This window comes from Enterococcus salsurae, assembly GCF_054784955.1.
Genome location: NZ_BAAHWY010000003.1, coordinates 288,358 through 346,028 on the forward strand (window position 1 = coordinate 288,358; position 57,671 = coordinate 346,028).

The window sequence follows — 57,671 nt, forward strand, 5'->3', positions numbered from 1 at the left end:
TTAAAAAACTTTAAATAGTGAGCCTTGTCTATTCAAGAGTATCTAGTTTTCCGTGAATTATGTGTGTCTATATCTCTGACTTAACGTATTTTCAGGATAAATACACAATGTTCTTAGTATTTCGAATTGAGTACAGCAAACAAGTCTATAAAATACAACTGTCTAGAAAAATGAGATGATGAAATATGATACTAAAAAAAACAGGTCTTGCCTTTTGAGCGAGTCCTGTTTAATAGCCGTAGAGCTCTCAATTGATTCTAATAAAATAGTTTTATTAAATAGTATATTACGAATCTTTGTTTTAAAGGTTATCGTTGGCTAATTGATATTTTTATAAGATTTATACATTGCGAGAGACTTAGAAGATGTTCTATTGGTTTATTATTCTGACAATCATCACATCTAATTAAGTGACGATATTTTTCATAGTTATGGTTGTGACCACATTTGTTAATTATGCTCTAGTCGTTAATAAAAAGTAAAAACAGGACTTGCTAGGCAAATCCTGTTTTAAGCGTTTCTTTGTTTATCGCATGTTTTTAACTATGTTCATTGTTATTTTATTAAATAGTGTTTTACTGGTGTGGGACTTTTCGCAAGTCTTATAACTTTAACCTTAAAGTTTCTTGTTTTTTTCTGTGTCCTATTATTATAACAATATTGTCTTACAGCACCCCAGCTAAGCGGAAAGGTTTTTTTTGATTACCCTTTGACAGAGCCAACCATGGCCCCTTTGACAAAATACTTCTGGACAAAAGGATAGGCGATCAGCATTGGCATGGTTGCCACCATGATCACGGCCATTTTGACAGATTGCGCTGGCGGCACGACATCAACACTGGTTGCATCAGCATTCATGCCACTTGACACGATCACGATCTGTCGCAATAACACTTGGATCGGCCATTTGGCAGAATCATTGATATAGAGGATCGCTGATTGATAGGTGTTCCAATAACTGACCGCATAAAAGAGCGAGATTGTTGCAATCGAGGGAAGAGAGAGCGGCAGGATGATTCGAAAGAAGACACCCCAATCAGAGCAGCCATCCATTTTTGCTGATTCTTCTAAACTATCAGGGATCCCTTGGAAAAAATTACGCATAATGATCATATTGTAGGCACTGACTGCGCTAGGCAAGATCAATGACCAAATTGAGTCGATCAAGCCAAGACTTTGGACCAGGATAAACGTGGGTATCATCCCACCGCTGAACAACATCGTAAAGACGACAATAAAATTGAAGATTCCTCGTCCGTGTAGGTATTTACGTGATAGGGCATAAGCCATAAATGCTGTTAGCACCATAGATAGGAATGTTCCTGTGATCGTAACGATCAATGACACGCCGATACTTTGAAAGATCGTGGGTGTGGAAAGAATGTAGCGATACGCATTCAAAGTGAACTCTCTAGGAATGATAATGAATGTTCTCGTTGCAATCTCTGCTGGTGTCGCAAATGAACTACCTAGAATATTCAGGAAAGGGATCAGACACATCAAAGTGAATAGCAATAAAAAACCGATGATAAATCCTTGAACAAGTCGATCACTGTTGGAATGGTACTTTTTTTTCTTCGTTTGCTGCATGATTGGTTTCCTCCGTTTTTTTTTAAGTGATGAATAGTAATTAAAACGTAACATGGCTAAGAAAGAACGTATATAATCAGTTTTACATGTAAGCGATTTAATGATTCGGAGGATAATCATGTGGTGATTTTCACAAGTGGAGAAATGATTATATACGGAATAACGCTTTCAAGCTACCATGAACACATCAAATAAATCAAAAAGACATCGGAGGACTATCTATGGAAACAAAAATAGACACGGCTTTTTCACCACCGACGGGAAAAGAATTACAAGAACGAATGAAAAAGAAGAAATGGGCGCAAATCAAGAAAAACAAAGCACTGTATTTGATGCTATTACCTGGCATTTTATATTTTGTCGTATTCAAATACGTGCCAATGGGTGGATTAGTGATCGCTTTTCAAGATTATCAACCTTTTTTGGGGATTTTAGACAGTCCTTTTGTGGGCATGACCCATTTTATTCGCTTGTTTACAGAAGACACGTTTATGATGCTGATGCGGAATACATTGATCATGTTCTTCTTGAACATCACCATTTCATTTCCGTTTCCAATCTTATTGGCGCTGTTACTCAATGAAGTCAATAACCGACGTTTGAAGAAAAGTATCCAGACCATCATCTACTTACCACATTTCATGTCATGGGTGATCGTGGTATCCATTTTCTATGTTTTACTGACGACTGAAGGCGGCGTGATCAACAATATTATTGAAAGTTTTGGGGGTGAACGCATTGCCTTCTTGACCAGCAAAGCATGGTTGCGGCCGATGTATATTTTCCAAGATCTCTGGAAAGGTGCCGGCTGGGGAACGATCGTGTATTTGGCAGCCATCACCAGTGTTGATGAACAGTTATATGAAGCTGCTGATATGGATGGCGCAGGTAAGCTGCGCAAAATGTGGCATATCACATTGCCTTGTATTCGACCAACGATCGTTACGCTGTTGATATTGAAGATCGGATCAATTTTAGATATGGGTTTTGAGCATATGTTCTTGTTGATGAATTCGATGAATCGAGAAGTTGCACAGATTTTTGATACCTTTGTTTTTACCGCCGGGATCCAAAATGGTCAACTGAGTTATTCAACTGCTGTTGGGTTGTTTAAAGGCCTTGTGGGTCTGATCTTAGTAGTCTTTGCCAATCGTTTGGCAAAAAAATTCGGTGAAGACGGGATCTATTAAGAAAGAGGTGCTCTGATGAATCTTGATAAAATAATAAGAGTCAATGATCTCTTGCTTGCTGTGTATCGCGTGATTCTGCTGCAATTTCTGTGGCTTAGTGTGACACTGTTGGGCGGCGTCGTCTTTGGCATCGGACCTGCTACGTATGCCTTGATGAAAACCTATGATCGATGGTTGCGCTTGAAAGAACAGCCACCGATGATTCGTCAATTCTTCCATTATAGCAAAGAGCGCTTCCGGCAATCGGTGTTGATCAGCTGGCTGATCGGTCTATCGATGGGTATCGTTGTCACGAATCTGTTCAATGCAGGTTCTTGGTTTATCCAAATCGCCAATTTGCTGTTTCTGGTTGCCTTGCTGTTTATGTTCATGAATGTTTACAGCATCATGGCGGCAGTGAATTACCCTTCCATAAAGGCTATTTTGACAGGCAGCTTGTTGTTAGGTTTTGGATATTTGCATTACTCGATCATCACTTGGTCTATTTTGGTCGCAGGTTATTTACTGATCGCGACCTATCTGCCCATCCTGATTGTGTGTGCAGGCGTCAGTATATTTGGGCTTATTATCGCCACTTCAGCGCAAAAAATCATCAACGATATTCACACCAAAAGTGCTCATGCTGCAAACACGATGATCAGATAACAAGAAAGGAATAAGAATGATTATGACGAATTATGCGCAAATTGCGTTAGATACCTTGTTTCAACGCTACGAATTATTACCGAAAGAAAAAAGATATCATGGCAAATGGTCGTATGATATTGGGGTCGTACTGCAAGGTGTCAAAGAGGCCTATCTCCAAACCAATGATGAACGCTATTTTGATTACATCAAAGAAACCATGGATTTCTATCTGCAAACAGATGGTACGATCCGAGGATATGCCTTCGATGCGATGAATATTGACTATATCAACAATGGTAAGCTTTTATTTCTACTATATAAAAAGACAAAAGAGACCAAATATAAGCTGGCATTAGATCTTTTGTACCGACAGCTCCAAGAAATGCCCCGCACCAAAGATGGCAGTTTCTGGCACAAAAAAATCTATCCCAATCAAGTCTGGTTAGATGGCTTGTATATGGGGGCACCTTTCTTAGCCGAATATGCAGTAACCTTCGGCAAAGAATCTGATCTGGAGGATGTGATCCAGCAGTTTGCGCATTGTTATCAGCAAACCCGCGATCTTAAAACCAACTTGCTCTACCATGCCTGGGATGAAACGAAGATTCAGCCGTGGGCAAACCCAGAAACGGGCTGCTCCGCTCATTTTTGGGGCCGCTCCATTGGCTGGTTCATGATGGCATTGGTGGATACGATGGCTTTGCTGCCATCTGGTGCAGCAAGAGAATTGTTGGCAGAGATGTTTGCACACACGTTGCAAGCATTGGCCAATGTTCGCTCAGCAGAACATGTCTGGTATCAAGTGTTAGATCAAGGCGAAAAAACTGGCAATTACCTGGAAGCTTCAGCTTCATCGATGATCTGTTATGCCGCGGCAAAAGCAATTCAGCTAGGCGTGATTTCACCACAATGGCAAACTTTTGTTGAAGAAACGTATCAAGGCATCATTGATGAATTTGTTTTTATTACCCAAGAAGGCTGGCTTAATTTGATCAGAAACTGCGAAGTAGCAGGACTAGGCGGACCGGATAATCGAGATGGCTCATTCGTCTATTATATTAGTGAACCGATCATTACCAACGATTTCAAAGGGTACGGCGCCTTTTTACAAGCGAGTTTATTGCTGCAGCCGTTAGCATAGGGAGGATAAAGATGGACATTCAATTACAAGAAAAGCAACTAAGGAAAAAGAATGGTCAAATGACAGAAGCGATCCAAGCAAAAATTGATGAACTATTTACGCATGGCGGCGGACGCCTAACATTCGCGGCCGGCACATATCAGACGGGTGCTTTATTTTTAAAAAGCAATGTTGAGCTGCATCTGATGAGTGGGGCGCGATTGGTATTCTCAGATGACCCTCAAGATTATCCAGTTGTGACCTCCCGTTGGGAAGGGGTCAAGCGGGCAGTCTATGCTTCATGTATCTACGCAGAAAATGCCGAGAATATTGCTGTTACAGGTTTTGGTACCATTGATGGTCAGGGGCAGAAATGGTGGACCCTTTTTCGTGAACATCCTGAAGACCTCGCGTATCCTCGCCCTAAATTAATCAGTTTTGATTGCTGTCAGAGGATCAATCTGAAAGATATTTATTTGATCGACTCACCTAGTTGGACAGTGAACCCAATCCTTTGCCAAGATATCACCATTGATAATGTTCGGATCAAGAATCCTGCTGACTCACCAAATACGGATGGGATTGATCCAGAATCCTGTAAAAATGTCCGCATCACGAATTGCCATATTGATGTAGGGGACGATTGTATTGCTATTAAGTCGGGAACAGAAGATACAGCTGAACGAATATCTTGCGAAAATATCACCATCAGCAATTGCCAAATGCTTCATGGCCATGGTGCTGTTGTTCTCGGCAGTGAAATGAGCGGCGACATTCGCAATGTGACGATCAGCAATTGTATTTTCCAAGAAACCGATCGCGGTATTCGTTTGAAATCTCGTCGGGGACGCGGCGGCATCATAGAAGATGTTCGTGTCAGCAATGTGGTCATGGACCAAGTGATTTGTCCTTTTACACTGAATTTGTATTATTTCTGCGGACCACGAGGCAAAGAAAAATATGTCTGGGATAAACAGCCGTATCCCATCACGGAAGACACACCCCATTTCAGACGGATCCATTTTGCAGATATTACTGCGCGCAACGTCCATGCAGCAGCTGGTTTTATTTATGGATTGGCAGAGCGATCGATCTCCGAAGTCACTTTTCATGATATTGCGGTATCGATGGCAGATGACCCGATTCAGGGCAAACCTGCGATGATGACCGGGATTGAAGACATGACCAATGAAGGGTTCTTCTTGGGTTTTGCGAAGAACATCCAGTTTGATCGGATAGATCTGCAAGGTGTCAAACAAGCTTTTCATGTTGAACAGGGAAGCGATATCACAGTCAGTCGCTCTTTTGCAAATGGACGATCGATCGATTTGGAAGGTGTCCATCAGGATGAACACGATCTATGATTGTCTAGGGCCGGCGATGAAAGCAGGACCAGAAGTGATTCGCCAAACCATCACGACCACTGAACACTATACTTTGGAACATCTGGTGTTAAGACTGAATCAAGAGGAATGGGTTCCGGCATATTTTGCTTATCCCCCTGCAACGCAACCAGTACCATGCGTGATATACAATCATTCCCATGGCGGCGATTTTGACAATGGCAAGTCAGAGTTGCTTACCGGTGCGGAATATTTGCACACACCTAGTTTTCTCGAAACGTTGATTTCAGACGGATATGCCGTAGGCTGCATTGACATGTGGGGGTTTGGTGCGCGTAGGCGTGGCGAAAGCCAGCTGTTCAAGCGTTTCCTCTTGCAAGGCAAGACCTTATGGGGGCAACGGATTTATGACAATCAGCAGTTTCTGACCTATCTGCTTTCGCGCAAAGAAATCGATGCAGCATCGATTGCAACGATTGGCATGTCAATGGGGGGCTTAATGAGCTGGTGGTTGGCTGCCGTTGATCCTCGTGTTCGGGTTGTGGTAGACATCGCCGCGCAAGTCGATTATCACGCACTGATTGAAGAAAACAGCCTCGATAAGCATGGCTTTTATTATTATTTGCCTGGGTTGTTGTCGGATTGGACGACGGGGGAAATCCAACAATGGATCGCCCCGAGACCGAGATTAAGTTTGGTTGGGATTGCTGATAAAGGCTGCCCAACAAGCGGTGTCAAAATCCTTGATCAACACTTGCAAAAGGTCTATCAAGACATGCATTGTCCGGACCATTGGCAGTCAGAGCAGCTGATCGGCGGACATGAAGAAACCGAGGAGATGAGAAGCTTGTGGCGCCTTTTTTTGAAAAAACACCTAGGATAATGACTTGCACTGTTGGCAAAGATCCCTTCATGTATGACTTTGTCAGCATCCAATCGGCTGTTGATCATGCAGCCAAAGGCAAGTTGAGCTGTACGATATATGTGGCTAGTGGGGTGTATCAGGAAACAGTCAAAATCTACCATGATCATCTGACGATCCTCTGCGAGGCGGATACAATCCTGCAGTCTGATCTAGCGGCATTGCAATTGTTGCAAGGCGTCCCAAGAGGAACGTTTCAAACAGCGGCATTATTTGTCAATGGTCACGATATCGTGGTAAAAGGACTCACTGTCAAAAATACTGCTGGTCCGGGCGATCAAGTCGGGCAAGCTGTGGCTGTCTATTTGGAAGGGACCGAGATGTACTTTGTGGATTGTTGTTTTGATGGTTATCAGGACACTCTTTGTTTAGGTCCTTTACCGCAATTGACCAAAGAAGGCACGCCTTTGATCAGCCCTTGGCTTGAGAAATCCTACCCGCAGCAAGCGCGCTTTTTTAGCAATTGCGTAATCCGTGGAACAGTTGATGTGATTTTTGGCGGCGGCAATGCGTATTTTGATCGCTGCCGACTGCATTGCAAGCATACCGCGCAAAACAATTATCTGACGGCAGCAGCGACATCGCCAGAAGCAAAGGGGTTTGTCTTTAACAATTGCCAGATCACTGGTGCAAAAACGTATCTCCTTGGCCGACCTTGGCGTATTCCTGCGAAAGTAGGATTTCATACTTGTCATTTCGATGAGGCTCTTGCGCAAGAGGGTTGGAGCGATTGGGGAAAAACTGAACAGCGGCAGCACGTCAGTTTTATCGAACATCATTGTACGTACGCAAAGGCACAGCAACGGGCAGCATGGATCGATATGAAAGGAATGAGGCTAGAATGAAACAAAGTATTGAACAATGGTTAGGCTGGATGGGCATCGGTTTGTCGATTGTCTTTTTAGGGGGATTCACATTGGTGATGAACCAGATCACCGTGACGCAATTCAGTACATTATTTTCAACGGTTTTTCCTGCAGTTTTTAATCAAATGCCAGAGGAAGAAGCCTTCAGACAATTCAAAACACTGGGTGCCTGGTTTGGCTTTACGTTGCTGATTGTGATCCTATTAGTGGTTGTGGCCAATTCTTTGATCACGTACCGCAATTACCTTAAAGCAGCCGCCTGTATATTGGTCCTGGCAGGTTTGATCTGTTTGGTCGGAACCCAATATTTGGCTTTTCCAATTGCCTTTTTATTCTTTTTAGCAGCTGCATTATGCCTGATCCGCAAACCTAAACCACGAAAATTATTTTCTCAAAAGGAGTGTTTGAATGAATGATCACGATTGAGAATCCAATATTACCAGGCTTTAACCCAGATCCGAGCATCCTGCGAGTGGGGAGCGATTATTATATTGCGGTTTCATCTTTTGAATGGTTGCCGGGTATTCGCATCTACCATTCCACAAATTTAGCTGAATGGACACATTGCACCGATCTGCTTGTTGACCAAATCGATTTGAGAGGGAATGCCCAAGACTGCAGTATTTGGGCGCCGCAGATCAGCTATGATCAAGGGACATTTTATTGTGTCTTTACGAATGTTCGCAACACGACGCGGCCTTTCAAAGATTGTCGCAATTATCTGATGACAGCCCCAAGTATCACAGGCCCATGGCGCAGCCCCATTTATTTGAACAGCAGCGGATTTGACCCCTCACTCTATCATGATCCAGACGGACGCAAATGGTTATTGAATGCTTTGTGGGACTACCGGAAAACAACGCCGAATAAATCTGTGGGGATCGTGATGCAGGAGTATAAGGAAACAGAAGGGCTTGTTGGACCGAAAACAAACATTTTCTCTGGGACGGATCTAGCCAAAACAGAAGCACCCCATCTCTATCACCATCAAGGGTATTACTATCTGTTGACGGCTGAAGGGGGCACCGGCAGCGGTCATTCGGTCACAGTTTGCCGCAGTAGAGCGATCACTGGACCATACGAGGTCGATCCAGAGAACCCAATGATGTCTGCCAACGACCGACAAGATTCTCCTTTCCAATGCACGGGACATGGGAGTTTGGTTCAGACCCCTGAAGGCAAATGGTATATGAGTTATCTGATGACACGGCCAGTTGAAGGCGCCGCTATTTTAGGTCGAGAAACGGCTTTGCAAGAAGTTTATTGGGATGCGCTGGGCTGGTTGCGTGTGAAAAATGACGATACGATCCCAGACCGTTATCTGCAATTGTCGCTTGAAACGCATGTCCACAAAGAATCCCAGATATTTACAGATGACTTCGCGCAAACATTACTGCCGGAGTGGAATGGCCGACGGCTGGTTCCTCATGAGCAATGGTCTCGTTTGAAGGAACGGCCTGGATTTTTGAGGTTAATGGCAGGAGAATCGTTGCAGTCACATTTTGACAATCATTTGCTCGCCATTCGGCAAAAAGACCTTTGTTTTGAAGCAGAAACGTTGTTGGACTACAAACCAAGTCATTTCAATCAAATGGCAGGTCTGGTGTTGTTTTTGAATGAAGAAAATTATCTGTACCTCTATGTGACCTATGATGAAACCAAGGGTCGTGTTTTGCGGCTGATGAAAAATGAAAAAGGCCATTTCACATTGTTTGATACCTGTGTGCCCCTCAAAGATCAGCCAATTCAGCTGAAGGTGGTGCTTGAGGGCAGTCAAGGGCAGTTCATGTGGCGTCAAGATCAAGAGTGGCAAAGGCTGCCGGCACAATCGATCCTCTTTCTATCCGGTGGCTTCACAGGGAATTTTATTGGCCTATGTGCCCAAGATCTCGACCAATTCTCAGGCAGTTATGCAGATTTTGCTTATTTTAGGTATCAAGGGAAATGTTGATAAATCGATGTTTCTATCATATAAAGAAAGAAGGTCAAAGAATGAAAAAGAAACAGTTAGCAGGTTTATTATGCGCAGCAGGTTTATTGATGGCAGCATGTGGGGATGGCAATAGCAGCAGCGGCACGGAAGGTACGGCTGCTGCGGAAGAAAAAACCAGTATTTCCTGGATGGCCATGCTGCATACCGCTGCACCACCATCTGGAGAAGTCACTGAAAAACTAGAAGCGTATACGGGCGTGGATATCGACTTTACTTGGGTGCCAGATGCCTCAAAAACGGAACGTCTGAATGCGGCGTTGGCATCCAAATCGTTGGCTGATATCGTGAGTTTAGCGGAAATCACCAACACCACTGTCCGCAGTTCATTGGCTTCAGGTATGTTCTGGGATGTTGAACCTTATCTCAAAGATTATCCGAATCTCGCCAACATCTCCGAAGATCGCCTAGAGTCCTCTCGGATCGATGGGAAAATCTACGGTGTACCTTACCAAAAACCAATTGCTAGATACGGCGTTTTGGTTCGTAAAGATTGGTTAGACAATTTGGGCTTAGCGGTGCCATCAACATTGGAAGAGCTTGAAAAAGTTGCCCAAGCATTTACAGAAGACGATCCTGATGGCAATGGTGTAGACGACACCGTTGGTTTTGTCGAACGGGATGAATCATTTAATGTTGGTTTCCGTTCATTGTCTGGTTATTTCGGAGCGGACAATTGGTTCACGATCACAGATGACAACGAAGTGATGCCGTCCTTTATGCAGCCAGAGTACAAAGAAGCGATGGAATGGTTCCGCAATATTTATGCCAATGGCTGGATGAATTCCGACTTTGCCGTCATGGCCAAAAACGATCAGAAGAACTATATTGTTCAAGGCAAAGGCGGGATCGTGCTGAGCGGGTTGCAAGAAGTTCGGAACTATGTGGACGAAGCCGCAGGAACGGCTGAAGAACATATGGAATGGGCATTGATCAATGATATCACCTATGGCGATATCGAACGCCGGATCCTTTCAGATACCAATGGCGGGATGGGCGGCTGGTTAGCGATTCCCAAAGACAATGTGAAAACGGAAGACGAACTGAAGGTTGTTTTGCAATTCATCAATGATTTAATGGATGAGGAGCCCTTCACATTGATGACCCAAGGAATCGAAGGGGAGCATTATGAAATCGACAACGATGGTGTCTATGTCCGTTTAGATGATACAAAATGGCAGCAAGAAGTCCAACCGTTTTCTTCTTCTCGCCCATCTGAATTGGTCACTGTTTTCCCATCAAGCAACCCGTATGTCAACTTAGCCAATGAAAAAATTGCTGAAAATGAAGCATATGCAGTCATCAATCCCGCACAATCCTTGACTTCTGAAACCTATGACAAATCGTGGTCTAGTTTGATCGAGGGCGTGGCGGATGCCTATTACCAATACATGACCGGCGAAATCGACATGGATGGCTTTGATCAAGCAGTCGAAACTTTCCGTAAAAACGGCGGCGATCAAATCATCGAAGAGTATACAGCTGATTATCAAGCACAACAATAAATGCAAGCGTGATTGATTGACAAAAAAAGTAGGTGAATGCAAGCAGGCCGAATGGGTTTCACGCACCATTTGGTCTTTTTTGCAGCTTCAATCAACAAACGAAGGAGGAGAATCGATATGTTTCAATATGCAGTTCGTGGACACGATATGAAGAATTGCCCCACACCAAAGGATTTAGCCAAAAAAATCGCCCATTTTCAACTGAACAATGTCCAGTTTGCTATGACTAAATCATTTCCTGACATAGGTGATTTGACCTCAATGAATCCAGGACTCGGCACGTTTTTTAAGCAAACATTTGCAGCTGAAGGTATCCAAATCGCTTTACTCAGCTGTTACAGCAATCTGATCCATCCAGATCTTGAGAAACGCGAGGCGCTATTGACGCGTTTTGAACGATACTTAGCCCATGCCAAATACTTCGGTGCTGCTATGGTTGCCTCAGAAACAGGCTCAGTTTTGCCGGAAATGGGGTATACCGAAGAGAATTTCAGCGACGCTGCCTTTGAAGATTTGGTGGGGGTGATCCAGCGGTTGGTGGCTTATGCGGAGAAGCAGCAAGTGATGGTAGGAATCGAGGCAGGGTTAAACCATCCTTTATATTCTCTTGATCGAATCGAGTTATTGCTAGAACGGGTACCTTCAGCATATTTGGGGATCATTTTTGATCCGACCAATTTGATCACAAGCGATGATTACCCTATGCAAGCAACGATCACAGAAGAAGCCTTTGCTCGTTTTGGCGATTCGATCGTTTGTTTGCATTTGAAAGACTATCGAATTACTGATAGTCAGTTGCAGGTGGTGCCTCTAGGGGAAGGCTGTATCCAGTATCAAAAAATTCTAGATATCGTTGTACGTTATAAACCCTATTGTTATGTCGTTTTGGAAGGGACAACAGATGCGGCGCTCCCACGCGCGCTTGAATTACTGTCTGCATACAATCGGTGAGAAATTTCAGGAAGCGCATTGAGAAGAGAGAAGACCATAAGAACATGAGCATTTTTATTTACTTACAAAAAGTCAGTGTTACAATGTAAGTAACAAGTAAGATAAATAAAAATGAAAAGAGGAATCATTTATGAACACGATTACACCAACATTTCAAATCAATGCGACGACCCATATCGGCAAAGTCGCTTTAAAAGTGGCCAATCTGGAGAAAATGCGTGACTTCTACGCAGAGATCATCGGATTAACTGTCTTACACCAGTCAGTCGATCAAGTTGATTTAGGCACCACAAACAATGTATTACTGACACTGCAAAAAGTGAGCGATCCCTTACCATTAACAAGAAAAACGGGTTTATTCCACGTTGCTTTCTTATTGCCAACGCGTAAAGATTTAGGAAATACACTGATCCATTATATCGAAACCAAAGCACCAATAGATGGTGCCAGCGACCACGGATACAGTGAAGCACTTTACTTAACTGATCCAGAAGGAAACGGCATTGAAGTATACCGTGATAAACCACGCTCAGAATGGGATATTCGCGAGGATGGCGAAATCGTGGGTATCACCATCGAAATGGATGCACAAGGTGTTGTAGATGCTGCAGATCGCAAACAAAGCCATTTCCCAGAAGACACAATCGTCGGTCATGTACATTTGAAAGTGGCTGATTTACAAAAAACCGAGGACTTCTATACCCAAGTTTTGGGCTTGAACTTGACCAGTAATTTTGGTGCCCAAGCCAAATTCTTTGCGGCTGGCGATTATCACCATCATATTGGTTCCAATATTTGGATGGGACAACATACACCAGCGATGGAGGCAAATGATCTAGGATTGGCTTATTATAGTTTTGTGGTGCCGGATCAAGCGGCACTATCACGACTTAAAGCGCATTTGGACGAGGTTGGCGCGACATATAAAGTGGCCACTGACAAACAGATCAGTCTTTTTGATCCGAATGGTATCCTGATAAAAATAACGGTTGAAAATTAGCTGGATAGATTCAGACTAAAGGATGAGGTCATCTGACCAGAGATATGAGAAAATGAAATAAATATAACAAATGAAACAAAGCAATCAAAGGAGTCACAAAATGAAAAGCAAAGAACAGTGGTTTCATCTGATTTTTCTCGTATGCTCGATGTTGTTTTTTTCGCTTAAAGGGTATCAGCTCATGACAACAGGGATCTCACCGTTGATCATGATCGCTTACTTTGCCTTTACAGGCATTGTCATGATCGGTATCTATGGTGGGCTGAGAATACTAGAAAGCGTATGTAAAAAGGTCTGCGTATAAATAGGAAGAAGAGAATGATCAAAACAAGGTGTTGCGTCAGCAACACCTTGTTTTTTTATGTGGTTGATGGAATCGTCGTGGCTAAAGCAAAGGCTGCCCAACGCTGCGCAGTGACTGAAGATTACTTTTCCTTTGATGACTCAGACAGTTGGAAATAGTCAATGATCAATGACGCAGCCGCTTCAGGTGTCATATCTGTATTGTTGATCCGTAATGTTCGGACACCTGGGAATGCCTTGTTTAATTCACCGGCTTTACTTTCCAAACGATGGGCAGCATGCGCGCTTATCAGCTCAGATTCTGAGAAAACAAGATCCCTTTTAGATGGTTTGGCTGCCAATCGCTCAGGCTGTATATTGCGGCGCAAGCGCACAGCTAAGTCCGTCACCAATTCGACGAAATAAACATCTTCTTGTGCCGCAAGAAAGATGTCTGTGATCTGATGTAAAAAAGCGATATCTTCGGCTTGGTCGAAATAGATCAGAACAGTAAAAATAATGGACTTTACTGGATTGTTCGGTATGTTGTCAATGAATGATTGAAATAAATCAAGGCGAAGTTGATTGGATAAAGCAAATGTTTGCGGGATATAGCCTAAATAGCCAGCAAAAATATCCAGTGTTTGATGATTGAACAACAATTTACCATCAATTCTTTTCTCCAATTCACGTCCCACAGTCATTTTTCCGGCTGCTTGTGCACCAATCAGAACAATAAAAGACATATATTCACTCCTTTGTGGTTGATTGACCACAAGAACGATCAGCGTATTTCTGTATGGGCACCGTCAACGATCATCACTTGCTCGTTTTTGAGGGGAATCAACGCATAATCTGCTTGGTACTTGTGCAAGATCGTCTCCGCGCTTTCCGCAAAGTACTCTGCTTGATAATGCGGAACGATCGCAAAGGGAACCAAATTTAGGCCAGGATAGGAAGACGCAATCGGGGCTTTGCTTTTGTCATCCATTTCTGCGATGTAATCAATCGACTCGGCTGCGATGACACTGCCGGCAGATTCTCCGACATAGATTTTTCCATCCGCAATGTGCTGTAGAATCAGTGCAAAAGCACCTGATTTTTTCAATATATCTAGCAAGTAAAAAGTATTGCCGCCAGAGATATAAATGAAATTGTTTTTTTGCAAAGTTGTTGCAATCTCTTCTGGTGCAGCGACTGTCAAATCTAGTATATCAATGACAAAGCCCAATTCTTTGAATAGAGCTAGTGCGTCGTCAACATAAAAAGTCACCTCTTCAACTAGACTGGCTGCCGGAATGAAAGTCACGGTTTTTTCCTGTGAAACTGTCTTTATATATTCAGTAAATTGTTTTTTTGCATCGACAAAAGAAGCCGATAGAAATAATTGTTTCATGGGATACCTCACTTTTTTCTTTTATTTTTATCTGATGAATGAAATACTGTGAGCCCTGCTATGTTACGGTCAAAGCCTGATAGGTCTTTTTCAAAATAAACAAAATGCATACCTTCGATATCAGAAGGTTCATCTCTTGTCATGACATAACCACAAGACTGATAAAATTTGACCAACTTCACTTCTTCTTTGATGGTGCTCAAAATGACCTTTCTAGCAGGAAAAGTCATTTCTGCTTTAAGCAATGTCATTTTTCCGTAGCCTTTATTCTGGTAAACAGGAAGGAGGGCAATCGGTGAAATTCTTATGGTTTCTTGTTCATCATCCGTGGTTATTTTGATGAAGCCGATGATTTGTTCATTTCTTTGGATCAAAAAGAAATGATTGTTTGGTTGGATCATTTTTTTTCTCAAACGCGCCATTGATTCTCTAAATGGAGAAGTATTTACATCGTGATAGGTGTCATATATTGATTGGAAGGCTATTTTTTGAATCGCATAGATGTTAAGTAAGTCATTTTCTTTTGCAGCAATGAATGAGATGGGCATCTGCAACTTCCTTTCAGGTACAAACTATATTGATGATGATCATCAAAAAAAATAATTAAAAGGGTTCAATATCTCTAAAAATAGTGTTAAAAACCATTCTTTGAGATTCTCCAAAAATGGTTCACGTGTAAGCAGAAAGCGACTAAGACTGATCACCACAGCAATAACCAGACAGAGAACAAAATAGAAAAGGATAAATAAAGGGATAACTAGAGCAAGTTCTTTGATTTTGTCCATTTGTTCACCTCCGAAAGATAGTGATAGATACAGTATAGCATAGAGAAAGATAGCCAACACGACAGAAATAAGCCTATAAATTGATCGGCGTCATTGTTTGCTTTAACAAAAAAAGCCATCAAAGATGGCTTCACAGGTTATAAGCTTTCCCAAAAACCATGGGCAAATCCATTGAAAAAATCAATGAGTGCAGGTACCGATACAGAAATACCTAAGAGAATAAAACAACATTTTTGGATTGGACTGAGTGATGAAAAGAACTTATTTTTTTGGCATACCAGGACGATCAAGCTGATCAGACCAATAAAAGCAAATAGATCTTTGATAAAATACATAGAATCACCTCACCTGATGATACCATAAAAAAATGACAGTATAAATATTTATTTTTAAAGTATGCACAATCTGGATTGCATATCTTAGAAATTTTGTTAACGTATAGGGGCAAAGTGGGGCGTGAAAAAAATTATGGATAGGTTAGATCAAAGGGTTGCTTATTTAAATAGAAAGATATCTAATGAAGGGAATAACCATAATACAGGAAACGAAAAAAGTAGACTACTAAAAGTAATCTACTCCAAATCTATATGCAGACGATGGGATTTGAACCCACACGAGCTAAGCTCACACGCCCCTCAAGCGTGCGTGTCTGCCGTTCCACCACATCTGCTTCATCAATGAAGTCAAACCAATTGATTCAACATCTAAAAAATATCTTACCCGATTGTTCACGGGTTTGTCAATCGCTTTTAAAAATTAGTGAAAAGCGTTTTTTCTACGTTTTTGATTGGTTTTTTGGCAGAGAAACGGTATGCTGATAGTATAAGGATTAAAGTGAAAGGGGGCACTTATGCAGTATTTCTATAATTTATTGATCAAATCATTTAAACAGCGCTTTTTTTATCTTTGTCTTGCAGGTGCGTTTTGTATTGGGGTTGGTTTTTCTTTCTATTTAAAGTTGGTTGATCCGATTCAGCTTTCGGCAATGACCATGGCAGAACAAGCGCAAGCGTCTCGATTAGTCAATCAATATCAAAATGGTGCAAACGGTACAGAGGAAGAACAAGCACTGTATGATTTGGTTTTGACGAACTATAATCTTACCACAAGACAATCATCGAATTTGATCATGGAAATGTATCCGCGATTTAATGAAACGAGTCTTGCGATCGCAGATGTCCAGCTGAAGTTGTGGCAAGCGCCATTAGAAGAGGATGATTTTTTGCAACCGGTCTGGTTGATCAATCAACAGAAAGTCTTCTATCAAGCATTGATCCAACAGGAGAAAACACCGGTTTTAACGGCTGATAATGCCCAAACGGCGTTGTCATTGGCGTTGCTTTTTTTGCTGAATATTGGCTTTGTTTTTTTTGCTTTTATGGCAAGTGACAATTTACTAGAAGAGAGAAGGCATTTTTCGTTGATCCGTGCGTATCCGCAGATTTTTCCAGTAAGAATGGGGAGCAAGATCTTGGTCAAGCTGGTGAACAATCTGGCAATCGTGCTGTCTTTTTTGGTTGGTGTCGTCTTATGTATGGGTTTGATTGGTTCAATGGGTGACTGGCAGTATCCCAGCAGTTTGTATCTACAGGGTGATTGGCAGGCGGTACCCTTCTTTCAGTTTTTGCTGGTTAGTTTGATATCGTTGGTCCTACTGATCCTGCTGGCAGAAGTCATGGGGTATTTGTCCAATATTGTGGTGCCAAATCGTTATGTGTCATTTTTTATCTTGGTACTGCTTTATGGCTTTGGTTATCTGGCAATTGCTCAAAATATCTTCTTTGCACCACTTGCTGTCTTGCGGATCGAACCGTTTTATACTGGCGCCTTCGCGTGGCAGTCCGGCAGTCAGCTAGGGGTTTACGGCAGTTGGGTCATCACTTTGGCCATGATAGTCTGTGGGCTAGCTTTGATTTTATGGGCGGATAAAAAACAATGGCTCTTGCGAGGTGGACGATGATCAAAGACTATTTTTTATTCGAGTTGCGGCAGTTGCTCCGCAGCAAAAAGACGATCGGTGTCTTTTGTTTGTTGCTGATTTATGCAGTTGTTTTTTGCTTCCAGCAACAAAGTTATCGGCCAATCGAGCGAGTGGATCAAGCGGAAATGAGCCAACGCTATCAGGTACGTCAGGCATACTTAGACGAGCAAGCAGCTGATACCTCAGAACATTGGTCGGCAGGTTTGGCGGTTGCGGCCTTTACGCCTTGGAATCAAGCCGAAAAGGCGCGTCTTGATGCGTTGGCAGCAGATGATTGGCAAGGGTATGCAGCGGCTACTAGTCAATGGTATCAAGTGGCATTACAATATACGGATGACCAATCGATTTTTTTCACAGCAGATTATTATACGTATAAAAACTATTATGCGGCATATGACGGTCTCTTTGGTTACGCAGCTACTGCCCGGTTGATGGAAAGCTATAGTCAGTTATCACCCACACAGTTGTCACAAGCCGTCATGGAACAAAAAACCGGCATTCAGACGGTCTATCGTGGGCTGTTGGATCGATTGCCGCTGCTATTTTTGAGCGGGACTTTATTTTTGGCTATCGATAGTTTATTGAAAGAACGAAAACATCGATCCTTATTCCTAGCGTTGCCGGTAGCAGCTGAAGATATTCTTTGGGTAAAAACAGCGGCGGTGATGCTTTGCTCCCTCATCATGATGCTCAGCACGTTGGGGGTGATCTGGTTGGGCACGGGTCTGCAATTCGGATTTGGCTCGAGCAGCTTGCCGGTGGCGATTTTTTCGGCAGATGTTGATGCCCGATATCCCATTTCTTCTATGGAGGCCTTCACGACACAATCTGTTGGTGTGTTTTTGCTTCAATGTGTAGGCGCACTTCTAGTGATACAATTGATTTATACCCGACTGATCTTGCTGTTAAGTATGCTGTTGCGATCCGAAGTGGTGAATTTGGTGCTGATTGGTTTTTGTTTGGTTACACCTTTGATTTTCCAGCATCGTTGGTTTAGTGCCTTTTTGGATCGTACCAACAATTTTTATCTCTATCAAGATGTGGGCAGCATTCTTTCAGGATATAGTCGCTTTTACTTTGGTTCCAGCGGTTTTACGTTGTCAAAAGGTCTGCTGTGGTTTGGTGTCGTCTGGTTGTTGATAGAAGTTGGCTTGTTTTTTAAACTGAAAAGCAAATCATTTCGCTTCGTGTAGGAGGATGAAAGATGTTAGAACTGAAGAATGTGACGGTCCAGTATGATCGTCCGGTATTGGATAATTTGTCATTATCCTTTTCACCAGGAGAAATCGTTGGTCTAGTCGCACCGAATGGAACAGGCAAGTCAACATTGCTTCATGTGTTGATGCACTTTGTTCAGCCTAGTGCTGGCGCAGTTTATCTTGATCAAGAACCGTTATATCAAACCAAAAAATCGGAGGCGTTTGCCCATAAGCAGATTTCTTTTTTTCCTGATCAAAATGATCTCTATCAAGATTTGAGTGGCTTGGATCACTTAAGGTTATATCAGCGGATGTGGCAATCGGAGGCATCTCTGGTAGAAGAGACGATCCACGCATTGCACATGGCAGAATATATCAAACGTCCGGTCCAATCCTATTCTTTGGGGATGCGTCAGCGCTTGTGTTTTGCGATGCAAATCGTGACGGATACGCCTTATATGCTGATGGATGAAGTCATGAATGGATTAGATCCGACCAATGTGGCGTTGATTTCAGATGTTTTACGTAGCTTGCGAGGACAAAACAAGTGTCTGTTGATTGCTTCTCATATTTTGACCAATCTTGATAGTTATGCAGATCGTGTGCTTTTTCTGAAAGATGGCAAAATCAAGCATGAGTATTTAGGACAAAAATCGCTGCAGCATGCGCCAGTCTATATAAAAATCTCGACGCCTGATTTTCTGGTAACATTTCCTGAATTGACTTCAGTGACGATCGATTTGCAGCAACAGCTCTATTTGATCGAACTGACAGATCAAGGGTGGATCCAAAAGTTCTTGGCTGCCGGGTTCAATGATTTTTCGGTGGGGCATATGGCATTGCAAGAATTGTATTTACTGCACTTTTCTTAAAACAGCCCAAGAGAATGACCGGAACAGCTGCTGTCAAACAAAGACAGCAGCAGTTTTTATGGACATCTCCAAAAGGCTTTCAAAAAAATTTCGCCATTGGGAAAACTTTTTGCTATAATAAATGCAATCTGAAAAGAGATCAACGACGAGAACCAATAACCATACGTTGACCTACCGGTTAAAGGAGAAAACTAAATGAAGAAATTTTCGAAATCGTCCAAACTTGAAGGGGTCAGTTATGATGTCCGCGGCCCTGTTTTAGAAGAAGCTGATCGCATGCAAGAAGAAGGCATCAGTATTTTGAAATTAAACACGGGGAATCCAGCGCCATTTGGCTTTGAAGCACCGAATGAAATTGTTCGCGACTTGATCATGAATGTCCGTGAGTCGGAAGGGTATTCCGATTCGAAAGGTATTTTTTCGGCGCGTAAAGCCATTGAACAATATTATCAATTACAGAAATTTCCTAATGTGACGATCAATGATATTTATACCGGCAATGGTGTGTCTGAATTGATCACTATGTGTATGCAGGGCTTATGCAACAATGGCGATGAAATCTTGGTGCCGATGCCAGATTATCCGCTATGGACTGCCTCGATTTCTTTGGCAGGGGGCAAACCGGTGCATTATATTTGTGATGAAGCGTCAGAATGGAATCCAGATATTGCTGATATCCGTTCAAAAGTCACTAGCAAAACCAAAGCCATCGTATTGATCAATCCTAATAATCCAACAGGCGCGGTCTATCCTAAGGAAATCCTGCAGCAAATCGTTGATGTAGCAAGAGAACACGATCTGATCATTTTTTCTGACGAAATTTATGACCGTTTGGTTATGGATGATTATGTCCATGTGCCTATTGCCACATTAGCACCTGATCGATTTGTTGTGACATTGGGTGGTTTGTCTAAATCGCATCGCGTCGCTGGTTTCCGTGTCGGCTGGATGGTCTTGAGTGGTGATAAAACCAATGTCAAAGACTATATCGAAGGCTTGAACATGTTGTCTTCGATGCGATTATGTTCCAATGTATTGTCCCAGCAAATCGTCCAAACCGCATTAGGCGGTTATCAAAGTTCTGATGCGTTGCTCCTTCCTGGTGGCCGTATCTATGAACAGAGAGAATTCATTTATCAAGCATTGAATGACATCCCTGGACTGTCTGCAGTCAAACCGAAGGCGGCATTCTATATTTTCCCTAAAATAGACATCAAACGCTTCAATATTACCAATGATGAGCAGTTTGTCTTAGATTTCTTGCATGAGCATCATATTTTGTTGGTCCATGGCGGCGGATTTAACTGGCAGCAGCCAGACCATTTCCGTATCGTTTATTTGCCTAATATGGATGATTTGAAAACAACGGCTGAGAAGATGACCCAATTTTTAGCCAGCTATCGTCAAAAATAAAAAAGAGCTGCCTTCCTAGATCAAAGATCAGAAGGTAGCTCTTTTTGTTATTCAATTGTCTGTTGACATTTTTTTTTGCTGATGATCATGCGATTGGTAAACTTCTCAAGCATTTCTGAACTAGGTTCATTGACCTGAACGAGGACTGAATTCTCATATTCTCTTTCAACGACTGCCTCATAAGTTTTGCCTTCCCATGTAAAAAAGATCGTACTATCGATCGTCATATGCACACCTCATTTTTTAAAATTGTTGAAAAATAACAAGATATTGTTGAAATTGCTTTCCTTTTTGTTATTATGTGCTAAAATAAAGAAAATTAAAAATGCGAATTCGCATTTTTGAATATAAAACCGTTCTATTTAAGATCCCCCGGAGGAAAAGCATGAAGAAAAAAGAGGAATCGTTTGGTCAGATCATTCGTTCAATTCGTCAAAATCGTAAAATGACACAAAAAATGCTGGCCCAAGATATTTGTTCGCAAAGTGTCTTGAGCCGTATCGAAAATAATGAAGAACTCCCTAATGTTTGGGTGATGTATCAAATTTGTCAGCGTTTAGGCGTGACACTGGATCAAGTAATGATGCTCCACTCAGAAGAAATCAACCAATCCAATCAAGTGTTTGCGCAAATAGAATCTCATTTCGTCCACAAACGATATCAAGCTTTACTAGAAAAGCTGCAAGACAAACAAATCAAGCATTACCTGTATTTAGATACAGATATGCAAATGTACTATTACTATTTGGGCAGTTGTGCTTATTTTATTGATCAAGATTATGAAGGGGCACTTGTGTCTTTGAAAAAAGGATTATCCTATACGTACCAACAAGACAAAACCAATGTTTCTGTGATGGAGATTCGCCTCCTTAGCTGTATGGGGCGTGTCTATAGTGATTTGCAGCAACTTGCGGATGCCCGTTTAAATTTAGAGAAATCCTATGATAGTATGCAAGCCCTGCCGCCGGAACGTTTAACAACAACATTGACAAAAGTATATTATAATTATGCTGTTTTTTTAAAGGAGCAAGGGGAGCTTTGCCGTTCTTTGAAAATCATTGAAGAAGGTATCGCTTTGGCAAGAGAAAAGAATAGTTTTTACTTCTTAGAAGAGTTATTTGAAATCAAAGCACAAGTGTTAACTTTTCTTAAAGAAGAGCAGGCCGCAAATAAGAGTTTTCAATTGTATCAGGCAGTCGTTGATATTCGGCAATCTGCTAAAATGGTGTAGACCTTTCTTGACTTCTCCCACAAATAAGAGTAATTTTAAAGGAGAAAGAAAGAAGGAGCGATCTAGATGAATCAATATATATATGCGGATAAATTCTTTTTGAAATCGGCAGTGCATGGACCCGGTTATTTAGAAATCAAAGATGGAAAGTTTGGTGCGATTCTTGAAAAAGCCCCAACAAACGCAGATGTAGTCGATTATTCTGGCAAATGGGTAGCACCTGGTCTGGTAGACACACATATCCATGGCTACATGAATCATGATGTCATGGACAATGATGCCCAAGGAATCAAAGCGATGTCAGAAGGGTTACTGTCATGCGGCGTGACTTCATTTTTACCAACTACATTAACGTCAAGCAAAGCACGCTTGCGGGATGTTGCGGAAACGATTGGTCAAGTCAAAGACGATGTCAACGGTGCCAAAATCCAAGGGATTTATTTTGAAGGACCTTTCTTCACCGAAGAACATAAAGGGGCACAAAACCCGATTTACTTTGGCGATCCAGACTTAGATACATTTCACGAGTGGCAAGAGGCGTCAGGCGGCATCATCAAAAAAATCGCCTTAGCACCTGAGCGTCAAGGTGTCAGTGAGTTTGTATCTACTGTGACGGAAGAAGGTGTGGTGGTTGCCCTAGGCCATAGCAATGGGACTTTGGCAGAAGCCCAAGCTGCTGTTGAAGCAGGAGCGAGTGTTTTTGTACATGCCTTTAATGGCATGCGCGGGTTGAACCACCGTGAACCAGGCATGGTCGGTGCGTTATTGTCATTGGATCAAGTCTTTTCTGAGTTGATTTGTGATGGGCACCATGTGCATCCACAAGCAGCCGAAATCTTGATGGAGAAAGCTGGACATGATCATGTGGCATTGATCACAGATTGTATGATGGCTGGCGGTATGCCAGACGGCGATTATGTCTTAGGTGAATTCCCTGTCGTCGTGAAAGACGGTACAGCACGTTTGGCAGAAGGCAACTTGGCCGGCAGTATTTTGAAATTGAAAGAAGCCATCAAGAATGTCGTTGACTGGGGGATTGCTACGCCGCAAGAAGCGATCATGATGGCGACGTTGGTTCCAGCGATCAGTTGCAAAATAGATGATGTATGCGGCATGATCAAAGCAGGTCGAGCAGCTGATTTTATCATTTTGGATGCAGAAATGAACGTGGAAGCAACTTATTTAGATGGTGTGTGCCGATACGAAGCATAATCTGCACCTATTTGGATCAAGCACAAACAGCGGTCAGGCGTATTGCCTGGCCGTTTTTTTATTGATCAATGTCAGTTGAAGATGCCTATTTGGAAACTATTAAACTAGGGTTTTCATTCTTATGATTCGCAGATCTTGCTAGGGCTTGCTATACTACTGAAGAGGAGGTGCTGTTTATGAAGACGATCGTAGTGACGGGTGCCAACGCTGGCATGGGCTATGCAACAGCGGAAGCATTGGCCAGAGAGGGTGCCCATGTTATTATGTACTGCCGTTCGCAAGAAAGAGGGGCGGCTGCGCAAAAAGCATTACAAGAAAGTACTGGAAATCACGCAATCGATTTGGTGATTGGTGATCTAGGTTCTCTAGAGAGCGTCCAACACTCGGCAGCGGAGATGCGGCGTCGGTTTGATAAAATCGATGTCTTGATCGACAATGCAGGTGTTGTCACATTAAAAAAAGAAAGCACCAAAGATGGTTTTGAAAAAATGATGGGGGTCAACTATGTCGGCCACTATGAGTTGACCCGTTTGCTGCTGCCGTTACTCAAACGGGCAGATCATGGGAGGATCGTCATCGTGGCTTCTGGTGCATATCAATTCGTTCCAGATCAGGACCAGGCCTTTTTTGATGTGGCGGGGTTTTTGCCATGGCGAGAATATGGTCGTTCAAAGAAAGCGATGATCTTAATGGCAGAAGCTTTCGCAGACCAGTTGCGTAATACGGACATCACGGTAAATGCGCTGCATCCAGGTGCAGTCGCAACCAGCTTAGGTGTCAGTCGCAAAACTGGTTTTGGCAAGGCAGTTTATAAAGTGTTGACACCATTTTTCAAAACACCGGCACAAGGAGCCGATACGGCTGTGTACTTGGCGACCAGCCCAGAAGTAGCGGCGATCTCGGGCCAATATTTTGTAGATCGGCAGATCACAGCACTAGATATACCCAATAAAACACAACAAGCACAAGCGTTATGGGTACAAACCCAAAGAGAGATCGCAGACCATTTGAATCAGTAGTCAATCAACGAAAAAAAAGCGCCCAAAGGAGCCACTAGTTCCTTTGGGCGCTTCACGTATAGCGGCAAGTTACTGCTTGTCTTTTTCTTGTTCTGAGATTGCGCCCTGAAGATCGTGGAGCATTGCTTGCAGATCGGCTTCTTTTTGTTTCAAGACAGCCAGATCCTCAATGATTTCTTCTTCTTTCTCAATCTCTGGTGGACGAATCACAAAATTGATCATTAAAGCAATCAAGGTACCAATAAATGTATCCAGTACCCGATCTAGTGCAAAGATGATCGACTCTCCCTGTGGCACACTTAGTGTGATCAACAACATCGTGGCGATCCCCGAAATAATGCCGGAATTATTATTGATACCGTCGGATAAAACAATGATGAACATCACCAATGCTGGCAAAACCAAGAGCTCGATCAAAAAATCATGATGGAAATATTGCTTGGTCAAAAAATAAAAGATAGCAGTACCACCGCCGATCGAATTGCCTAATATTCGAGAACGGCCGAATGACAAAGTTGTGGTCAAATCTTGACGCAATGAAAACACAGCAGATAAAGCTGCGATCAATGGCTGACCGCGATCCAAAAAATGAAACAAAAGAATACAGAGCATCACAGCGATCGCTGTTTTGATCGTTCTCATCCCTAAGCGAAATCGCCCTAATTTCATGATGGTGATTCCTCCTTTACCTTATCATAACCAAAGGTTGATAGAAATTCTAGTCTTATCCCTTGATGTTTAGTATACTTTTTTGGAGGTGATAAAATGAAAATTGGTTTAAGAACCACTAAAACAGCAATCGCAGCCGGATTGTCAATGTACCTAGCGCAAAGTCTAGGCTTGCTCTATGCACCGGCAGCCGGTATTATTGCAGTTTTGAGTGTTGGCAATACGAAAAAAACATCATTATTTACCGCTGTTGGCCGCTTGATTTCTTTGGCGATCGCCACCGCGCTGGCTTTCATCAGTTTTCATCTCTTAGGCTATGGCCCAGTCGGTTTTGTCTTGTTTCTATTCTTGTTCATTCCAGTGGCTGTTTACTTCGGACTCACAGATGGTATCGTGGTCAATTCTGTTTTGGTCACGCATTATATGATGGAAGGCACCTTTGCACTGCCGCTGATTGGCAATGCTTTTTTACTGATGATCATCGGGATTGGCTTTGCCTTGCTATTTAATCTTTATATGCCGAATGGAGAAGAGAAACTGCACGAAGCCCAGTTAGCTGTAGAACAGACGTTTAAAAGTCTTTTAAAAGATTTGGCGCAATCGTTTATGACGGGCACCGACGTATTGCCCAGTCAGTGTGTCCGCTTGTTTGATCAAATCAAAGAAGGACAGTATCAAGCAAAAATACATCAAGAAAACCAATGGGTTTCCTCCACGGGCTACTATGAAGCGTACTTTACGATGCGGCAAACACAGGCCCGACTGTTGATGGATATGACGGAGATCTTGCAACATATACAAGTAGAAGAGTCCTATTCGATCACGTTACAATCCGTGTTGCGCTATACAGCAGACACATTCCATGAAAACAATGATGGGCAGTTGATTTTGGCAAAAATAGAGGCACTCCATGCAGATTATCGGCAAAAACCATTGCCGCAAACACGCAGTGAATTCGAAAATCGCGCCCAATTGTTTCAGTTTTTACAGACCTTTAAAAGTTTTATTGAAGTGAAGGCTGATTTTTCAGAACAAATCCATTCGTCTCCAAATCATAAGCGTTCAGTCTAAAAAAAAATCCCCCCGGCAAGATGCAGGGGGGATTGTTTATTGTTGCGCCCAAAAAGCTTGCATTTGATCAAGGACTTCGATCACGTCTGTCGTTAGGTGGATGGAACCTTCAGACGTTCCTTCAATCGTTTTGAGCATATTCTCGATTTCATAATTCAACGCTTGATTGGTATCGCCAACAGCGATCGTCTCTGTTTGCCCATTCCGAAAATGGATCATGGCTAAATCGGCGCGGGGGTATTCGTCCACGGTGATGTAGCCTTCTTCAAAGGCAACGATCCCTGTTTTAGGCATTTTCGCTTGAAAGGTCAGTGTGACATTGGCCATTTCATCCGCTGGATTGCGCAGAATCGTGACAGACTGTTCATCAACACCGGTGGAAAATGGTTTCATATCGCTAAAAATAACTTCCGGTGCTTCGCTCATAAAAAATCTGGCGAAGGATACAGCGTACGTACCGATGTCTAAAAGGGCACCTCCGCCTAGATCAGGGTTGAAGAATCGATTGGTTGGATCTGGATCTTTGTAGCTGCCAAAAGGTGCTTGGATCATTTTCAACTTGCCAAGTCGCCCTGCATTGATTTGTTCTTTCAGGGCTGCATACAAAGGCATATTGAAAATCGTCATGGCTTCTTCCAAGATCAAGCCCTTTTCTTTAGCCAAGGCCAACTCTTCAGCCAATTCATCAGCATTTGTCGTGATGGCTTTTTCACACAGTACGTGTTTGCCTGCTATCAAAGATTGCATAATAAATTCATGGTGCAGATCATTTGGCACCGCGATGTATACAATATCGATCGCAGGATCAGCCAAAAGATCCTCGGTTGTAGCGTAAGCCTTTGGCACCTTATATTGCTCAGCAAATTTTTCAACTTTTTGCAAATTACGGGCACTGACGCCATACAATTCACTGTGTGGACTTTGGAATCCTGCGGCAAATTGATGCGCGATATCGCCTAACCCAATCATGCCCCAACGGTATGTTTTCATAGATGATCATCTCCTTCATTTTATAGTATAGCAAACTTCTGTGAATGTTTAAAATAATCAAAAAGCAAGGCAAAAAGTTTCTTTTCCCTGCGGCTTTCAGTAAAATAGATATAGGAGGGGATAAGTATGCATCACGTATCAATTGCCATTATTTTAAACACGATCATTGAACAATACGTATCTGAAAACCAATTCTATGAACAACAACTTGGGATCGACGCTTCACAATGGGAAGCATGGAAGGCTGGGAAAGTCAGTTTGTCGCCTGCTGAGAATCAAAAAGTCAAATTATTATTTTCTGATTATGAGTGGATGCTGATTCAAAAATTGGTTCGTCAAACAGTCATTTATCCAGAAAAACGCCATTTGGGTGTGCAAGAGTTTAAAAAAATGAAGACGCAGATTGCCCGAAAATGGCTTGGCAGCGATTTAGCAAAGGTAGAAATATTAACACAATCTGAAGAAATCGTCCAATACCTTGATTTACGGGTGAGTATTACGTATGATGAATGGGGTTATGACGATATTCTGAATTTTCGCCTACCCGCATTCGTGCAACAACAAATCAAAAATGACAAAGTTGAACTGTTGACTTGGGTGAAAGAAAATTTAGAAGAAACTTATCATTAAAGGTAGGATCTATTTGAAAAAGTATTATGGTATTATGGCAGCTACGTCCTTTTTCGTACTGGTATGTTTGTCGGTAGAAATCGGCAAAGGTGCTGTGATGAACGAGGCGGCGTCTGCACAAAACAGTCGTGAAGAAAATCAAACAAGCACGTCTGCAGCACAATCTACAACACAATCCACGATACAAACAACTACACAAAGCACAGAGGGGACAAGCGAGAGTCAAACCGATGATTTTCCAAATGTTTCCTTGGATGATTGGTCGATGGTTTTAGTTGGACCAAAGTATAAAATTGATCAAGAAATCTCACAATCAGGGTTATCAAAACTAAGTAACGGTTATTTGGTTGACAAGCGAATCGTATCTGCTTATGATGACTTGGCAGCAGCGGCTAAGAAAGCAGGTTATCCATTGGTGATGGTCTCAGCTTATCGATCAGTGGCCTATCAAAGGAAAATCTTTGATGCCAATGTTGATACGTTGATGGCTCGTGGAGAGTCAAAAGAGGCTGCCGAAAAAACAACGAAATTGACATTTACTGAACCAGGGTATAGCGAACATCATACAGGTTTGGCGATCGATGTCGTGGATCAAGCATGGTATCAAGACCATACGACGGATGTCTTAGATCATCGATTTGGAGACACTGATGGGGGAAAATGGATTCAAGCCCATGCCCGTGAATATGGCTTTATCGTGCGTTACCCAGAAGGTAAATATGACATCACACAGATTGATTATGAACCATGGCATTTACGCTATGTAGGTGTAGCAGCAGCCACTTATATAGAAGAGAATCAATTGACGTTTGAAGAATTTATTGACCAAGTAAAGGAGCGGTAATCGTTAATGGCAAGAAAAAAGAAAAAGAATAGCCGTTTTCCTTTGGTCTTTTTAGGCGTTATCCTGATTGGGATCGCCTTTATTTTCTCATTGAATAGCTTGGCTGACCCAGTACCAAAAAACGACCAAGAAAATGCTGCCGAAATGACGCAGCAAGCATTCATTGATTATTTGGCACCCCATGCTGAAGAATTGCAAAAGGGGTATGGCATCTTGCCCAGCATTATTTTGGGACAGGCTATCTTGGAATCGGATTGGGGCAAAAGTACATTAGCAAGTGAATACCATAATTTGTTTGGAATTAAGTCATTTGGCCATTCAAAAAAAGTGACATTAGATACCCAAGAGTTTTATAATGGAGAATGGGTAACGATCCAAGGTGATTTCCGGGTCTATGATTCATGGGAAGAGTCAATGGATGACCACACCATGCTATTTGTGAATGGTGTTGATTGGAATCCGGCGCTTTACGAGCATGTATTGACAGCAACTGATTATCAGACTGCTGCACAGGCACTGCAAGATGCAGGATATGCGACGGATCCAGATTATGCCGCCAAGATTATTTCTGTGATCGAAACCTATCAATTGGATCGTTTTGACCAATAAATGATAAAGAGAGTTGGTTGGCTATGGAAGAAAAATTTATGCCAAAAATCACGACGGATCTACGCAAAGATATCGTAAAAGTACCAAAGGTGATCCGAGAAGCCAGTGGCATTCAAATCTTCGGTAAACAAATTCGTTCCATAATTTTTACTACTGACATTGCGATCATTCGCAATACCAATGCGGATGCAGTGATTGCAGTCTATCCATTTACGCCTCATCCAGCGATTACGAAGGCCATCATTGAAGCCGCAGATATTCCAGTTTTTTCTGGCGTAGGGGGTGGGTTGACCCAAGGGTTTCGCTCTTCTTATATGAGCATGTTTGCGGAAGCGCAAGGTTCGATCGGTGTGGTACTCAATGGCCCGACGCCTTTAAAGACAGTCGAGCAAGTTTGCAAGGTGGTGGACATCCCTGTCATCAGCACTGTGACCAGCAAATATACGGAAATCGACGCCAAACTCGAAGCCGGTGTCAAAGTTATCAATATCAGTGCGGGGAAAGATACAGCAGAAACAGTCGCTTTCTTCCGTAAAAAATATCCCAAACTGCCTATCATTGCAACGGGCGGACCCACAGAAGAAAGTATTTTGGAAACGATCGAAGCTGGCGCCAATGCCATTACCTATACGCCGCCTTCAAATGGCGAGTTGTTCAGTAAGAAAATGGATCACTACCGTGATATGGAAAAACCTGAACAATAAATGAGAATAATCTTATTTTTTTTCGGGGTTTCTGAACTTGCTATTTTAATCAAATCAAGGCATAATCGATTTTATCATAAAAAATTACTTGTATATCGTCGAAATATGGTCGACAGTCTCTACCCAATACCTTAAATATTGGACTATAAGTAAAAATCGTGCCTGAAGACACTTTTTTTGCTTTTGCAAAAGAAGTGTCTTTTTTTTCAGGATAGAATAGAAAGGAACGAACGCTAGGATGGAAAAATTGGTTGAACGAATCAAAGAACAAGGAAATGTACTGGATGAAGGTGTGTTGAAAGTAGATGCTTTCTTGACCCACCAAGTTGATCCGCAATTGATGAAAGAGATTGGGCATACATTCGCAGACGTGTTTAAAGACAAAGGCATCACGAAAGTTGTCACGATCGAAGCATCTGGGATCGCACCGGCATTGTATACGGCAGAAGCCTTAGCAGTACCGATGATTTTTGCTAGAAAAGCCAAAAGCTTGACTATGGATGAAGAACTTTTGACAGCTTCTGTGTATTCTTTTACCAAGCAAGTCACGAGCCAAGTATCGATTTCAAAGAAATTTTTGTCCCAAGATGATACAGTCTTGATCATTGACGACTTTTTAGCCAATGGCCAAGCAGCCAAAGGGTTGATTGAACTCTGTCAACAAGCTGGTGCAACAGTTGTTGGTATTGGGATCGTGATCGAAAAATCTTTCCAATCCGGCCGTGCGTTGTTGGAGGATATGGGTATTCCAGTGGTGTCATTGGCACGCATTGCCTCTTTGACAAATGGAGAAGCAGCCTTTTTAGAAGGAGATGCTTAAAATGAAAGAAACCAATAGTCGGGCAGCTGTCCTTGGTTTGCAGCATTTGCTAGCGATGTACGCAGGCGCAGTAGCTGTCCCTTTATTGATCGGCACAGGTTTGGGCTTCAATGAAAGCCAAATGACCTACTTGATTTCGATCGATATCTTTATGTGTGGCGTGGCAACTTTGCTGCAATTAGTAGTGACCCGCTTTTTTGGGATTGGCTTGCCAGTTGTATTGGGCTGTGCGATCCAAGCGGTTTCTCCTCTGATTTTGATCGGTACCAAATCAGGCATCTCTGCCATCTATGGCGCAGTGATCGCAGCAGGCATCTTTATTGTGCTGATCGCTGGGGTGTTTTCGAAAATCAAAGTTTTGTTCCCCCCATTAGTGACTGGCACTGTGATCACTGTTATCGGACTGACGCTGATTCCCGTCGCCATCACGAAAATCGGCGGTGGCGATGCTGCAGCCACTGATTTTGGCAGCAGCACCAATTTGCTGATTGGTTTCGTGACCATTGCATTGATCATCGGTGTCCAAGTTTTAGGCAGAGGATTTTTGCGTTCGATTGCCGTGTTGGTGGGCCTTGTAGGCGGAACGATTTTGGCAGCGTTCCTCGGGCTAGTTGATTTGTCGGCAATCAGTCACGCGCCAATTTTCCATTTGCCCCAACCGTTTTATTTTGGCAAACCAACGTTTGATATTTGGTCGATTGTCTTGATGATCATTATTTCAATCGTGAGCTTAGTAGAATCAACGGGTGTCTATTTTGCATTAGGGGATATCACAGAAAAACCCATCACAGGGGATGATCTGAAACGAGGCTATAGGGCAGAAGGTTTGGCGGTTATCTTAGGTGGGATTTTTAATACGTTCCCTTATACAGGTTTCTCTCAAAATGTCGGCCTGGTTCAATTATCAGGTATCAAAACACGGAAACCGATTTTCTTTTCAGCACTCTTTTTGATTATTTTGGGCTTGTTTCCTAAAATTGGTGCGATTGCACAAATTATTCCTGAAGCTGTTTTAGGCGGTGGGATGTTGGTAATGTTTGGGATGGTGGCTGTGCAAGGAATGAAAATGTTGAGTAAAGTCGATTTTGCCAATGAAAAAAATCTGCTGATCATCGCCGTGTCGATCGGCTTTGGCTTAGGTTTCAATACGATGCCTACATTATTCAGTCAAATGCCTGAAACAGTGCAAATGTTCACTGGAAATGGGATTGTCATGAGTAGTTTGACAGCCATCGTACTGAATTTAGTCTTTAACGGTCTGCCAAAAGCGTCAAAAGAAAGCGAACTGGCTTTTGCTGTTGAAGAAACGAAAGACATATAGCACATTGGATATGTGCAGTCAAAAAAACCAGATGTACCTATTGTTGGGATCAACAATGGTCTTCTGGTTTTTTTTTATTTTTCGTAAAAAGTTCGATTTAAACTATTTTTATCCCACGACCTGTGCATAAGTATCAGTTTAAAACGAACATTAGAGATTTTATCTATAAAATAGTTCGAAAAAATTTTGACTTTTTCGCAGTCGGTTGCTAGTATTTAGAATGTAAGTGACATGCGATTGTCAAATGATCGTCAGGGTCAACCTGAAGTAGTCAGATGGACCCGAATAAGATGAAATCGATCCTTGGAGGAGATAGAATGAAACCTTTAGTTGCTGTGATCATGGGTAGTACATCGGATTGGGAAACGATGCAAGCAAGCTGTGCTATCTTAGATGAGTTGGAGATTCCCTATTTGAAAAAAGTGGTGTCTGCACATCGAACACCAGATTTGATGTTTTCTTTTGCTGAAGAAGCCAGGGAAAATGGCTTGAAAGTGATCATTGCAGGGGCTGGCGGAGCGGCTCATTTGCCAGGGATGGTCGCGGCCAAAACGACATTACCAGTGATTGGTGTACCTGTTCAGTCCAAAGCACTGAATGGCTTGGATTCTTTGTTATCGATCGTTCAAATGCCGGCGGGTGTGCCCGTAGCGACCACTGCCATCGGAAAAGCAGGGGCTTCTAATGCAGGACTACTTGCAGGACAGATGCTTTCCATGTATGATTTAAAGATAGCGGAGAAATTAGACGCGCGAAGAAATAAACTTAAAGAAATCGTAATGGAAAGTAGTGATCAACTTGATGAAACCATTAATGCCTAATCGCACGATCGGCATTGTCGGAGGCGGTCAATTAGGCCGGATGATGGCGATGAGTGCCAAAAAAATGGGCTTTCGTGTAGGTGTTTTAGACCCTGCAGCCAATTGTCCCACTGCACAAGTCGCAGACTGGCACATCGTCGCTGCCTATGATGATGTCTTTGCCTTAGAAGAGATGGCACGCCGTGCAGATGTGATCACCTATGAATTTGAAAATGTGAGTGTTGAAGCGCTGAACTCGATTTTGCCGTATGCCAGCATTCCGCAAGGTACGGATCTGTTAGCCATCACCCAAGACCGTTTACTAGAAAAGTCCTTCTTAGAAGCCAACAATATCGTGATCGCACCTTACGCGACGATCATCAGCCCAACCGATATCCAAGATGCGATCGAAAGCATTGGCTATCCTTGTGTGTTGAAAACCACCCGTGGCGGCTATGATGGCAAAGGCCAATATGTCTTGTACAGTACTGCAGATCTAGCGCCTTCAATGAATCTGTTGCGAGAAGGGACCTGCGAGTTGGAGGCCTGGATCCCATTCGAAAAAGAATTATCGATCTTAGTAGCGGGCAACGGTGAAACATTTACCACATTTCCCGTTGTCGAAAATATCCATCGCAATAATATTTTGCATCAAACGATCGCACCAGCAAATATTGATCCTGAGGTTGCCGAAGAAGCCAAACGAATTGCGCATATTATTGCCAAAGCATTGGATCTCCAAGGCGTATTGGCGATTGAAATGTTCTTGACTAAAAGTGGCGGTCTATATGTGAATGAATTGGCACCAAGACCGCATAATTCTGGTCACTATACGATCGAGGCATGTTCCATGAGTCAATTTGATGCCCATATTCGCGGTATTTGCAGTTGGCCATTGCCAGACGTCGACTTATTGTCACCAGCATTGATGGTCAATGTGCTGGGAGAAGTCTTGACCGATACGTATGATTTGATTGCAGTCAAACCCGATTGGCAATTTCATTATTATGGCAAAGAAGAAGCCAAAAAAGGACGCAAAATGGGACATATCACCATTTTGTCAGATGACATTGCCGGCTTATCGGAAGAAATATATCAAACCAATATTTGGGATTAAAGGAGAAATGACATGTTAGAGCGTTATACAAGACCAGAAATGGGTGCGATCTGGACAGATCAAAATCGTTATAAAGCGTGGCTTGAGGTTGAAATCTTAGCGGATGAGGCTTGGGCCGAATTGGGGGAGATCCCTAAGGAAGATGTCGCTTTGATTCGTGAGAAAGCGACATTTGACATTGATCGAATCTTGGAGATTGAAGCCCAAACCAGACATGATGTCGTGGCCTTTACCCGTGCAGTTTCAGAATCTTTAGGTGCTGAAAGCAAGTGGGTCCATTATGGATTGACGTCAACGGATGTCGTGGATACTGCTTATGGGTATTTAATGAAACAAGCCAATGATCTGATTCGCGAAGATCTTGCGCGTTTTGTTGAGATATTGGGCAACAAAGCCAAAGAGTATAAAGATACAGTCATGATGGGCAGAACCCATGGTGTCCATGCAGAGCCGACTACATTTGGTCTAAAACTTGCTTTATGGTATTCAGAAATGAAACGCAACGTGGATCGTTTTGAGCGAGCTGCTGCTGGCGTCGAAGCTGGTAAAATCAGCGGTGCAGTTGGGACATTTGCCAATATCCCGCCGTTTGTAGAAACCTATGTCTGCGAAAAGTTAGGGATTCGGCCACAAGATATCTCCACCCAAGTCTTGCCAAGGGATCTTCATGCAGAATATTTTTCTGCTATGGCATTGATTGCGACAAGTATCGAAAAATTTGCCACAGAGATTCGCGGCTTACAAAAATCTGAGACCCGCGAAGTAGAAGAATTTTTTGCCAAAGGCCAAAAAGGCTCTTCAGCGATGCCTCACAAACGCAATCCAATCGGTTCAGAAAATATGGCTGGTTTGGCCCGCGTGGTGAGAGGCCATATGCTGACGGCGTATGAAAATGTATCTTTGTGGCATGAAAGAGATATTTCGCACTCTTCTGCAGAGCGGATCATCGTGCCGGATACAACGATTCTGCTCGATTATATGCTGCATCGTTTTGGCAATATCGTCAAAAACTTGACTGTCTTCCCCAACAATATGAAACGCAATATGAACGCGACGTTCGGTTTGATCTATAGTCAACGTGTGTTGCTGAAATTGATCGATCATGGCTTGACCCGAGAAGAAGCCTATGATTTGGTCCAACCTAAAACGGCAGAAGCCTGGGACGAGCAAACGGATTTTAGACCCTTACTAGAAGCAGATCAACAAATCATGTCGATTTTATCATCAGAGGATCTTGATGATGCCTTTGATTATCGTCATCATTTGAAACAGGTAGATACGATTTTTGCGCGTGTGGGATTAGGGGAATAAAGCAAAAGCCTAGATTATCTTATTTGATAATCTAAGCTTTTTTTCTTTAAGTAATAAATCGAGTGAAGTACTTTAGTATTTCCCAGCCAAATAAGTCAATAGATCAGGGGCCAATTTAGTTGCTGATTGGCCTTCTTCTCGGTCATCTAACATTGATAAGAGGAGATAGCCTTGGTCTTCGCTGTCGAAAGCAAAGAGGAAGCTATTTTCCTGCCCTTGCTCATCTTGCGTATCTTTGATTTCAGCAGTACCGGTTTTGGCAGCTAACGGAATACCTAAGCTGGCCAACGTATGTGCAGTCCCATTGGCGTCCGAAACCACGGCCTGCAAGTCATCGTTGATCTGTGCAATCGTGTCCGACTTGAAGGCTTCTTTGTCTTTTGTTTCAGCGTCTAATAGCAATTTGGGATAAACAAGCTTTCCTTGATTGGCAAAAACGGAATAGGTCGTCGCTTGTTGGATCGGATTCATCAATAGTTCACCTTGACCATAGCCTGTATCGGCCAACAAAATCTCAGAATTGAAGGTATCCTCATTAGAGATTTGGGCTGCGTTCATAGAAAAAGGCAAGTCTAAATCTTCGCCGAAAATCAAGGAAGACAAGCCTTCACGAAAAGCATCTTCTCCCATAGCTAAGGTTTGCTGTGCCATATAAATATTGTCAGAATAAACCAATGCTTGCTGCAAGTTGACAGAAGCCACATCTGTGACTCGAGTGACATAGTAATCGCCCCAAGAGCTGTCTTTTTGCCATTTAAGACCAGAAATATCCATAGATTGTTCAGGATCAATGGTGCTGTTTTCTAGACCGATAGCAGCTGTGATGGTTTTAAAAGTGGAACCGGGGGCGTATGCCGTAGTGAAACGACTAATGAATGGCAGTTTTTCGTCATTTTCATACGCATCGTAGGCTTCTTGAGAAATACCATTGGTCATCAAATTCGGGTCGTAACTAGGAGAGCTGGCCAATACCAATAAATCACCGCTCTTAGGTTCAGTAACAACAGTTGCACCAGCTTGGCCATCTAATGCATCAAAAGCGATTTGCTGCGCTTCTTGATCGATGGTTAGTTGGATGTCCGCGCCATCTTGGCGGTCTTTTGCTAACAATACTTCTTTTTCTGTGCCTTCTTCATCGGTGATCGTGATTTGGCCACCGTTTTCGCCCCGTAATGTGTCATCGTAAGCGGCTTCCAAACCAGCACGGCCAATCTGGCTATTGCTGGACAGTGAAGGATTGTTTTCAATATCTTCAGCGGTCACATTTCCCAAGTAGCCAATCAATTGCGCCGCGGCTTCTCCAAGGGGATAACGCCTGCCGGTTGTCTCTTGGATCGAGGCGCCAGTAGGCAGATCCGCTGTATTGTCAACGATGCTCAAAGGAACGAAATAGTCGTCTTGGACCCATGATTGTGATAGTGCCGTGTTGATCGTTTCTTCAGTTATATTGAATTGTTCTGCAATCGCCTTGATGTTGGCAGTTTTTTCATCACCTGTACCTAATTCTCCGGGAATGATCCCTAACTGATACAAGGTGCCATTTTCAGCTAATGGTTGATTGTTGCGGTCAAGGATCTCGCCACGCGTGGCGGTATCAACAGTTATACTCACTTTATCTTGTCCGCTCATGGAAGGGAAGATCATTTCAGGTGACCATTCAATCAGTGCATCCGTACCATCTACGCTAATCGTACCTTTATAGGTCAATGCTGTCAGCTCGCCTAAAGAAGTCGACATTGAAGCAGTGTAGCTAAAGTCATAGGTCTGACTGTCATTGCTTTTTGTAACTGTCAGGTCATCGGCGGTATAATTCTCGGCGCCGATGCCAGTATAGATTGCTTGGTATTTTTCAACCAATTGCGCGTTGTCGTACGCATTGTCCGTCAAGCTATTTTCAGTCATCAATTGAGGTAATGCATCAAAATCATTTTCATTCAATGCTTTGACGAATGTGGTCAAAGTTTTTTTTGCTGCCGCCAAGTGTTGATTCGTCTTGTACGTTTGATAGCCATAGAAGCTGCTGCCGATCAAGAGGATCATAAGGGGGAGGAGCAGCCATAGCCATTTGCGTTTGGAAATGCCAACGGCTTTGTTTCTTCGCGATTCATTCATGATTCAATCTTCTCCATTTCATTGATACCAGATCGTTGCAAGTATAAAGGCAATAATGCTTCATAGACAGCTAAAATTTCTGGCAGGGTAGCGTCTTCGATTTGTGCTTTCGGAAAGATTTTCCCAATCTGACACTCACTTTTTTTGACTGTTTTTAACCGCAACAGGGTTGTTGACCACTCGCTAAGGGGGACAACATCGTATTTTGTATGGTCTGGGGAAATCACAAAATCTGCAGGCAATGACGAAAATAAATCGGGGGCCTCCAACCAAGAAGTAGCGATCTCTTGCTGATTTTTCGGTTGATCGATCACGCTCAACCAGACAAAGACATAGTCAGCATTGATACCGATTTGAAAATGGGCATCCATTTTATACCCACGTTTGTTTGGTCCGATTCCAGCCCATGTTTCCGCGGGTGGATAGACAGTTCGACGTCGGTGTTGGGCAATGTGGAGATAAAAGGGGGCGTGGCACTGTTCCTCGAATAAAGGAAGTGCCGCATCGCCGATTTGTTGGAAAATGGGTTGGATCTGGGCGCGGATCTGCGCCATGCGTTCTTCAAGTGTGTCGATCGTAAAAATCGTAAAATGTTCTTTTGTAAATAGCATCGTTCTGTCCTTTCTTTACACTACCTTTAGTATATCTAGTATAACAAAAAAAGCACGAAAATATCCGTGCTTTACCTTTTGATTTTTGTGTGGCCAAGCTTTTCTTCAACTTAGGCAAATTTAGGTGTCCATGATTGGACAGACTGTACGTTGTGCAGGCGCTCCAGTAAAATATCGATAAAAGATGCATCCATTTCCACTAAGTCAAAGTAGACACGAAAACAGTAGGTATGCTTAAACAAATGCTGGCGATGGATCTGATGGATGATCAATTCTTCATTCACCCCGTTGCAGTATTGCAATACTCGTTTTCGTTCTTCAAGATAATGGGGACGACTGTCTTTTTTCAAAAGGCCAAAAGCATAGAAGCTCGTTTGTTGATTTAGTGCAACGATTTGATTCACAGCCAACAATTCATTATGAAGTGCCACTCTTTCTTTATCTGTCAAATGGGCCAAAAAATGATCGGCTCGTTCCTTCAGCGACCACATAGATGTACGCCTCCTCGAATAGTCCTTGCTCGACCTAATGATAGCATGAAAAAAACCAGATGTAAACGCTTCATGGGAAAAGCCAGTTGTTAGCGTTGGATATCTGGTATTTTTCACGTTTTTTCTATTTCGTTAAATACGAACGTTCGTAGAAAAACATCTGTAAAACGTCCATATATTCGTTGACCACCTCTTGCGTGGTTGCTAGAATAGAATCAATCAACAGAAGTGTCATTGCTGTGTGAATCTGAAAGCTTAAACGAGGTGGCGTATGGAAAAGGAAGTGCTTCTTTACGAAGGGAAAGCGAAAAAACTATTTAAAAAACCTGATTCAAACGAATTAAGAGTGGAATATCTCGACCAAGCAACAGCCCTAAATGGTCAAAAAAAAGATGCGATCCAAGGGAAAGGTGCGTTGAACAATCAAATCACCAGCTATCTTTTTCAATTGTTGGCCAAGGAAGGCATTCATAGTCATTTTATCAAAAAGTTATCTAAACACGAACAATTGATCGAAATGGTGGAGATGATTCCTTTAGAAGTCGTTGTGCGGAATGTCGCGGCTGGGAGTTTTTCAAAACGATTGGGGATCGAAGAAGGCACACCTTTGCCTCGACCGATCGTGGAGTTCTATTACAAAGACGATGCACTAGATGATCCATTTATCAATGATGATCATATGGCTTATCTAGGCGTAGCAACAGTGGAAGAACGTGAAGGAATGCGGGATTTGGCTTTGCAGGTCAATGAAACTTTGCAAAAGATTTTTGCACAAATCGACATTCGTTTGATCGATTTTAAGATCGAAATTGGCAAAACAGCGCAAGGGGGATTACTTTTGGCTGATGAAATATCACCGGATACCTGCCGTTTGTGGGACGCTGCAACCAATGATCATTTGGATAAAGATATTTATCGTCGCGATCTAGGCGATATCTTGCCTGTGTATCAAGAAGTATACAATCGATTAGAAAAGGAGTTTTCATCATGTATTTAGTCAAAGTCTATGTGACATATAAAGATTCTGTTTTAGATCCCCAAGGAGAAGCCGTAAAAGGCGCTGTTCATCGTTTGGGCTATCAAGATGTTGCGTCGATCCGTATCGGTAAATATTTTGAAATCAAGGTAGCAGCTGCAGCAGGAAAAACAGAGACAGATGTCCAACAAGAAATCGAAGCTATCTGCGACAAACTTTTGGCAAATGTCAATATGGAAACGTATCGGTATGAAATCTCATGGTTGGAGGAAGTCAGTGTATGAAATTTGCGGTTATCGTCTTTCCAGGATCAAACTGTGATGTCGATTTGATGTGGGCAATCAAAGATATCATGGGGGCAGAAGCGGAATATGTTCGTCATGATGCCGATAGTTTGGCAGGATTTGACGGTGTCTTATTGCCTGGTGGATTTTCTTATGGTGACTATTTGCGTTGTGGGGCAATTGCTCGTTTTTCGGCAATCATGTCTGAAGTGATTCGTTTCGCAGAAGAAGGCAAGCCGGTCTTCGGTACTTGTAATGGATTTCAGATTTTGACAGAAGCCGGTTTGCTCCCTGGTGTACTGCAACGAAATGAGTCACTGCATTTTATCAGCAAACCTGTCCAATTGACCGTCAACAATCAAACGGCGTTTACCTCTGAATATACGGCTGACGAGGTGATCACGATCCCTGTGGCCCATGGCGAAGGCAATTATTATTGTGATGAAGAAACATATGCCGAATTGGCGGCCAATCAGCAAATCGTGTTTCGTTATACGGAAAATGTGAATGGCAGTATCCACAATATTGCGGGTATTTGCAATCGTGCGGGTAATGTCTTAGGCATGATGCCGCATCCGGAACGCGCGGTGGAATCGCTGCTAGGTTCTGACGATGGCAAGCGATTCTTTGCCTCGATCTTAAAAAACTTTGGGAAGGTGCCAGTGAATGGATAAATTATTGTCGAATGAACCTACACCCCAAGCCATCAAAGAAACCAAACTGTATGAACAATGGGGATTGACCAAAGAAGAATACCGGATGATCAGTGAAGATATTCTAGGGCGCTTACCTAACTATACGGAAACGGGGTTGTTTTCAGTTATGTGGAGCGAACATTGTTCCTATAAAAACTCGAAACCTGTCTTGAAAAAATTCCCTACTACTGGACCGCAAGTGCTGCAAGGCCCGGGAGAAGGCGCAGGTATCGTTGATATTGGCGATGATTTGGCTGTCGTTTTCAAAGCGGAAAGCCATAATCACCCTTCAGCTGTCGAACCCTATGAAGGGGCAGCAACCGGTGTTGGCGGCATTATTCGTGATATTTTCAGTATGGGTGCCCGTCCGATCGCCATTTTAGATTCATTGCGCTTTGGCGAATTAGACAACCAACGGACGAAGTACTTATTGGAAGAAGTCGTGGCAGGCATTAGCGGGTACGGCAACTGTATAGGGATTCCAACTGTCGGCGGAGAAGTCGCTTTTGATTCTTGTTATGAAGGCAATCCGTTGGTCAATGCAATGTGCGTAGGGATTATCGACCATAAAGACATCCAAAAAGGACAGGCCAAAGGCGTAGGCAATACGATCATGTATGTTGGCGCGAAAACAGGACGCGATGGCATCCATGGGGCAACCTTTGCTTCCGAGGAATTTGTAGAAGGTGAAGAGCAGCAGCGGTCAGCTGTCCAAGTTGGCGATCCTTTCATGGAAAAGCTGTTATTGGAGGCGTGTTTGGCGTTGATCGTGGACCATGCAGAGATTCTTGTCGGCATCCAGGATATGGGGGCTGCTGGACTGGTATCTTCCAGTGCCGAGATGGCTTCAAAGGCTGGTTCTGGTTTGATATTGTACCTGGACGATGTGCCGCAGCGGGAGACCAATATGACGCCCTATGAAATGATGTTGTCTGAATCACAAGAGCGGATGTTGATCTGTGTCAAAAAAGGCCATGAAGCTGAAGTGGAAGCCTTGTTTTTACAATACGAATTAGATGCCGTAGTCATTGGTGAAGTGACTGATGATGGCAATTACCGGCTGTTCCATCAAGGTGTTGAAGTGGCTAACCTGCCTGTTGATGCCTTAGCGGAAGATGCGCCCACTTATTATAAAGACATGGCAGAACCTGAGCGGATCGCTCGCTTCCATGGGATGGCTAACTTTGAACCCGAAGCGGTTTCTGCCGATGCATTGTTATTACAGTTGCTGCAGCAACCGACGATCGCGTCAAAACGCAGCATTTTTGAAACGTATGATTCGCAAGTGCGTACCAATACTGTGGTTGGTCCCGGGAGTGATGCAGCCGTGGTTCGGATCAAAGGGACCAACAAAGCGTTGGCGATGACCACGGATTGTAACTCACGTTATCTTTATCTTGACCCTGAGGTTGGTGGTCAGATCGCCGTTGCGGAGGCGGCCAGAAATATTGTTGCATCAGGGGGTAAACCCTTAGCAATCACTGATTGTCTGAACTTTGGCTCTCCAGATAAACCGGAAGGATTTTGGGAGTTGGCGACAGCAGCGGATGGTATCTCAGCTGCGTGTACTGCATTGGGGACGCCAGTGATTTCTGGAAATGTGTCATTGTATAACGAAACAAACGGGCAGTCTGTTTATCCGACACCTGTGATTGGTATGGTTGGTTTGATCGAAGACTTGGCGCATATCACTACCCAAGCATTCAAACAGGCTGAAGACCTGATTTATGTGATCGGTGAGACGCAGCCTGATTTTAATGGCAGTGAGGTCCAAAAATTATTGACCCATGATATTGCTGGAAAGTTAATGGCGTTTGACTTATCAATTGAAAAGAAACATCAAGACTGTGTATTAAGAGGGATTCAAGCGGGTGTCATCAATAGTGCCCATGATTGTGCAGAAGGCGGGTTGGCAGTTGCATTAGCGGAAGCCGCTTTCGATGGTGAATTTGGATTTGAGGTAGCATTCGATATGCCGGCAACCTGGTTGTTTGCCGAAACGCAATCACGATTTGTTGTATCAGTAGCGAAAGAAAACCAAGCAGCTTTTGAAGCGCTGGCAGGAAACATTGCTCGACACGTTGGTCAAGTGACGACGACTGGTGACATGATATTTCGGATGCAAGATGACACTGTGATCGTGCCTGTGAAAGAGGCGAAAGCCAAATGGGAGGATGCAATACCATGTCTTATGAAGTAAGAAGCTTAAATGAAGAATGCGGCGTGTTTGGTGTTTGGGGTCATCCCGACGCGGCTAGAGTGACTTACTTCGGCTTGCATAGTTTGCAGCACCGTGGTCAAGAAGGTGCCGGGATCGTAGCCAATCACCAAGGGCAGCTATCTGGGCATCGTGATCTTGGCTTATTGGCTGAGGTGTTCTCGGATGAGCGTATATTGGATCGTTTGACGGGGGAGGCCGCGATCGGGCATGTGCGTTATGCAACGGCTGGCAATGGCAGTGTGGATAACATTCAACCTTTTTTGTTCAAATTTTTTGATCAGCAGATTGCATTGGCCCATAACGGCAATCTGACCAATGCCAAAACATTGCGAAGAACATTGGAATCTGATGGCGCGATCTTCCACTCGAATTCTGATACCGAGATTCTGATGCATTTGATTCGGCGAAGCAACCATATACATTTGATGGATCGGGTCAAAGAGGCATTGAATCAGGTCAAGGGCGGATTTGCGTATTTGTTGATCACAGAAGATTCAATGATCGCAGCATTGGATCCAAATGGTTTCCGTCCATTATCGATTGGCCAAATGGTCAATGGGGCATATGTGATTGCTTCAGAAACTTGTGCTTTAGAGGTGATTGGTGCTTCCTTTATTCGTGATGTCCGACCAGGTGAAGTGGTGATCATCAATGATGAAGGTGTGCAGATCGAACAGTACACATATGATGTCCAACCAGCCATCTGTGCGATGGAATTTATCTATTTTGCCCGACCTGATTCGAATATTGCTGGTGTCAATGTCCATCGTGCCCGCAAAAATATGGGGCGATTGCTGGCGCAAGAGGCCGCCGTTGAGGCGGATATGGTGATTGGCGTACCAAACTCTTCCTTGTCCGCTGCCAGCGGCTATGCGGAAGCTTCCGGTATTCCCTATGAGTTGGGCCTGGTAAAAAATCAATACATTGCGCGGACATTCATTCAACCGACGCAAGAGTTGCGGGAACAAGGCGTGCGGATGAAACTTTCCGCTGTTCGAGGAGTGGTGGAAGGCAAGCGCGTGATTCTGGTGGATGATTCGATCGTTCGCGGTACGACCATACGCAGGATCGTCCAACTGTTGAAAGAAGCTGGTGCAAAAGAAGTCCATGTCCGGATTGGTTCACCACCGTTAAAATACCCTTGTTTTTACGGCATCGATATCCAAACTCGGGAAGAACTGATCGCTGCACAATACAGCGAAACAGAGATTTGCCAAAAGATTGAAGCTGATTCCTTGGCTTTTTTGAGTGAAACTGGATTGATCGAAGCGATCGGTTTGCATTTTGATGCACCATACTCAGGGTTGTGCATGGCCTATTTCAATGGGGACTATCCGACACCTTTGTATGACTATGAAGCAAGTTATTTGGCATCTATCAAGTGAAAATCAGATAAATGAATGGTGAATCAAGAAGCGTGCGTCGTATATCTCGCATGGAACAGGTATGATCGACACGTGGATAGAAGGCAAGGAGGAAAATCAGTGGCAAACGCATATGCAAAAGCTGGCGTAGATGTTCACGCGGGCTATGAAGTAGTGGAGCGAATCAAAAAGCATGTCAAACGGACAGAACGTTTGGGTGTGATGGGGGCCTTAGGCGGGTTCGGCGGTTGTTTCGATCTATCTGCTTATCAATTGAAAGAACCAGTGTTGGTTTCGGGTACGGATGGCGTCGGTACCAAGTTGTTGCTAGCCATCCAACGCAATCAGCATCAAACGATCGGTGTTGATTGTGTCGCCATGTGTGTCAATGATATCGTGGCGCAAGGTGCGGAACCCATCTATTTTTTGGATTATGTCGCCGTGGGGAAAAATGATCCAACCAAAATCGAACAGATTGTTGCAGGGGTTGCAGAAGGATGTGTGCAAGCAGGCGCGGCATTGATTGGTGGAGAAACAGCAGAAATGCCCGGCATGTATGCGCCAGAAGAATACGATTTAGCCGGCTTTGCGGTGGGAATCGTTGAGAAGCAGCAATTGGTAACTGGCGCATCAATCGACGCAGGCTATGATTTGATAGGTCTGCCATCTTCCGGTATCCACTCCAACGGCTATTCATTGGTCAGAAAAGTTCTTTTTGAGCAGGCTGGACTAACTGGCGATGAAGTTTTTGCTGAGTTGGGCGATGAAAAATTAGGCGATGTCTTGCTTGAGCCTACGAAAATATACGTTGATTCGCTGAAACCAATTTTGCAACAACAATTGGCTGCAGGGCTTTCTCATATCACGGGTGGCGGCTTTGTTGAAAATATTCCCCGCATGCTGCCAAGTGGCCTAGGTGCGGAGATTCAGGTAGGTTCTTGGGACGTTTTACCGATTTTTGAATTGATTGCGTCACTTGGCAAGATCCCTCAGCATGAATTGTATGAGATCTTTAATATGGGTATTGGCATGGTGATTGCTGCAGCGCCGGAAAACACGCCTTTGATTCTTGCCTTGCTTGCAGAACAAGGAGAAGCGGCACGTGTGATCGGTCAAGTGGTGGCGCTGGATACAGCAGAACAGCCGCTTGTGCGCATCGTCGAGGAAGCACTATGAGAATCGCTGTTTTCGCATCCGGGACGGGCACCAATTATCGCGCGATCGCAGCAGCTGCGGCAAAAGGACAACTGCCCCATGTGGAACTAGCTTTGGTGTTGTCAGATCGTGAAGCGGCACCTGTATTAGCTAAAGCAGCTGCAGACGCAGTACCGCAAGCATTTGTTGATCCGAAATCTTATGCGTCAAAGGTGGCCTTTGAGACGCATATTTTAGCGCTTATACAGGAACAACAGATTGAGTTGATCGTCTTGGCGGGTTATATGCGTATTATCGGCCAAACACTGCTGGATGCGTATCGTGGGAAAATCATCAATATTCATCCATCGTTGTTGCCTAGTTTCCCCGGGAAAAATGGGCTTGCGGATGCCTTTGCTTATGGCGTCAAGATCACAGGAGCTACCGTTCATTATGTCGATGCCGGCATAGATACCGGGCCGATCATCGCGCAGGAGATGATTCGGATCACAGAAGACGATACGTTAGCGACCGTAACTGAAAAAATGCACCAAATCGAACATCGATTATATCCAGCTGTATTGGCTAAATTGACTGAAAAGGGGTAGTATCTTGAAAAAAAGAGCATTGATCAGTGTATCAGATAAAAAAGGAATCATCGCTTTTGCACAGGCGTTGCATGACATGGATATTGACATCATTTCCACAGGAGGCACCAAAGCAGCGTTAGAAGCTGCCAACCTGCCAACGATTGGTATCGAAGAGGTCACTGGCTTTCCAGAAATGATGGATGGTAGGGTCAAAACACTGCATCCGTTGATCCATGGGGGGGTATTGGGGCGCCGTGATTTGGCTAGTCACATGGAAGCGATGGCAGCGCATGATATCCAACCAATCGATTTGGTTGTGGTCAATTTGTATCCCTTTAAAGAAACAATCAGCAAAGAAGGTGTCACGGAAGCGGATGCGATTGAGAATATCGATATTGGCGGCCCAAGCATGCTGCGATCAGCAGCCAAAAACTTTGCCTCAGTGACCGTGATCGTTGATCCTGCGGATTATACAACTGTGTTAGAAGAGTTGGCCAGCGGAGAAACGACACTGATGACCCGCAAGCGTTTAGCAGCCAAAGTTTTTCGTCATACAGCCGCTTATGACGCATTGATCGGTGACTATCTGACAAGTGCTGTCCAGGAAGAGCAACCAGAAACGTTGACCAAGACATATACATTAAAACAAGCATTGCGTTACGGAGAAAATAGCCATCAGCGTGCGTTGTTCTATCAATCAGCGCTGCCTGTACCCTACTCCATCGCAAGTGCTGAACAAATTCATGGCAAAGAATTGTCCTATAACAATATCAAAGATGCGGATGCCGCTTTGCGGATCGCCCAAGAATTTACAGCGCCGGTGGCAGTGGTCCTAAAACATATGAATCCTTGCGGGATTGGCACAGCAGATACGATTGCCGCAGCTTTCCAAAAAGCCTTTGAGGCCGACCCAGTATCGATTTTTGGCGGCATCGTTGTGTTGAACCGTCCAGTTGATCTTGCTACGGCCGAACAACTTTCAGGCATCTTTCTAGAAATCGTGATCGCTCCAGTTTTTGCAGCCGATGCCTTTTCGTTGTTGGCGAAAAAGAAAAACTTGCGTTTGTTGACAGTCGAATTTGCTGAAGCAACCAACGAACCGGAGATCGTTTCGGTTTTAGGCGGCTTATTGGTTCAAGACCCAGATGATCAGATGGAAACAGCGGCTGATTGGCAAGTGGTCACGCAGCGTGTCCCTTCTGACGAGGAAACAGCGGCGCTGGCGTTTGCTTGGAAAGCGGTCAAGCACGTCAAATCGAATGCCATCGTATTAGCAAACCAACAGCAAACTGTAGGGATCGGTGCGGGCCAAATGAATCGTGTGGGTTCTGTGAAAATTGCGATCGAACAAGCCGAAGCCAGCGGCAATATTGAAGGTGCCGTTCTAGCCAGTGATGCCTTTTTCCCGATGGACGATAGTGTTGCTTATGCAGCTGAACATGGGATCAAAGCAATCATTCAACCTGGTGGCAGTATCAGAGACCAAGCGTCGATTGAAATGGCGGATAAACATGGTATCACGATGGTCTTCACTGGCGTCCGTCATTTCAAACATTAAAAGTGAGGGACCTTTATGAAATTATTGATTATCGGCAGTGGCGGCCGTGAACATGCGATCGCCAAGAAATGTCTAGCAGATCCGCAAGTAACGCGGGTTTTCTGCGCCCCAGGCAATTCTGGGATGCAGCAAGATGGTATCGAATTGGTGGCCATTGCTGAAACGGATCATCAGCTGTTGATTGAATTTGCCATTGAGCACCAAGTTGCTTGGACTTTTGTCGGACCTGAAGTCCCCTTGTTAAATGGCATTGTCGACGATTTTCAAGCGGCTGGCCTGCAAATATTTGGTCCGAGTAAACAAGCGGCAATGATTGAAGGATCTAAGGCGTTTGCCAAAGAAATCATGGAGACGAATCAGATTCCGACGGCTGCTTACCGCAGCTTCACTGATAGTCTTGAGGCCAAAGCGTATATTGCAGAAAAAGGTGCGCCGATCGTGATCAAGGCCGATGGATTAGCAGCTGGTAAAGGGGTCGTTGTAGCGACGACAGTTGAAGAAGCCCTTGATGCTGTGACAGCGATGCTGGAACAAAATAGATTTGGTGACAGTGGTGCGAAAGTGGTGGTTGAAGATTTTTTGGCAGGAGAAGAGTTTTCACTGCTGGCCTTTGTCAATGAGAATAAGGTCTACCCGATGGTCATTGCCCAAGATCATAAGCGCGCCTATGACCATGACTTAGGTCCGAACACTGGCGGCATGGGTGCGTATTCTCCGGTACCGCAAATCAGTCAAGACATCGTGGACCAAGCCATCCGCGAAGTCTTGCACCCGGCAGCGCAAGGGATGATCGATCGTGGTACGCCATTTGTCGGTATTCTGTATGCAGGATTGATCGCGACCGATGAAGGTCCTAAAGTAATTGAATTCAATGCTCGATTTGGTGATCCTGAAACGCAGGTGGTTTTGAATCGATTGGACAGTTCATTGCCAGCAATCATTAGTGCGTTATTGGCAAACCAAGAACCAGACATTGTGTGGAATGATCGTGCCTCTATTGGGGTTGTCCTTGCCGCTGAGGGCTATCCTGAAGCGTATCAAACAGGATCAGTGGTCCCGACAAAGGCGCCAAAAACTGCGCAACTCTATTATGCGGGTGTGGCAGATGATGATCAAAATGGACTTTTGACTGCAAACGGTGGCCGTGTGATGCTGGTGGAAGTGACAGCATCTGACCTAGCTAGTGCACAAACTGAAGTCTATCGCGTGATTGATGGGTTGTCTTTAGATGGATTGTTTTATCGCAGAGATATCGGGGATAAAGCACTGCGCTTAGCTAGAGAAGCATAGCCGCGGCTATGAATAGAGAACTGTTGATCCTGGGATCGACAGTTTTTTTGACGCTTTTCGCACAATCCGTATAGCGTTTTCAAAAGAATGTGCTAAAATGAGATGTACGGTAAAAAGGAGGAACACTTAGTGAAAAAAATAAAATTTGGTCCAACAGATATTGAGGTATCAAGTGTGATTTTAGGTCTGATGCGCATCAACCAAGCCAAAGATCCAGTCAAAGTATTAACGACAGCCATTGATAATGAGATTACGTTCTTTGATCATGCTGATATTTATGGCGGCGGGGAATGTGAAACGATTTTTGCTGATGCGTTGGCAAAAACAGATGCCAAACGAGAAGCGTTGTTCATCCAATCCAAATGTGGGATCGTTCCTGGAAAAATGTTTGATTTTTCAAAAGAACATATCATTTCATCTGTTGAAGGCAGTTTGAAACGGTTAAATACGGATTATCTAGATGCATTATTGCTTCATCGGCCAGATACGTTGTTTGAACCAGAAGAAGTGGCGGCAGCTTTTGATCAACTTGAAAAAGATGGCAAAGTCAAATACTTTGGTGTCAGCAATCAAAAACCAGGACAAATTGAATTGTTGAAAAAATATGTGTCGCAACCATTGGTGGCCAATCAATTACAATTTGGTATTATGCATACCGGTATGATCGACCAAGGCATCCATGTCAATATGACAGATGGCGGCAGCGTGGATCACGATGGGGAAATCTTAGAATATTCCCGCTTGCACGATATGGCGATCCAGGCATGGTCACCTTACCAATATGGCTTCTTCGAAGGTGTCTTTATCGATAACGATATGTTCCCTGAATTGAACGAAAAACTTGTTGTGTTGGCAGACAAATACAAGACGACACCAACGGGGATCGCCTCGGCGTGGATCTTGCGTCACCCTGCGAACATTCAAGTGATTGCCGGCACGATGACACCGCATCGTATCGAAGAGATTGCGCAAGCTTCTGAGATCGTTTTAACAAGAGAAGAGTGGTATGACGTGTATAAAGCCGCTGGCAATATTCTGCCTTAATTCAGATACAATCACAAATCCGACTAATTTAAGGGGTTAATGTTCGTAAAAAACGAACATTAACCCCTTTTTTTAAACAAATATTTTGATAATGCTTGTATTTCATTGTTCCGTGGTTTAAATTGTTGTGGGCGCTAAAAATAGGCGATGCCATTTACCGCTTGCTTCACTCTTAATAAGATTTGGAGGATATTTTTATGTTTGACATGAAAGTTTTTGATTACGAGGATATACAATTGATCCCGAATAAATGCATTGTGGATAGTCGTTCTGAATGTGACACGACTGTGACACTAGGGAAGCATTCATTTAAAATGCCGGTCGTTCCTGCGAATATGCAAACGATCATTGATGATACGATTGCTGAATTTTTAGCTGAAAATGGCTATTTTTACATTATGCACCGTTTTGATGAGGAAGCGCGTATTCCTTTTATCAAAAAAATGAAGAGTCGCGGATTGATTGCGTCAATCAGTGTCGGGGTCAAAGAAAATGAATATCGCTTTGTCGAAGACTTAGCGGCAGAAGGCATAGTCCCTGACTATATTACGATCGATATCGCCCACGGTCATTCAAATGCTGTGATCAATATGATCCAACATATCAAGAAACATTTGCCAGAGGCGTTTGTGATCGCCGGTAATGTGGGTACCCCTGAAGCAGTCCGAGAATTAGAAAATGCTGGAGCAGATGCAACAAAAGTTGGGATCGGACCAGGAAAAGTGTGTATCACGAAAATCAAAACTGGTTTTGGTACAGGGGGCTGGCAGTTGGCAGCATTACGCTGGTGCGCCAAAGCAGCCCGCAAACCAATCATTGCCGATGGCGGGATTCGGACCCATGGCGACATTGCGAAGTCTGTGCGTTTCGGTGCGACGATGGTCATGATCGGCTCACTGTTCGCCGGCCACGAAGAATCACCTGGGGAAACGAAGGTGGAAAATGGCGTAGTCATGAAAGAATACTTTGGTTCTGCATCAGAATTCCAAAAAGGCGAGAAGAAAAACGTAGAAGGTAAAAAAATCTGGATCCAATACAAAGGGTCTTTGAAAGATACTTTAGTAGAAATGCAGCAAGATTTGCAATCATCGATTTCGTATGCCGGTGGGAAAGATTTAGAAGCGATCCGCAAAGTAGACTACGTGATCGTGAAAAACTCAATTTTCAATGGCGACACGATTTGATTCAGTTCAGTTGCTGAATGCTCACGCGTGACCACTGCAAGCAGTGCTGTTTTTAGACAGTGCTGCTTTTTTTGCAGCGGAAAGATTTTGTTTTGCATCAATCTTCGCTATAATAGACAGAGTAAACTATGATTACAATTATTGTAAAGAGTGTAGGTGAATGATGACGATCAAAGTAATGTCCATATTTGGTACAAGACCAGAAGCCATCAAAATGGCGCCTTTGGTCAAAGCGTTACAAGCAGATGATCGCTTTGTATCGGTCGTGACCGTGACAGCCCAACATCGGGAAATGCTGGATCAAGTGTTAAGTGTCTTTGCGATCGACGCAGATTATGATTTAGATATAATGAAATTGGGACAAACCTTGACCGGTATTACGACAAAAGTACTGCTGGATCTTGAACCCATTCTACAAAACGAACGGCCGGATATCGTCTTAGTCCATGGGGATACCACGACAGCCTATGCAGCAGCCACAGCGGCTTTTTATCAACAAATCCCTGTTGGACACGTCGAAGCTGGTTTGCGGACTTGGAACAAACAATCCCCTTATCCAGAAGAAGCCAATCGTCAACTGATCGATGTACTAGCCGATCTGCATTTTGCGCCGACGAAAGAAAGTCAGCTGAACTTGTTGAAAGAAAACCGCGATCCGCAGACGATTTTTGTGACGGGGAATACGGCGATCGATGCGATGAACTATACGATCAAAGACCATTATCGCCACCCTGAATTGTCTGGTATCAAAGGGAAACAGATCTTATTGACCATGCATCGACGTGAAAATTTAGGGCAGCCAATGGCGCAAGTTTTTCGGGCATTGGCAAGAATAGCAGCAGAGTATCCTGAAATTCATGTGGTATTTCCCATGCATAAAAATCCGCAAGTTCGGGAAATTGCCCGCGAGATATTAGGCGACATCGACAACGTTGCCTTGATAGAACCCTTGGATGTGATCGACTTTCATAATGTCGCCAATCAGAGCGCATTGATTTTGACTGACTCTGGAGGGGTGCAAGAAGAAGCGCCTTCTTTGGGGGTGCCGGTGTTGGTTTTGCGTGATACGACAGAACGGCCAGAAGGTGTCGCAGCTGGAACCTTGAAGTTGATTGGCACGCAAGAAGCGCGTGTATATATAGAAACAAAACGCTTGCTGGATGATCACGCCGCTTATCAAAAAATGGCGCATGCTGAGAACCCATATGGCGATGGACAAACCAGTCAGCGGATCGTAGAGATTCTTGCCGAAACCTTTGGCAGTCATTGACTTCTCAAGCTGAAACAACAGTGAAAATAAGCAAATGTTTTTGAAAAGTGATGGCTATTCTGAATGTTCTGAATATAAAATAACATATTTTTTATTTGAAAACAGTTGACCTTCTCCAAATGTTGGCTTATAGTATCAATAGAAAGAAATAATTGTTAGGTGAGGCTCCTATACGGACACAAGCTGCTGCCGCAAAAGTATCGAGAGATACTTAGTTGGTAGGACAGGTCTAATCGTGAAGGTTAAACCCAAAGCAGCTGATAGCGATTCGCTATCTACGCCCTATAGTGCTAAAGCTCTACAATGATCATGAGTTTTTTGCGCATGCTTATTGGGAGCATGCGCATTTTTTTGCATACGCGCGTGATCCAAGAGTGACTTGCTTATCAAACAGAAAGGAAGATTCATATGGATACACCCAGTCCCCAGATGAACCCAGGTTCATCGCCAAGAATTACTAGGGGTGGCGCGAGCACCTCCTAATTATAGGAGGAAAAGAGTATGTTGAAAAAATTATCAAAAGACCAAGAATTGAAATTATTAGCAAAATTATCAGAACGTGAATTATTGATGGAAATGCGGACTTCCTTCCAAGGGTTGTCTGAAAAAGATGCGCAAGAACGACTAGAAGAATACGGACCAAACAAAGTCGATGCCCAAAAACCAACACCTGCCTGGTTGATGATTTTGCGCGCATTTAAAGATCCATTTGTGTTGGTGTTGGCTTTGTTGATGGTGATTTCCTTTATGACAGGAGATATCGAAGCGGTGATCGTGATGGGTATCATGATCCTGGCAAGTGTGACGATCACATTCGTCCAAGAATACCGCTCGCAAAAAGCTAGTTTAGCGTTGAAAGAATTGATAGAGAATACTTGTTCTGTGACACGGGCAGGTGTGACCCGAGAAATTCCAATGGATGAAGTGGTTCCGGGTGATATCGTGACACTCGCAACAGGAGATATGATACCAGCCGATGCTATTTTGATCTGGACCAAGGATTTATTTATCAATCAATCTTCATTAACTGGCGAATCAATGCCCGTTGAAAAATTTGTCGATGCCGGTATCAAAGAAAGTGATACCAATGTTTCTGCCTTAGACATGCAAGATTTGGTCTTTATGGGTACCGATGTGTTAAGTGGTCAAGGAAAAGCCATTATTTTAAAGACAGGACAAAGCACCTTTTTTGGAGATATTGCCCGCAATGCCACGACGAAACGCGGAAAGACTGCTTTTGAAGATGGGCTGACCAAAGTCAGCAAATTGTTGTTGAGAATGGTGATGATCTTATTCCCGATCGTTCTTTTGATCAATGGGTTTACCAAAGGTGATTGGAGTGAAGCATTGTTCTTCGCAATTGCCGTCGCTGTTGGCTTGACCCCGGAAATGCTGCCTATGATCGTTACCAGTAATTTAGCCAAAGGCGCCATGTCGCTTTCCAAAGAGAAAGTCATCGTTAAAGAATTGCCTTCGATCCAAAATTTGGGCAGTATGGATGTGTTGTGTACAGACAAAACAGGAACGATCACTGAAGACCGGGTCGTGCTGGTGCAACATTTAAATCCATTTGGTCAAGAGGATCAGCAAGTACTAGATATGACGTATTTGAATTCCTATTATCAAACTGGCTGGAAAAATTTGATGGATATCGCTGTCTTGAATTACTACGAAGAAGCCAAACTGGCGGAACCATTCCAAGAGGTGACGAAAGTCGATGAAATTCCTTTTGATTTCTCTCGTCGCCGCTTGACCGTTGTTGTCAATGCAGATGGCCATCAATTGATGGTGACCAAAGGTGCAGCTGAAGAAATGGAACAAGTCTGCAAATATGTTGAGATCGATGGTCAAATCATGGAATTGACTGAAGATATTCGGGAAAAATTGCGCCAAGTCAATTTGCGCTTAAATAAACAAGGGATGCGGGTCTTGACAGTCGCAGTCAAAAGAGATGCCTATGCGGATGCTGTCTATTCAGTTTCAGACGAGCAAGACATGATCATGATTGGTTTCATGGGCTTCTTAGATCCAGCCAAAGAATCAGCAAAAACGGCGATTGCTTCCCTCCATGGCCATGGCATCAATGTCAAAGTATTGACTGGTGACAATGCCATCGTTGCACAAAAAGTATGTAACGATGTTGGCATCGAAGCCGGCAGTTACTTGCTTGGTACTGAAATCGATCGCTTGTCTGATGAAGAGTTGGCTGAAAAAGCGGCCACAACCAATTTGTTTGCGAAACTCAATCCAATGCAAAAATCCCGCATCATCCAAACGATCCAAGCAGCGGGACACACGGTTGGTTTTATGGGGGATGGGATCAACGATGCACCAGCTTTGCGTACTGCTGATGTGGGCATCTCAGTTGATACAGCCGCGGATATTACAAAGGATGCTAGTTCGATCATCCTATTGGAAAAAAGCTTGGACGTTTTAGATAAAGGTGTCATTGAAGGCCGTAAAGTCTTTACCAATATGATGAAGTATATCAAGATGACGTTGAGTTCAAACTTTGGTAATGTCTTTTCAATTTTAGTAGCCAGTGCCTTCTTGCCGTTTCTGCCAATGCTGTCAATTCAATTGCTGGTTCAAAATCTTGTGTATGATATGGCGCAGTTGACGATCCCTTGGGACAATGTTGATCAAGAAGAATTAGCGAAACCCGTGAAATGGCAAGTCAGAGGTTTGTTGAAGTTTACCGTAGGGATCGGACCAGTCAGCAGTATTTTTGATATCACAACTTTCTTGGTGATGTGGCATGTTTTCCAAGCCAATACAGTTCAAGAACAAGCCCTATTCCAAGCTGGGTGGTTTATGATCGGGTTGACGACGCAAACATTGGTGGTCCATATGATCAGAACCCGCAAGCTGCCTTTTATCAAAAGTATTGCTTCGCCAGCTGTCTTATTATCTAGTGTGTTGGCGATCGCTGTAGGCTTCGTGATCATCTTGACACCTTTGCATACAGTGTTTGATTTCGCAACGTTGCCTTCTTCTTATTGGCCATGGTTTATTGGCATCAACCTTGCTTATTTAGTAACAGTTGAGTTGGCCAAAAGAATTTATATTCGCGTGACGCAAGAATGGATTTAAACTAGCAGATCGTCGTTTCCTTCAATCAAGAGGGGAGCGGCGATCTGTTTCTTTTTGTCTTGATTCTGTATTATTTTTTTCTCATATTCAAAAAATCGACTATCACACAAGTCAATTACTTCACAATTACAAATGAGAAATAGGCAAACCTGCTGTTAGGGTAAACGCTGATCGCTGTACTATTCTTAAACGAAAAAAAGAATTTCCTTAGAAAATTTACAAGAAAGCGATTCCTTAAATGTGATAAATTTCACTAATCTTTTCTTAAGAGTTGCTATACTAGGCATTCTTTTATTAAAAAAAATACCCTTTTCACTTGTCATTTTCCAAGTTAAATGATAATTTATAAGAGTAAATGAAATTTCGATAGTACAGATTTAAACCCTGTTACATACGAAAATGACTTTTTTAACAGAGAGGAAAGTGTGTCAAGATGGCAAAAAAACAAAAAGCACTTGATTTCCAAGCGATTTTGGAGCAAGTCAATGCAGATTTTCCAACTTACCAAACTTTGGATAAAGATGGAAAAATTGTAAACCCGGATTTAGTACCAGATCTAAGTGACGACGAATTAGTGGAATTGATGACTCGAATGGTATGGTCACGTGTATTGGACCAACGCTCAACTGCGTTAAACCGTCAAGGACGTCTAGGTTTCTTCGCGCCAACTGCTGGTCAAGAAGCAAGCCAATTAGCAAGTCAATTTGCTTTTGAAAAAGAAGACGTATTACTACCAGGTTATCGTGACGTTCCTCAATTGATCCAACACGGATTACCATTGAAAGAAGCTTTCTTATGGTCTCGCGGACATGTCGCAGGTAACTTGTATCCTGAAGATCTTAAAGCGTTGCCACCACAAATCATCATCGGTGCACAATACGTGCAAGCAGCCGGTGTCGCTTTAGGCTTGAAAAAACGCAACAAGAAAAATGTTGTATTCACATATACTGGTGATGGCGGTTCTTCTCAAGGGGACTTCTATGAAGCAATCAACTTTGCGGGTGCTTACCATGCAAACGCTGTATTCTACATCCAAAACAATGGTTTTGCGATCTCTACACCACGTGAAGTACAAAGTGCTGCACCAACATTGGCACAAAAAGCCGCTGCAGCAGGTATCCCTGGTATCCAAGTAGATGGTATGGATCCGTTGGCAGTTTACTATGTATCAAAAGCAGCACGTGAATGGGCAGCGAACGGCAATGGTCCTGTTTTGATTGAAACATTGACTTACCGTTATGGCGCACATACATTGTCAGGTGATGATCCAACCCGTTACCGTACGAAAGAAATGGATACTGAATGGCAAGAAAAAGATCCATTAGTACGTTTCCGTAAATACCTAACTGAAAAAGGGTTATGGTCTGAAGAAAAAGAAGAACAAATCATTGAACAAACAAAAGAAGAAATCAAAGCAGCAATTGCTGAAGCTGACCGTGTACCTAAACAAAAAGTGTCAGATTTCTTGAAAAACATGTTTGAAGTACAACCTCAAAACATTAAAGAACAAATTGCAACTTATGAAGCGAAGGAGTCGAAATAGTCATGGCACAAAAAACAATGATCCAAGCAATTACAGATGCCTTAGCTGTTGAAATGGAAAATGACAAAGAGATTTTAGTCTTTGGTGAAGACGTCGGTAAAAACGGCGGTGTATTCCGTGCAACAGAAGGTTTACAAGAAAAATTTGGCGAAGACCGTGTATTTGATACTCCGCTTGCTGAATCTGGTATTGGCGGTTTGGCTTTTGGTTTAGCATTAGAAGGCTTCCGTCCAGTTCCTGAAATCCAATTCTTTGGTTTCGTTTTTGAAACATTTGATGAAATCGTTGGACAAATGGCACGTACACGTTACCGTATGGGTGGTACACGTAATCTGCCAATCACGATCCGCTCACCATTTGGTGGTGGCGTGCATACACCAGAATTGCACTCAGACAACTTAGAAGGTTTGATTGCGCAATCTCCTGGTATCCGTGTCGTGATCCCTTCAAATCCATACGATGCGAAAGGATTATTGATTGCAGCGATCCGCAGCAATGACCCAGTTGTCTTTTTAGAGCACATGAAATTGTACCGTTCATTCCGTGAAGAAGTGCCAGAAGAAGCATACGAAGTGCCTTTGGATAAAGCAGCAGTGACCCGTGAAGGTTCTGATGTATCAATCATCACTTACGGTGCTATGGTTCGTGAAGCAATCAAAGCAGCAGATAACTTAGCTAAAGAAAACATCAATGCTGAAATTATCGACTTGCGTACAGTGGCGCCACTTGATGTAGAAACAATTATCAAATCAGTAGAAAAAACTGGTCGTGTGGTCGTTGTGCAAGAAGCGCAAAAACAAGCAGGTGTAGCGGCACAAGTCGTTTCTGAAA

General features: G+C 43.4%; 56 protein-coding genes, 1 tRNA gene and 2 riboswitches (1 of these 59 running past the window's edge). Of the genes, 44 read left to right on the forward strand and 13 right to left on the reverse strand.

Going from position 1 to position 57,671, the window contains the following annotated elements:
* Positions 1 to 702: 702 nt before the first annotated feature.
* Positions 703 to 1,590 carry a carbohydrate ABC transporter permease gene (locus ACYVRS_RS09535; RefSeq protein WP_312541353.1) on the reverse strand — a complete coding sequence of 296 codons (888 nt, stop codon included), beginning with the start codon at positions 1,588 to 1,590 and terminating at the stop codon, positions 703 to 705.
* 221 nt (positions 1,591 to 1,811) lie between these two features.
* Between ACYVRS_RS09535 and ACYVRS_RS09540 the strand changes: the two genes are divergently transcribed.
* From ACYVRS_RS09540 to ACYVRS_RS09595, 12 genes are all read left to right on the forward strand, one after another.
* Positions 1,812 to 2,780 (forward strand): ABC transporter permease, encoded by a 969-nt coding sequence (locus ACYVRS_RS09540; RefSeq protein ID WP_461203237.1) that lies wholly within the window; start codon positions 1,812 to 1,814, stop codon positions 2,778 to 2,780.
* Between the two features lie 15 nt (positions 2,781 to 2,795).
* On the forward strand, positions 2,796 to 3,425 hold the full coding sequence (locus ACYVRS_RS09545; protein WP_313539435.1) for a YesL family protein: 630 nt from the start codon (positions 2,796 to 2,798) through the stop codon (positions 3,423 to 3,425).
* 22 nt (positions 3,426 to 3,447) lie between these two features.
* Positions 3,448 to 4,548 carry a glycoside hydrolase family 88/105 protein gene (locus ACYVRS_RS09550; protein ID WP_313539432.1) on the forward strand — a complete coding sequence of 367 codons (1,101 nt, stop codon included), beginning with the start codon at positions 3,448 to 3,450 and terminating at the stop codon, positions 4,546 to 4,548.
* An 11-nt stretch (positions 4,549 to 4,559) separates the two neighbouring features.
* Complete coding sequence (locus ACYVRS_RS09555) at positions 4,560 to 5,891, forward strand: glycoside hydrolase family 28 protein (RefSeq protein ID WP_461203238.1); 1,332 nt, start codon at positions 4,560 to 4,562, stop codon at positions 5,889 to 5,891.
* A complete protein-coding gene (locus ACYVRS_RS09560; protein ID WP_461203239.1) occupies positions 5,875 to 6,753 on the forward strand; it encodes a dienelactone hydrolase family protein in 879 nt (292 codons plus the stop codon). The genes ACYVRS_RS09555 and ACYVRS_RS09560 overlap by 17 nt, the downstream gene beginning before the upstream one ends.
* A complete protein-coding gene (locus ACYVRS_RS09565) occupies positions 6,720 to 7,637 on the forward strand; it encodes a pectinesterase family protein (RefSeq protein ID WP_461203240.1) in 918 nt (305 codons plus the stop codon). Before ACYVRS_RS09560 ends, ACYVRS_RS09565 begins: the two co-directional genes overlap by 34 nt.
* A complete protein-coding gene (locus ACYVRS_RS09570; RefSeq protein WP_313539423.1) occupies positions 7,634 to 8,074 on the forward strand; it encodes a DUF4064 domain-containing protein in 441 nt (146 codons plus the stop codon). Before ACYVRS_RS09565 ends, ACYVRS_RS09570 begins: the two co-directional genes overlap by 4 nt.
* A complete protein-coding gene (locus ACYVRS_RS09575) occupies positions 8,071 to 9,609 on the forward strand; it encodes a glycoside hydrolase family 43 protein (RefSeq protein WP_461203241.1) in 1,539 nt (512 codons plus the stop codon). Before ACYVRS_RS09570 ends, ACYVRS_RS09575 begins: the two co-directional genes overlap by 4 nt.
* 41 nt (positions 9,610 to 9,650) lie before the next feature.
* Complete coding sequence (locus ACYVRS_RS09580) at positions 9,651 to 11,153, forward strand: extracellular solute-binding protein (protein ID WP_461203242.1); 1,503 nt, start codon at positions 9,651 to 9,653, stop codon at positions 11,151 to 11,153.
* Positions 11,154 to 11,270: 117 nt separating this feature from the next.
* Entirely contained in the window at positions 11,271 to 12,104 is an 834-nt protein-coding gene (locus tag ACYVRS_RS09585; RefSeq protein WP_461203243.1) for a sugar phosphate isomerase/epimerase family protein, read from the forward strand.
* 130 nt (positions 12,105 to 12,234) lie between these two features.
* The gene (locus ACYVRS_RS09590) at positions 12,235 to 13,104 is read left to right on the forward strand and encodes a VOC family protein (protein ID WP_313539412.1); all 870 of its coding nucleotides are present in this window, start codon (positions 12,235 to 12,237) and stop codon (positions 13,102 to 13,104) included.
* A gap of 100 nt (positions 13,105 to 13,204) precedes the next feature.
* Positions 13,205 to 13,408, forward strand: coding sequence for a hypothetical protein (locus tag ACYVRS_RS09595; protein WP_054116734.1), 204 nt, complete (start codon positions 13,205 to 13,207; stop codon positions 13,406 to 13,408).
* A gap of 121 nt (positions 13,409 to 13,529) precedes the next feature.
* On the opposite strand, the gene ACYVRS_RS09600 is transcribed toward ACYVRS_RS09595, so the two are convergent.
* The 6 genes from ACYVRS_RS09600 to ACYVRS_RS09625 form a co-directional block, all read right to left on the reverse strand.
* Positions 13,530 to 14,132: a DEAD/DEAH box helicase family protein gene (locus ACYVRS_RS09600; RefSeq protein ID WP_461203244.1), complete on the reverse strand. Its 603-nt coding sequence runs from the start codon at positions 14,130 to 14,132 to the stop codon at positions 13,530 to 13,532.
* A 38-nt stretch (positions 14,133 to 14,170) separates the two neighbouring features.
* Complete coding sequence (locus ACYVRS_RS09605; RefSeq protein ID WP_054116736.1) at positions 14,171 to 14,782, reverse strand: Type 1 glutamine amidotransferase-like domain-containing protein; 612 nt, start codon at positions 14,780 to 14,782, stop codon at positions 14,171 to 14,173.
* An 8-nt stretch (positions 14,783 to 14,790) separates the two neighbouring features.
* Positions 14,791 to 15,330, reverse strand: a complete 540-nt coding sequence (locus ACYVRS_RS09610; protein WP_461203245.1) for a GNAT family N-acetyltransferase — start codon at positions 15,328 to 15,330, stop codon at positions 14,791 to 14,793.
* Between the two features lie 42 nt (positions 15,331 to 15,372).
* A complete protein-coding gene (locus tag ACYVRS_RS09615) occupies positions 15,373 to 15,567 on the reverse strand; it encodes a hypothetical protein (RefSeq protein ID WP_461198498.1) in 195 nt (64 codons plus the stop codon).
* 137 nt (positions 15,568 to 15,704) lie between these two features.
* Complete coding sequence (locus ACYVRS_RS09620) at positions 15,705 to 15,902, reverse strand: hypothetical protein (protein WP_054116739.1); 198 nt, start codon at positions 15,900 to 15,902, stop codon at positions 15,705 to 15,707.
* 253 nt (positions 15,903 to 16,155) lie between these two features.
* Positions 16,156 to 16,237: transfer RNA gene (locus ACYVRS_RS09625), tRNA-Leu, on the reverse strand.
* A 180-nt stretch (positions 16,238 to 16,417) separates the two neighbouring features.
* Here ACYVRS_RS09625 and ACYVRS_RS09630 point away from each other — a divergent pair.
* The 4 genes from ACYVRS_RS09630 to ACYVRS_RS09645 all read left to right on the forward strand — a co-directional run bounded on the left by ACYVRS_RS09630 (position 16,418) and on the right by ACYVRS_RS09645 (position 21,032).
* Positions 16,418 to 17,527: a hypothetical protein gene (locus tag ACYVRS_RS09630; RefSeq protein WP_461203246.1), complete on the forward strand. Its 1,110-nt coding sequence runs from the start codon at positions 16,418 to 16,420 to the stop codon at positions 17,525 to 17,527.
* Positions 17,524 to 18,741, forward strand: coding sequence for an ABC transporter permease subunit (locus ACYVRS_RS09635; protein ID WP_461203247.1), 1,218 nt, complete (start codon positions 17,524 to 17,526; stop codon positions 18,739 to 18,741). The genes ACYVRS_RS09630 and ACYVRS_RS09635 overlap by 4 nt, the downstream gene beginning before the upstream one ends.
* A gap of 11 nt (positions 18,742 to 18,752) precedes the next feature.
* Positions 18,753 to 19,619 carry an ABC transporter ATP-binding protein gene (locus tag ACYVRS_RS09640; protein WP_461203248.1) on the forward strand — a complete coding sequence of 289 codons (867 nt, stop codon included), beginning with the start codon at positions 18,753 to 18,755 and terminating at the stop codon, positions 19,617 to 19,619.
* 195 nt (positions 19,620 to 19,814) lie between these two features.
* Complete coding sequence (locus ACYVRS_RS09645; RefSeq protein WP_312497617.1) at positions 19,815 to 21,032, forward strand: pyridoxal phosphate-dependent aminotransferase; 1,218 nt, start codon at positions 19,815 to 19,817, stop codon at positions 21,030 to 21,032.
* Between the two features lie 47 nt (positions 21,033 to 21,079).
* Here ACYVRS_RS09645 and ACYVRS_RS09650 read toward each other — a convergent pair whose 3' ends face one another.
* Positions 21,080 to 21,259 carry a hypothetical protein gene (locus tag ACYVRS_RS09650; RefSeq protein WP_054116743.1) on the reverse strand — a complete coding sequence of 60 codons (180 nt, stop codon included), beginning with the start codon at positions 21,257 to 21,259 and terminating at the stop codon, positions 21,080 to 21,082.
* A gap of 158 nt (positions 21,260 to 21,417) precedes the next feature.
* On the opposite strand from ACYVRS_RS09650, the gene ACYVRS_RS09655 reads away from it, so the two are divergent.
* The 3 genes from ACYVRS_RS09655 to ACYVRS_RS09665 all read left to right on the forward strand — a co-directional run bounded on the left by ACYVRS_RS09655 (position 21,418) and on the right by ACYVRS_RS09665 (position 24,494).
* Positions 21,418 to 22,263 (forward strand): helix-turn-helix domain-containing protein, encoded by an 846-nt coding sequence (locus tag ACYVRS_RS09655; protein ID WP_054116744.1) that lies wholly within the window; start codon positions 21,418 to 21,420, stop codon positions 22,261 to 22,263.
* A gap of 66 nt (positions 22,264 to 22,329) precedes the next feature.
* Entirely contained in the window at positions 22,330 to 23,475 is a 1,146-nt protein-coding gene (gene nagA / locus ACYVRS_RS09660) for an N-acetylglucosamine-6-phosphate deacetylase (protein WP_461203249.1), read from the forward strand.
* Positions 23,476 to 23,651: 176 nt separating this feature from the next.
* On the forward strand, positions 23,652 to 24,494 hold the full coding sequence (locus ACYVRS_RS09665; RefSeq protein WP_313540091.1) for an SDR family oxidoreductase: 843 nt from the start codon (positions 23,652 to 23,654) through the stop codon (positions 24,492 to 24,494).
* A 69-nt stretch (positions 24,495 to 24,563) separates the two neighbouring features.
* Here the strand turns inward: ACYVRS_RS09665 and ACYVRS_RS09670 are convergent, their stop codons facing one another.
* Positions 24,564 to 25,163 (reverse strand): FUSC family protein, encoded by a 600-nt coding sequence (locus ACYVRS_RS09670; protein ID WP_313540094.1) that lies wholly within the window; start codon positions 25,161 to 25,163, stop codon positions 24,564 to 24,566.
* Between the two features lie 96 nt (positions 25,164 to 25,259).
* On the opposite strand from ACYVRS_RS09670, the gene ACYVRS_RS09675 reads away from it, so the two are divergent.
* Positions 25,260 to 26,234, forward strand: a complete 975-nt coding sequence (locus ACYVRS_RS09675; protein ID WP_461203250.1) for an aromatic acid exporter family protein — start codon at positions 25,260 to 25,262, stop codon at positions 26,232 to 26,234.
* A gap of 36 nt (positions 26,235 to 26,270) precedes the next feature.
* On the opposite strand, the gene ACYVRS_RS09680 is transcribed toward ACYVRS_RS09675, so the two are convergent.
* Complete coding sequence (locus ACYVRS_RS09680; RefSeq protein ID WP_313540100.1) at positions 26,271 to 27,224, reverse strand: Gfo/Idh/MocA family protein; 954 nt, start codon at positions 27,222 to 27,224, stop codon at positions 26,271 to 26,273.
* A gap of 126 nt (positions 27,225 to 27,350) precedes the next feature.
* Here ACYVRS_RS09680 and ACYVRS_RS09685 point away from each other — a divergent pair, with 126 nt between their 5' ends.
* From ACYVRS_RS09685 to purB, 9 genes are all read left to right on the forward strand, one after another.
* A complete protein-coding gene (locus ACYVRS_RS09685) occupies positions 27,351 to 27,854 on the forward strand; it encodes a hypothetical protein (RefSeq protein WP_054116750.1) in 504 nt (167 codons plus the stop codon).
* Positions 27,855 to 27,867: 13 nt separating this feature from the next.
* Positions 27,868 to 28,698 (forward strand): M15 family metallopeptidase, encoded by an 831-nt coding sequence (locus ACYVRS_RS09690; RefSeq protein WP_313540104.1) that lies wholly within the window; start codon positions 27,868 to 27,870, stop codon positions 28,696 to 28,698.
* Positions 28,699 to 28,704: 6 nt separating this feature from the next.
* Positions 28,705 to 29,307 carry a glycoside hydrolase family 73 protein gene (locus ACYVRS_RS09695; protein WP_054116752.1) on the forward strand — a complete coding sequence of 201 codons (603 nt, stop codon included), beginning with the start codon at positions 28,705 to 28,707 and terminating at the stop codon, positions 29,305 to 29,307.
* A gap of 23 nt (positions 29,308 to 29,330) precedes the next feature.
* Entirely contained in the window at positions 29,331 to 30,011 is a 681-nt protein-coding gene (locus ACYVRS_RS09700; RefSeq protein ID WP_054116753.1) for a beta/alpha barrel domain-containing protein, read from the forward strand.
* Positions 30,012 to 30,079: 68 nt separating this feature from the next.
* A riboswitch (purine riboswitch) is annotated at positions 30,080 to 30,177 on the forward strand.
* Between the two features lie 72 nt (positions 30,178 to 30,249).
* Positions 30,250 to 30,831: a xanthine phosphoribosyltransferase gene (locus ACYVRS_RS09705; protein WP_461203251.1), complete on the forward strand. Its 582-nt coding sequence runs from the start codon at positions 30,250 to 30,252 to the stop codon at positions 30,829 to 30,831.
* A gap of 1 nt (position 30,832) precedes the next feature.
* Entirely contained in the window at positions 30,833 to 32,152 is a 1,320-nt protein-coding gene (locus tag ACYVRS_RS09710; protein WP_461203252.1) for a nucleobase:cation symporter-2 family protein, read from the forward strand.
* Positions 32,153 to 32,469: 317 nt separating this feature from the next.
* On the forward strand, positions 32,470 to 32,973 hold the full coding sequence (purE, locus tag ACYVRS_RS09715) for a 5-(carboxyamino)imidazole ribonucleotide mutase (RefSeq protein WP_461198592.1): 504 nt from the start codon (positions 32,470 to 32,472) through the stop codon (positions 32,971 to 32,973).
* Complete coding sequence (gene purK, locus ACYVRS_RS09720) at positions 32,942 to 34,069, forward strand: 5-(carboxyamino)imidazole ribonucleotide synthase (protein ID WP_312541461.1); 1,128 nt, start codon at positions 32,942 to 32,944, stop codon at positions 34,067 to 34,069. The genes purE and purK overlap by 32 nt, the downstream gene beginning before the upstream one ends.
* Positions 34,070 to 34,081: 12 nt before the next feature.
* Positions 34,082 to 35,380, forward strand: coding sequence for an adenylosuccinate lyase (gene purB / locus ACYVRS_RS09725; protein WP_461203253.1), 1,299 nt, complete (start codon positions 34,082 to 34,084; stop codon positions 35,378 to 35,380).
* A gap of 72 nt (positions 35,381 to 35,452) precedes the next feature.
* Here purB and pbp4 read toward each other — a convergent pair whose 3' ends face one another.
* The 3 genes from pbp4 to ACYVRS_RS09740 form a co-directional block, all read right to left on the reverse strand.
* Complete coding sequence (gene pbp4 / locus ACYVRS_RS09730; RefSeq protein WP_461203254.1) at positions 35,453 to 37,492, reverse strand: penicillin-binding protein PBP4(5); 2,040 nt, start codon at positions 37,490 to 37,492, stop codon at positions 35,453 to 35,455.
* Positions 37,489 to 38,103, reverse strand: a complete 615-nt coding sequence (locus ACYVRS_RS09735; protein ID WP_313538538.1) for a DUF1054 domain-containing protein — start codon at positions 38,101 to 38,103, stop codon at positions 37,489 to 37,491. The genes pbp4 and ACYVRS_RS09735 overlap by 4 nt, the downstream gene beginning before the upstream one ends.
* Positions 38,104 to 38,213: 110 nt before the next feature.
* The gene (locus ACYVRS_RS09740) at positions 38,214 to 38,594 is read right to left on the reverse strand and encodes a hypothetical protein (RefSeq protein WP_054116762.1); all 381 of its coding nucleotides are present in this window, start codon (positions 38,592 to 38,594) and stop codon (positions 38,214 to 38,216) included.
* A 271-nt stretch (positions 38,595 to 38,865) separates the two neighbouring features.
* Here ACYVRS_RS09740 and purC point away from each other — a divergent pair, with 271 nt between their 5' ends.
* From purC to ACYVRS_RS09815, 15 genes are all read left to right on the forward strand, one after another.
* Positions 38,866 to 39,591: a phosphoribosylaminoimidazolesuccinocarboxamide synthase gene (gene purC, locus ACYVRS_RS09745; RefSeq protein ID WP_313538536.1), complete on the forward strand. Its 726-nt coding sequence runs from the start codon at positions 38,866 to 38,868 to the stop codon at positions 39,589 to 39,591.
* Entirely contained in the window at positions 39,582 to 39,854 is a 273-nt protein-coding gene (purS, locus tag ACYVRS_RS09750) for a phosphoribosylformylglycinamidine synthase subunit PurS (RefSeq protein WP_054116764.1), read from the forward strand. Before purC ends, purS begins: the two co-directional genes overlap by 10 nt.
* Positions 39,851 to 40,528, forward strand: coding sequence for a phosphoribosylformylglycinamidine synthase subunit PurQ (gene purQ / locus ACYVRS_RS09755; RefSeq protein WP_054116765.1), 678 nt, complete (start codon positions 39,851 to 39,853; stop codon positions 40,526 to 40,528). Before purS ends, purQ begins: the two co-directional genes overlap by 4 nt.
* The gene (purL, locus tag ACYVRS_RS09760) at positions 40,521 to 42,749 is read left to right on the forward strand and encodes a phosphoribosylformylglycinamidine synthase subunit PurL (protein WP_461203255.1); all 2,229 of its coding nucleotides are present in this window, start codon (positions 40,521 to 40,523) and stop codon (positions 42,747 to 42,749) included. The genes purQ and purL overlap by 8 nt, the downstream gene beginning before the upstream one ends.
* Positions 42,734 to 44,155: an amidophosphoribosyltransferase gene (purF, locus tag ACYVRS_RS09765; RefSeq protein WP_313538530.1), complete on the forward strand. Its 1,422-nt coding sequence runs from the start codon at positions 42,734 to 42,736 to the stop codon at positions 44,153 to 44,155. Before purL ends, purF begins: the two co-directional genes overlap by 16 nt.
* A 99-nt stretch (positions 44,156 to 44,254) precedes the next feature.
* On the forward strand, positions 44,255 to 45,310 hold the full coding sequence (purM, locus tag ACYVRS_RS09770) for a phosphoribosylformylglycinamidine cyclo-ligase (protein ID WP_313538528.1): 1,056 nt from the start codon (positions 44,255 to 44,257) through the stop codon (positions 45,308 to 45,310).
* The gene (purN, locus tag ACYVRS_RS09775; RefSeq protein WP_461203256.1) at positions 45,307 to 45,876 is read left to right on the forward strand and encodes a phosphoribosylglycinamide formyltransferase; all 570 of its coding nucleotides are present in this window, start codon (positions 45,307 to 45,309) and stop codon (positions 45,874 to 45,876) included. Before purM ends, purN begins: the two co-directional genes overlap by 4 nt.
* A gap of 4 nt (positions 45,877 to 45,880) precedes the next feature.
* Positions 45,881 to 47,416 carry a bifunctional phosphoribosylaminoimidazolecarboxamide formyltransferase/IMP cyclohydrolase gene (gene purH / locus ACYVRS_RS09780; protein WP_461203257.1) on the forward strand — a complete coding sequence of 512 codons (1,536 nt, stop codon included), beginning with the start codon at positions 45,881 to 45,883 and terminating at the stop codon, positions 47,414 to 47,416.
* A 15-nt stretch (positions 47,417 to 47,431) separates the two neighbouring features.
* Complete coding sequence (gene purD / locus ACYVRS_RS09785) at positions 47,432 to 48,706, forward strand: phosphoribosylamine--glycine ligase (RefSeq protein WP_461198603.1); 1,275 nt, start codon at positions 47,432 to 47,434, stop codon at positions 48,704 to 48,706.
* A 129-nt stretch (positions 48,707 to 48,835) separates the two neighbouring features.
* Positions 48,836 to 49,750 carry an aldo/keto reductase gene (locus ACYVRS_RS09790; RefSeq protein WP_461203258.1) on the forward strand — a complete coding sequence of 305 codons (915 nt, stop codon included), beginning with the start codon at positions 48,836 to 48,838 and terminating at the stop codon, positions 49,748 to 49,750.
* Positions 49,751 to 49,956: 206 nt separating this feature from the next.
* Positions 49,957 to 50,934 carry a GMP reductase gene (gene guaC, locus ACYVRS_RS09795; RefSeq protein ID WP_461203292.1) on the forward strand — a complete coding sequence of 326 codons (978 nt, stop codon included), beginning with the start codon at positions 49,957 to 49,959 and terminating at the stop codon, positions 50,932 to 50,934.
* 163 nt (positions 50,935 to 51,097) lie between these two features.
* Positions 51,098 to 52,204: a non-hydrolyzing UDP-N-acetylglucosamine 2-epimerase gene (wecB, locus tag ACYVRS_RS09800; RefSeq protein WP_461203293.1), complete on the forward strand. Its 1,107-nt coding sequence runs from the start codon at positions 51,098 to 51,100 to the stop codon at positions 52,202 to 52,204.
* 144 nt (positions 52,205 to 52,348) lie between these two features.
* Positions 52,349 to 52,519: riboswitch (M-box (ykoK) riboswitch) on the forward strand.
* 186 nt (positions 52,520 to 52,705) lie between these two features.
* Positions 52,706 to 55,297, forward strand: a complete 2,592-nt coding sequence (mgtA, locus tag ACYVRS_RS09805; protein ID WP_461203259.1) for a magnesium-translocating P-type ATPase — start codon at positions 52,706 to 52,708, stop codon at positions 55,295 to 55,297.
* Positions 55,298 to 55,730: 433 nt separating this feature from the next.
* The gene (gene pdhA, locus ACYVRS_RS09810; protein ID WP_312497646.1) at positions 55,731 to 56,840 is read left to right on the forward strand and encodes a pyruvate dehydrogenase (acetyl-transferring) E1 component subunit alpha; all 1,110 of its coding nucleotides are present in this window, start codon (positions 55,731 to 55,733) and stop codon (positions 56,838 to 56,840) included.
* Positions 56,841 to 56,842: 2 nt separating this feature from the next.
* A protein-coding gene (locus ACYVRS_RS09815; RefSeq protein ID WP_054116776.1) for an alpha-ketoacid dehydrogenase subunit beta crosses the window boundary here: on the forward strand, positions 56,843 to 57,671 show its 5' portion. 149 nt of this gene lie beyond the right edge of the window; the window shows 829 of its 978 coding nt (coding positions 1-829); it begins with the start codon at positions 56,843 to 56,845; its stop codon lies off the right edge, out of view.

What these genes read in the sequence shown, in the direction of transcription:
- ACYVRS_RS09620 (WP_054116739.1), bottom strand. Translation starts at nt 15,902, where the DNA reads ATGTATTTTATCAAAGATCTATTTGCTTTTATTGGTCTGATCAGCTTG.
- ACYVRS_RS09700 (WP_054116753.1), top strand. Translation starts at nt 29,331, where the DNA reads ATGGAAGAAAAATTTATGCCAAAAATCACGACGGATCTACGCAAAGAT.
- guaC (WP_461203292.1), top strand. Translation starts at nt 49,957, where the DNA reads ATGAAAGTTTTTGATTACGAGGATATACAATTGATCCCGAATAAATGC.
- ACYVRS_RS09535 (WP_312541353.1), bottom strand. Translation starts at nt 1,590, where the DNA reads ATGCAGCAAACGAAGAAAAAAAAGTACCATTCCAACAGTGATCGACTT.
- purQ (WP_054116765.1), top strand. Translation starts at nt 39,851, where the DNA reads ATGAAATTTGCGGTTATCGTCTTTCCAGGATCAAACTGTGATGTCGAT.
- ACYVRS_RS09650 (WP_054116743.1), bottom strand. Translation starts at nt 21,259, where the DNA reads ATGACGATCGATAGTACGATCTTTTTTACATGGGAAGGCAAAACTTAT.
- ACYVRS_RS09670 (WP_313540094.1), bottom strand. Translation starts at nt 25,163, where the DNA reads ATGAAATTAGGGCGATTTCGCTTAGGGATGAGAACGATCAAAACAGCG.
- ACYVRS_RS09615 (WP_461198498.1), bottom strand. Translation starts at nt 15,567, where the DNA reads ATGGACAAAATCAAAGAACTTGCTCTAGTTATCCCTTTATTTATCCTT.
- purN (WP_461203256.1), top strand. Translation starts at nt 45,307, where the DNA reads ATGAGAATCGCTGTTTTCGCATCCGGGACGGGCACCAATTATCGCGCG.
- ACYVRS_RS09635 (WP_461203247.1), top strand. Translation starts at nt 17,524, where the DNA reads ATGATCAAAGACTATTTTTTATTCGAGTTGCGGCAGTTGCTCCGCAGC.
- ACYVRS_RS09655 (WP_054116744.1), top strand. Translation starts at nt 21,418, where the DNA reads ATGAAGAAAAAAGAGGAATCGTTTGGTCAGATCATTCGTTCAATTCGT.
- ACYVRS_RS09640 (WP_461203248.1), top strand. Translation starts at nt 18,753, where the DNA reads ATGTTAGAACTGAAGAATGTGACGGTCCAGTATGATCGTCCGGTATTG.
- ACYVRS_RS09675 (WP_461203250.1), top strand. Translation starts at nt 25,260, where the DNA reads ATGAAAATTGGTTTAAGAACCACTAAAACAGCAATCGCAGCCGGATTG.
- nagA (WP_461203249.1), top strand. Translation starts at nt 22,330, where the DNA reads ATGAATCAATATATATATGCGGATAAATTCTTTTTGAAATCGGCAGTG.
- ACYVRS_RS09560 (WP_461203239.1), top strand. Translation starts at nt 5,875, where the DNA reads ATGAACACGATCTATGATTGTCTAGGGCCGGCGATGAAAGCAGGACCA.
- ACYVRS_RS09630 (WP_461203246.1), top strand. Translation starts at nt 16,418, where the DNA reads ATGCAGTATTTCTATAATTTATTGATCAAATCATTTAAACAGCGCTTT.
- ACYVRS_RS09665 (WP_313540091.1), top strand. Translation starts at nt 23,652, where the DNA reads ATGAAGACGATCGTAGTGACGGGTGCCAACGCTGGCATGGGCTATGCA.
- ACYVRS_RS09680 (WP_313540100.1), bottom strand. Translation starts at nt 27,224, where the DNA reads ATGAAAACATACCGTTGGGGCATGATTGGGTTAGGCGATATCGCGCAT.
- mgtA (WP_461203259.1), top strand. Translation starts at nt 52,706, where the DNA reads ATGTTGAAAAAATTATCAAAAGACCAAGAATTGAAATTATTAGCAAAA.
- ACYVRS_RS09695 (WP_054116752.1), top strand. Translation starts at nt 28,705, where the DNA reads ATGGCAAGAAAAAAGAAAAAGAATAGCCGTTTTCCTTTGGTCTTTTTA.
- ACYVRS_RS09610 (WP_461203245.1), bottom strand. Translation starts at nt 15,330, where the DNA reads ATGCCCATCTCATTCATTGCTGCAAAAGAAAATGACTTACTTAACATC.
- purE (WP_461198592.1), top strand. Translation starts at nt 32,470, where the DNA reads ATGAAACCTTTAGTTGCTGTGATCATGGGTAGTACATCGGATTGGGAA.
- purF (WP_313538530.1), top strand. Translation starts at nt 42,734, where the DNA reads ATGTCTTATGAAGTAAGAAGCTTAAATGAAGAATGCGGCGTGTTTGGT.
- ACYVRS_RS09710 (WP_461203252.1), top strand. Translation starts at nt 30,833, where the DNA reads ATGAAAGAAACCAATAGTCGGGCAGCTGTCCTTGGTTTGCAGCATTTG.
- purS (WP_054116764.1), top strand. Translation starts at nt 39,582, where the DNA reads ATGTATTTAGTCAAAGTCTATGTGACATATAAAGATTCTGTTTTAGAT.
- ACYVRS_RS09585 (WP_461203243.1), top strand. Translation starts at nt 11,271, where the DNA reads ATGTTTCAATATGCAGTTCGTGGACACGATATGAAGAATTGCCCCACA.
- ACYVRS_RS09605 (WP_054116736.1), bottom strand. Translation starts at nt 14,782, where the DNA reads ATGAAACAATTATTTCTATCGGCTTCTTTTGTCGATGCAAAAAAACAA.
- ACYVRS_RS09580 (WP_461203242.1), top strand. Translation starts at nt 9,651, where the DNA reads ATGAAAAAGAAACAGTTAGCAGGTTTATTATGCGCAGCAGGTTTATTG.
- ACYVRS_RS09540 (WP_461203237.1), top strand. Translation starts at nt 1,812, where the DNA reads ATGGAAACAAAAATAGACACGGCTTTTTCACCACCGACGGGAAAAGAA.
- pbp4 (WP_461203254.1), bottom strand. Translation starts at nt 37,492, where the DNA reads ATGAATGAATCGCGAAGAAACAAAGCCGTTGGCATTTCCAAACGCAAA.
- ACYVRS_RS09570 (WP_313539423.1), top strand. Translation starts at nt 7,634, where the DNA reads ATGAAACAAAGTATTGAACAATGGTTAGGCTGGATGGGCATCGGTTTG.
- ACYVRS_RS09555 (WP_461203238.1), top strand. Translation starts at nt 4,560, where the DNA reads ATGGACATTCAATTACAAGAAAAGCAACTAAGGAAAAAGAATGGTCAA.
- pdhA (WP_312497646.1), top strand. Translation starts at nt 55,731, where the DNA reads ATGGCAAAAAAACAAAAAGCACTTGATTTCCAAGCGATTTTGGAGCAA.
- ACYVRS_RS09600 (WP_461203244.1), bottom strand. Translation starts at nt 14,132, where the DNA reads ATGTCTTTTATTGTTCTGATTGGTGCACAAGCAGCCGGAAAAATGACT.
- ACYVRS_RS09595 (WP_054116734.1), top strand. Translation starts at nt 13,205, where the DNA reads ATGAAAAGCAAAGAACAGTGGTTTCATCTGATTTTTCTCGTATGCTCG.
- ACYVRS_RS09550 (WP_313539432.1), top strand. Translation starts at nt 3,448, where the DNA reads ATGACGAATTATGCGCAAATTGCGTTAGATACCTTGTTTCAACGCTAC.
- ACYVRS_RS09590 (WP_313539412.1), top strand. Translation starts at nt 12,235, where the DNA reads ATGAACACGATTACACCAACATTTCAAATCAATGCGACGACCCATATC.
- ACYVRS_RS09685 (WP_054116750.1), top strand. Translation starts at nt 27,351, where the DNA reads ATGCATCACGTATCAATTGCCATTATTTTAAACACGATCATTGAACAA.
- ACYVRS_RS09645 (WP_312497617.1), top strand. Translation starts at nt 19,815, where the DNA reads ATGAAGAAATTTTCGAAATCGTCCAAACTTGAAGGGGTCAGTTATGAT.
- ACYVRS_RS09740 (WP_054116762.1), bottom strand. Translation starts at nt 38,594, where the DNA reads ATGTGGTCGCTGAAGGAACGAGCCGATCATTTTTTGGCCCATTTGACA.
- purC (WP_313538536.1), top strand. Translation starts at nt 38,866, where the DNA reads ATGGAAAAGGAAGTGCTTCTTTACGAAGGGAAAGCGAAAAAACTATTT.
- ACYVRS_RS09735 (WP_313538538.1), bottom strand. Translation starts at nt 38,103, where the DNA reads ATGCTATTTACAAAAGAACATTTTACGATTTTTACGATCGACACACTT.
- ACYVRS_RS09575 (WP_461203241.1), top strand. Translation starts at nt 8,071, where the DNA reads ATGATCACGATTGAGAATCCAATATTACCAGGCTTTAACCCAGATCCG.
- purD (WP_461198603.1), top strand. Translation starts at nt 47,432, where the DNA reads ATGAAATTATTGATTATCGGCAGTGGCGGCCGTGAACATGCGATCGCC.
- purL (WP_461203255.1), top strand. Translation starts at nt 40,521, where the DNA reads ATGGATAAATTATTGTCGAATGAACCTACACCCCAAGCCATCAAAGAA.
- ACYVRS_RS09705 (WP_461203251.1), top strand. Translation starts at nt 30,250, where the DNA reads ATGGAAAAATTGGTTGAACGAATCAAAGAACAAGGAAATGTACTGGAT.
- purB (WP_461203253.1), top strand. Translation starts at nt 34,082, where the DNA reads ATGTTAGAGCGTTATACAAGACCAGAAATGGGTGCGATCTGGACAGAT.
- wecB (WP_461203293.1), top strand. Translation starts at nt 51,098, where the DNA reads ATGACGATCAAAGTAATGTCCATATTTGGTACAAGACCAGAAGCCATC.
- ACYVRS_RS09545 (WP_313539435.1), top strand. Translation starts at nt 2,796, where the DNA reads ATGAATCTTGATAAAATAATAAGAGTCAATGATCTCTTGCTTGCTGTG.